This window comes from Bifidobacterium vespertilionis (assembly GCF_008698145.1).
In the GTDB taxonomy this organism is placed as follows: domain Bacteria; phylum Actinomycetota; class Actinomycetes; order Actinomycetales; family Bifidobacteriaceae; genus Bifidobacterium; species Bifidobacterium vespertilionis.
The window spans coordinates 1-51,043 of sequence record NZ_RZNZ01000019.1; the positions used below are offsets into that span (position 1 = coordinate 1).

Genomic DNA, 51,043 nt, shown 5'->3' on the forward strand with positions numbered 1-51,043 from the left:
AGATGTGTATAAAGAGACAGGCCCACGTGGCGCAGGGCCAGGTCAACGTGGTGGATGTTGATGATGACCGTGATGTTGCGCTCGCGGTTGATGCGGCCGAAGTCCTCCATCACCTGCTCGGCGGTCACCGGGTCGAGGGAGGCGACCGGTTCGTCGGCCAGCAGGATCTTCGGGTTCTGCATGAGGGCGCGGGCCAGGGCGACGCGCTGCTGCTGGCCGCCGGAGAGCTGGTCCACGCGCGTGTACGCCTTGGAGGCGATGCCCACCTGATCGAGGGCCTTGAGGGCCTCCATCTCGTCGGCCTTGGGGAACAGGCCCAGCAGGGACCGCCACCACGGCAGGTCCGGCACCTTGGCGGCCAGCACGTTGCCGATCACCCTGGTGCGGGTGACCAGATTGAACGATTGGAAGATCATGCCCACATTGCGGCGGAAGCGGCGCAGCGCCTTGCCTCGCAGGGCGCTCACGTCCACGCCGTCCACGGTGAGGGTGCCGCCGCTGATGCCGATCATGCGGTTGATGGTGCGGATGAGCGTGGACTTGCCCGCTCCAGACAGGCCGATCACGGCCACGTACTCGCCCTGGTCGATGGTGAGGTTCACGTCGTGCAGGGCGGTGTATCCGTTCGGATAGGTCTTTTCCACATGGTGCATTTCGATCATGCGCGTGTCTCGATTCCTTGGGATCCGTGTGGTTTTCGGTGGGGGACGCGAATGCCCGGCCTCCCGGGTCGCGGGCGGCCGGGCATTCGTCGGGTCACTTCTTGAGCTGCTTGACGAGCTCCTGCGCCTGGCGCTCGTTGTCGTAGTCGGAGGACTTGGCGGGCTGGTAGCCCTCGTGGCTGTAGATGGCGATGACCTTCTTGCCCTCATCGGAGTTGCCGATGGCGATGAACGCGTCGGACAGGGCCTTCTTGAAGTCGTCGCTCATGATCTTGGAGTTCTTGGACACGCTCACCGTGTCGTTGTAGATGGCCGGGGTGACGCCGATGACGGCGGTCTCCTTCCAGATGTCGTCCTTGCGGCCGAAGTCGGTGGTCCACTTCTTCTCGAAGTCGCGGCGGGCGTCGGCGTAGGTGGCGAGCACGTCGAACTGGCCCTGGGCCAGGCGGGCGAACGCGGAGCCGTAGGAGTCGGACTGGGCGGCGTGGGTGAGATCGGGGATGGACTTGCCGAAGTTGTCCTTGAGCCACAGCGCCGGGTAGATGTAGCCGGCGGGGGAGGATGCGCCCATCACGGACCAGTTGACGTCCTTGATGTCGTCCCAGGTGAGCTTCTCGCCGCTGTTGACCTTCTTGGCCAGGGCCTGGCCCTTTTCGGACGGGCCGGCGATGATCAGCGCGCGGTAGGAGGTGGTCTGCTTGTCGGTGGCCTTGGTGGGCGCGTTGTCGTTCCAGTCCTTGGGGTTGTCGGAATCGATGCTCAGGCCGCTGCGGGTGGCGGTCAGGAGCACGTCCACATCATCGTCGTACAGCACGTAGGTGCCGCCGGGGATCAGGCCCACGTCCACGGTGCCGGCGCTCAGCGACTCGCCCACGGCCTCGTAGCTGGAGCCGACGGTGATGTCGACGTTGCCTACGGTGTAGCCCTCCTTGCCGAGCTGGTCCTTGAGGAGGTTCTTGAGCGGCTCGGTGGCGGTGATGATCTCCTGGGGGTCCTTGGAGGGGACGAACGCCACCTTGAGGGTGTCGATGTTCTTGGAGTCGGAGGCGGCGGAACCGCCGTTGGCCGCGGGGTTGCCGCAGCCGGCGAGCATGCCGAGGCACAGCGCGCCGGAGAGCACGGCGGCGGCCGCGGATCGCAGGGTCGAAATCTTCTTCTGGGTCTTCTTCGCGAACATGGTTCTTCAGTTCCTTTCGCAGGCTTTCGCCGAATCGTCATGCGCATTCCGCGCGGACGATTTCATGCTATGCCGTGAATTGAATGATTTTTCATGAAAAACAAAAACGTTGAATAATGTTTCGTCTCTGTTGGATCGCATGTAACCCTGCGTCCATCTTCGGGTCGAAGTACCTCGGGAGCGTCCGCGTGTCGTCCGATTTGCGTTCAAGTGGGGTTGAAGTGATGTCCTAGTACATGGTTGTACTAATGACGCATGGGCAGTTAAGGAGCACAGCAATCATGCAATACCGCAACGTGGGCAAATCCGGGCTCAAGGTGAGCGAAGTCGCTCTCGGCAGCTGGATGACCGACCTCAAGGGCACCGCGCAGGAGGATGTGGCCAGGCAGACCGTCAAGCTGGCGTTCGACAACGGCGTCAACTTCTTCGACTGCGCCGACGCCTACTCCGGTGGCGCGGCCGAGCGCTTCCTGGGCGAGACGCTCAAGCAGTACCCTCGCCGCGAGGTGGTCATCTCCAGCAAGGTCTACTTCGGCACCGGCCCCGGCGCGAACGACCGCGGCCTGTCCCGCAAGCACATCTTCGAGAGCATCGACCGCACGCTCAAGAACATGCAGACCGACTACATCGACCTGTACTACTGCCACCGCTTCGACAAGAACTGCGACCTGACGGAGACCCTGCGCGCCATGAGCGACCTCGTGGCCCAGGGCAAGGTGCTCTACTACGGCGTGTCCGAGGAGTGGGGCGGTGCCCGTCTCGAGGAGGCGCAGCGCATCATCGACCGCTACAACCTGTACCCGATCACCGTGGTCCAGCCGCAGTACAACATGGTCGACCGCTACATCGAGCACGAGATCATGGACGTGTGCGCCAAGCACGGCATCGGCATCACCGTGTTCTCCCCGCTCGCGCAGGGCCTGCTGACCGGCAAGTACCGCAAGGGCCAGCCGCTGCCGGCCGGCTCTCGCGCCACGTGGCAGTCCGATCACCAGATCAACGATCTGCTCACGGACGAGAATCTGGACAAGGTGGAGCGTCTGCTCAAGGTGGCCGACGAGCTGGGCACCAACCTCGCCATCCTCGCCATGGCGTGGATCCTGCAGCACCCGCAGATCAGCTGCGTGATCGCCGGCGCCAGCAAGCCCAGCCAGCTCGAGAACAACGTCAAGGCATCCGGCTTCCACATCCCCGCCGACGCCATGGCCGAAATCGAAACCATTCTGGACTTCCACCGCTTCGAGCGGCACGTGGGCTGAAGCCACCAAGGAAGCCCGGTGGGCTTCCGACTGGCTTCAGCCTGAGCCGCCGCCAAGGCGGCGAAGGTCGTATTGAGCCTCGCCCGTCAGGGCGAGTCCCTACTTGCAGGGGCCGAAGGCGAGCCAAGATGACCTCCCTGGTCATCCTGAGCACAGCGCGGCCGATTTTCGTCATCCTGAGCGCAGCGTAGCCGATCCCCGGTCATCCTGAGCGGAGCGTAGCCGATCCCCGGTCATCCTGAGCGCAGCGTAGCGGAGTCGAAGGATCCTTAACTTTGTGCGTAATATTAAGGATCCTTCGACTGCGCGCTACGCGCTCCGCTCAGGATGACAGTAAGCGGCTCCCGCGTCGTCCTGAGCACTGAGCCGTTAAGCGGATAGCCCGGTGGGCTGTCCGTAGGCAGGCTGAGCCGTTAAGCAAACGCCGGTGGCGTTTGTAGGCGAAGGCGAACGGCAGTGAGCAAATAATGCTGCGACCGTAGGCCGTCCGCGATTGCGGTCGAGCCGCCGCCAAGGCGGCGATGGTCTGGCGAAGCCGGACACCGAAGGATCCTTCACTTTGTGACTATGTGCGAGATATTAAGGATCCTTCGGCTCCGCCCTCCGGGCTGCGCTCAGGATGACGTGGGGGAGTCTGTCTGCTTCACGGCTCAGTGCTCAGGATGACAATAAGCGCCTCCCCGCTTCACGGCTCAGCAGGAGGACGTTGGAGGTGACGCGTGCGACGGTTCGCAGGCCATTACCGCCGCCCGTCCCACGCTTTTCCGCGGCGCTTCGCCCGATCGTCCCGCCTCTGCGGCCGATCGCCGCCGCAGCGACCCCGCGGCCGGCGGAAGGCATCGGACGCGCCGCCGGCCGATCTGCCGCCCATCCCGCCCGCGAACGCCCCGGCCTTGCACCATCCGCCGATTCCATCGCCAAGCACCGCGCGCAGCAGATCCAGATAGTGCGGGTGATACGCGTGCGCATCCGCCCGCAGGCCGTCGCGCAACGTCCCGTCCGACGGTCCTCGGAGCGATGCCACCGGCGGCGACACCAACCGCCATGTCCCGCGTGCCCGCGCGATGCGCGCGATCATCGCCCCGCCCGATGTCCCGTCCCATTCCGCGGCGATCGGCGCGTTGCGGACCTCGTAGACGTCGTCGTGCACCAGATCCTCCAGCACCAGCCGGCGTGAGGCCGCATTGGCCTCGCGGATCCAGAAGCAGGACGCGATGTTCGTCCGGTCGATCTCGCGCAGATCCCCGAGCTGCTGTCCGTCAATGTCCCCGTTTTCGCGCAGGCATTCGGAGATCATGCGGAACGGGGTGGCCCGCATGCCCCGGTCCTCGATCTCCTTTTCGTAGGTGAGCCATTCTGCGAACAGCGATTCCACGAACGCGCGCGACTTGGCGTCCCGCAGACGCCGCGTATCGACGTCCGTGGCCTTCAAAAACTCCTGATGCGCCCGGTTGTACAGCCGGTCGTCCACGATGTAGATCATGTCCGCCACATCGGCCGGGCACAATATGGAGGGACGCTTCATCCCGCTGAAATCCTGATATGTCGGCATCATCATCGGCTCCTTCTTCCGTGCGCGGAACGTCGATCGTCCCCACGTACCGCAACCGTATGCAGGCCGGTTCTGCCGTCGCAACGGGACGGCCCGGGGCGGTGGATAAGTGGACAACTCGCGCCGCGGCCCGATCCGGTGGACAACCGCCGGGCATTGCGGAACGCCCGCGCGCTCGGGATGCGGCCTGTGCCGGGGCGGGGTGAACGGATCATGATGCCGGTTGGGACGCCGATTGGCGTATGGGTGTCCCCGCGGCTATGCTGGGCCGTGTTTGTAGGATGATTGGAGCAATTCGTGACTGAACCCTCCGTCGTGAATGCCGAACTCGATTCGGCGAGCGATGCGTTTCTCACCGTGCTGGAGTACGGGGAGGACCTGATGATGTCCCCCGGCATGCAATCGGAGAAGCGTTATTTCCAGCATGGCAACACCACCACGTTCGAGCACTCCGTGGCGGTTGCCGAGCGCGCGGTGCGTCTGGCGAACTTCTTCTCTCTGGGCAGGCGCGTGGACATGCGCTCGCTGGTCGCCTCCGCCCTGCTGCACGACTACTTCCTGTACGACTGGCACGACGACGAGGATTGGCACCGGCTCCACGGCTTCATCCACGGCAGCATCGCGTGCATGAACGCGAAGCGCGACTTCGGCGACAAGATCGTCAACGACGTGGTGGCGGACAGCCTGATCAACCACATGTACCCGCTCACCAACGTGCCGCCGCGGTATCTCGAGGGCTGGCTGGTGTCCGTGAGCGACAAGATGTGCGCCACGTCCGAGACCGTGAGCCCCGGCCGGTTCCGCTACGATCGCCATCTTGAGAACGTGGACAAGCTGCCGCACGTGCCCTCGCTGGACGAGCTTTCGGCCATCGCGCTGACGCTGAACACCGTCAACAGCATCGGGTTCATCCGTTCGAGCGCGTACCGCATGCGTCTGGCGCTCAAGTCCCGCTGAACGGACGGCGTATGAAGCGTATTGTGGCGGGCATCGTCGCGCATGTGGATGCCGGCAAGACCACGCTGTCCGAGGCGCTGCTCTACCGCGCCGGGCAAATCCGCAAACTGGGCCGCGTGGACCATGGCGACGCCTTTCTGGACACCAACGCGCTGGAGAAGCGCCGCGGCATCACCATCTTCGCGCATCAGGCCGCCGTGGAGCACGGCGACCTCAATCTCACCCTGCTGGACACCCCGGGGCACGTGGATTTCGCGGCCGAAACCGAGCGCGTGCTGCGCGTGCTCGACTATGCGATCCTGGTCGTCTCCGCCACCGACGGCGTGCAGGGCCATACCGAAACCCTCTGGCGGCTGCTCGCGCGCTATGGCGTGCCCACATTCATCTTCGTGAACAAGTGCGATGCGGACGGTGCGGATCGCGACGCGGTGCTCGCCCAGCTGAAGCGCAGGTTGTCCGACGGCTGCACGGCGTTCGCGCCCATTGCGGACGGCACGGCGGGGGAGGACGATCTGGAAAACCTCGCCATGCAGGATGAGGCCGCCATGGACGAGTTCCTGGAGGATGGGACCCTGTCCGAAGACCGTCTGCGCGCGATGATCGCCGCCCGCCATGCGTTCCCGGTGTACTTCGGCTCGGCGCTGAAGCTCGAAGGCGTGGACGAATTCCTCGACGGTCTTGAGCGGTTCACGCGCGAGCCCGACTGGCCGGCCGGATTCGCCGCGAAGGTGTTTAAGATCAGCCACGACGAGCAGAAGAACCGCCTGACCTGGTTGCGCGTCACCGGTGGCACGCTCAGGGCCAAGGCGCTGCTGGGCGGCACGGGCGGCGACTTGGCCGGAAGCGGAGACGGAACCGGCGGGGCGGACGCCACTGCACCGCAAGCGCAGGCCGGCGAAAAGGCCGATCAGCTGCGTGTCTACAACGGTGCCAAATTCGAGACGGTTACGGAGGTGCCCGCCGGCGGCGTGTGCGCGGTCGCCGGCCCCGAGCGCACCTTCCCCGGCGAGGGGTTGGGATCGGAACCGGACGCCGAGCCGCCCAGCCTGCATCCGGTGCTCACCTACGCGGTCACCGCGCCCGGCGGCGGCTCGTTCGACGATCTGACCCTGCATCGGGTGCTGGTGGCCCTGCGCGAGCTGGAGGACGAGGAGCCGCTGCTGGATGTGGCATGGCAGGAGCGGCTGCAGGAGATCCACGTGCAGCTCATGGGCTCGGTTCAGCTGGAGATCATCCAGCAGCTCATGCACGACCGGTTCAATCTGGACGTGGCGTTCGGCGCCGGCTCGGTGCTGTACAAGGAGACGATCACCGCCCCTGTGGAGGGCGTGGGCCATTTCGAGCCGCTGCGGCATTACGCGGAGACGCATCTGTGGCTGGAGCCCGCCGAGCCGGGCAGCGGCATGCATTTCAGGACCGCGTGCAGCGAGAACGTCCTCGCCCGCAACTGGCAGCGGCTCATCCTCACCCATCTGGGTGAGCGCGAACATGTGGGAGTGCTCACCGGTTCGCCGCTGACCGACATGACGATCACGCTGCTCACCGGCAAAGCACATGAGAAGCATACCGAAGGCGGCGACTTCCGCCAAGCCACATACCGCGCGATACGCCAGGGGCTGATGGAATCTCGCGCCGGCGTGGTCGGCCGACCCACGGACGAGCAGATCGCCGCGGGACGGCCCGCCGATGGTTCCGAAGAAGATCCGGGGACGGATGAGGCTGATGCATCCAAGCCCGCCAAGGCGTCCAATTCCGCATCCAAGCCCGCCGACGCGACGAACGCCGACGCCGACGCGCCGAAGAAGCCGGTCAATCCCGGCAACTGCCGTCTGCTCGAGCCGTGGTACGCCTTCCGCCTTGAGGTCCCCGCGGACATGATCGGCCGCGCGATGTCCGACATCCAGCGCATGTCCGGCGACTTCGACCCGCCCCAATCGGACGGCTCCGGCGAATACGCCACGATCACCGGCCACGCCCCGGTCTCCGAAATGCGCGACTACGCGATGGACGTCAACGCCTACACGCACGGCCGCGGCCGCCTGTCCGCCACCTTCGGCGGATACCGCCCCTGCCACGACGAATCGCGCGTGATCGCCGAGGCCGCCTACGATCCCGAAGCGGACCTGGAGAACACCCCCGACTCGGTCTTCTGCGCGCACGGAGCCGGCTACCCGGTCAAATGGTACCGGGTGCCGGACTTCATGCACCTCGATTGGGCGGGGCCTGCGGTGGATGCGGCTGGCAGTCCGCGAGACTGAATTTCAGGTCATTTCGTCGGATTGAGGAACCAGGTGTCTTCGGCACCGTGTGTTTTCTCGAATCGATGGCCGTAGTACAGGCTGAGCGCGAACATGAGCACCATGTCCACAATGAGTACAGGTGCAACACCTAGGCCAAGCACCAGAACTGTTACGTTGCCGGTCATTCGGTATGCCACCAGCGCGGTGGCCCAAACCAGTGCGCAGACTATGAGCACGGCGGTGTTCACCTTAGGATACATGCGCGCACTAATCCACATGTCGTAGTTGGCGCGTGCGTTCGTATACGCTTGGCTGTTGCCCATATGGCGGGCTTCGTGCCAGGATGACCAAGCGAAACCCAGAAGAATCACGCCACCTGCCGTCTCACCCAATGCGGATGCGGTCTCTCCCGCGATGAAGTCGTGGATCGCCAGTGGAATGCATGCCAATGCCAGCAATGCGAAGATCAGAGTCCAGATTGTTGCCTTTCCGGATGGCTTATGGTCGTTCATTGTTTTCCTTTTTCTTCGGTGGATGATGAATTATTGACCGAAACATCATCGGATTTCGGAGGGAACGCACGCACGAACATCGCCAAAAGGATGATGATGGTTATGACGCTGGTGACCGCCCTGCGGATGTAACCCATCCTCAGAGCCTGCACGAACAGTGCCACCATGGCGATGGCCCCAAGAAGGCAGAGGATGCCTAAGGCGCGTCGCTTCCAGATGGATTTGCGGTCAGTGTTCTGTACTGGTTTTTCGGTATTCATGACGTGCGTTCCTTTCAAAGATCAAGTGCCTCGATTATAGGTCTACAGGAAGAACATGATGGTCTTGGTACAGAAGTTTGCCCACCAATCGTTCATGCCGATGGCCTTGCATGCACTGTAAATGATATGTTCGGTGGTGCCAGTGAAACTATCGATATAATCAAGGAAATCGCCGACCGGTCCGATGGCTTTCTGTACAGATGCAGGCAATTTCTTGAAAATTTTCAGAATTCCTTGAGCAAGCTTTGAGTATACGCCAGTTGTCTGAGTGGAATCATCATTAAGAGCATGTTCACCGGAAATCAGAATATGGTAAAGCTCTGCAATTTCGGATTCACTAAACTGATCCAGTTCTTCATCGGTGAATCCAGCACCTTTGAGTGCAGTACGATGATTATTGACAGAAGTGATCTGTGAATTCGTGGTATCGATGTTTAGTTCATCGGCCATAGCGGTATTCGCGCCAAGGGCGAGTGCTCCGCTCGTAAGCATGGAGAGGGAGAGCATAGCTGCGATGGTCTTCTTGGTGTAGTTCATGATGATTCCTTGTTTGTGTGTTGTGTATTGGTTGGCGCATCATGTGATGCGTTGGTTTCACAGTAGAGTCAATCCGGGTTCCGCCGCAGGAGGTTGTCGTACGGTTGGGTGACGGGTCGCCCGAACGGGTGACACGGGTTGCATCAGACAAGTCGGTCTACGATGATGGTGGATAGGACTTCGATGCACCAAGGATGGGGGAGCCATGTCGGACGCGGTTCGGTCTCGGATCGGCATATTGGACAATGATGAACTTACGTTGGCGGCCTTGCGCGCGTATTTGAGCGGTAATCTTCGTAACGCCCGGGTGGACTGGTCGGTGACGGATGCCAAGCGTGCGGTCTCGCTGTGTCTTTCGGACAGATCCCGTCCGGATATCCTCATCACGGACATGTCTTTGAACGAGTCCTCCGGCGTTCAGGTCATCCGCGATATCCGTGAGCGGACGGCACGTGTTCCGATCCTTGCGATCACTTCCTTCCCGATCGGCGAATATGCCCAGTCTGCGGCTGAGGCGGGTGCGCAGGGCATCATTGCCAAACGCGATCTCAATGAGATCTGCAACGCTATCAGCGTGGTGTTGGCGAATAGGGTCTGGATCCACGATGGTGGAGGATCTTCGGGGGTATCCCTTGCGGACTGTGGCTTCGAATCAGCGCGCGATGCGCATGCGCGGCTGGTGCGTGGCGACGAGAATGCGGATCGTGAACTGTCCGAACGGGAGTGTGCGGTGATTGATCTGTTCTCCCGTGGCCTGACTTCCAAACAGACCGCTGAGCATCTCGGGGTGAGTGAGAACACGGTTAAAACCTACGCGCGCCGCATTTTCGGCAAATTGGGCGCGAACACGAGGGGGCAGGCGATCGCCATCTGGATGACATTGCCGAAGCGAAAGCTGCGGGAGAACTGATATGAGTGCGAATGAAGGTCAAGAGCGGAATCAGACCGTTGGGGACGACGAATGGGAATCCATGTGGGGCGATGTCCGGGATTCCGCCAGGTCGTCGATATCGGTGCTTATGGTGGCTGGCCCGATGATATTGTGTCTCGCTGGTTGTCTGGTGCTGTGGAATTCGACTGGAAATGATATCTGGATTGGCTATGTTTGGATTTGCATCTTCATGGTGTTGTTCTATGGTGTTTACGTGCGATGGAATAATATGACAGGATTGTTGGACTCGCGTACAGGTTTTGCTAAGAAAAGACGATCTGAGTGTGAGATAAAAAGCATTGGTGGCAATAATGGGTCGTTAACTCGCTACTCGTTGACTTTGATTATTATTCCTCTCGTATTGCTAGTTATAGTTTCCGTATTGCGACTTTTTGATAATGCGATTTTTGATTATGTCAACAGCTGGTTGATTATAGGATATGCTGCATATATTGCATTGTTTATTCTCTCAACTTTAAAACAAGAAGTGAGTCACATTGTTGTTGACAGAGATAGACGTATTGACGAACTAACGAGACAGATGGCGATTATTGATCGTGATAATCGTATTGCAGGAAGAATGCATGATTCTGTTACAGGTGATTTATCTTACATTGCATTTGTGGCTCAAAATAACACAAGTAAAGAAAACGATAGTAAGAATAAAGACTGGAGATCTGTAAATCAGGTTGCACTTAAGGCGCTAGATGATATGCATGAGCTTATTGACCTTCTTAAGCATAATAAAACGTCAAAGAGTGATATCACCGCTAACAATGAGAATGATCACTTGTTTACTTTTATAAGAGCTATTGCGAATACGGTGGATGTTGGTGATGGTCGTATGAACGATCTGTGTATTCGTGGTGATTCAACTGTGAATGGATCCTGTTCGCTGCTGTTTGACGACGGCAACAGGAATATGAAGGAAGTAATCTCCTTTGTCAAAGAGGTGTATAACAACCTGATGAAGCATGCGGATCCTGATTTTCCATATATCATATTCATTTCGGTCGAACAGAACGAGGTGATCATATCCCAGCAGAATACATGCTTGAAGCATGAACGACTGCCTTCATCCGAGCGTGGCATGGGGCTGCATCGCAGCATGATCGAAATGCTGGGAGGTGAATTGAATGCCAATGCCGAAGACGGGGAATGGACGCTGTATGCGCGCATTCCGCTGACGACTCCCGTCTCTGCGAACGGCCGGTAAGATGGTGCACTGTTCGTCTATGTGAAGGAGACGGTTTTGGGCATCACCTCGTTCGGAAATCCGCATGACACCGGCCGCGCGTTCACCGTGCTGCCGCTGGAGATCGAGGACAATTGCTCCTCGTCGGTGCTCATGCGGGCGCGGGACATTGTGGACGACGCCAAGCGCAAGCTGTTCGACCTGACCTGCGAGCCGGGGCGCGATTCCAGCGATCTCATGACGATCCGCGGCAAGGTACGCGGGACCAGCGCGCCGCAGAACCTGTACCGCACGTGGGTGCGCTTCGATCCGGACACCGAGGAGTTCGACGACGGGGCCTGCACCTGCCCGGCCTTCACCGGGTACAAGTTCGACATCTGCAAGCACATGGCCGCGCTCGCGTTGTACTTCGCCGATCATCCGGGCGAATTCGAGGGCTTCCCGGGGGCCAATGCGGCGCAGTCCGCAGCGGGCAGCTCGATCGATCTGCTTGACTACATGGAGCGGCTGGACGAGGCGGAAGAGCAGCGCAAGCGGGCGATGCGCGGGGCGGCGGGCGTCGGTCCCGACGGGGCGGCCGGTGCGGGCCGAACCGGGGCGATCGGCGGACAGCCGGGTGGACGGTCGGGCGCGAAGACTCAATCCCGCGCAGCCGCGGTGGCCCCCGGGCAGGTGACGCTCGACCCGAATCTGACGTTCGCGGACCGCTTCTGGAGCGTGGACTTCCGCATCCGCAACCTCGCCAACGGCGCGTCCTACGTGCTCAAATCCATTTCGCGGTTCCTCACCTGCATGGCCTCCGGCATGTACGAACAGTATGGGCAGAAGCTGGCCTTCGCGCACACCCCGGAGATGCTGGACGACTATGGCCGCGCGCTGCTGGGCTTCCTCAAGCGCGCGATCGACGCCCGGGAGAACGCCATGCGGTTGGCGCGCTACTACATGCCCGCCACGGTGGCGCGCGATCTGCCGCTGTCCGAGGACGAGGTGACCCAGCTGCTGCGGCTGAGCGAAGGGCGGGATCTCTGCGTCTCCATCGACAACGGCGGTTGGGAGACCTTCGGCCCGGCCCGCGTGCCCGTGCAGGCCGACGAAATGCCGGTGCGCGTCGCCATGACCCGCGTGCATCGCGGATCCCACGCCGGGTACGTGCTGCGCGGGGATGTGGTGATCGATGCGATCGCGGAGGGCGCCGACGGCACCTACATGCTGGTCGCCCCCGCGCCGCCCATGCCCAGCGAGGCCGCGTTCGCCCGCGCCGACGCCGTGTCCACCGCTCGCGATCTGACGACGTTGGGCGCCAAGGGCATCGCCAATCTGCCCGAGGAGACCCTGAGGCGGCTCGGGGTGCTCAACGGCGCGTCCGACCCGTTCGATGCGTCCGACCCGTTCGGCAGGCCCTCACGTTCGGCGGGTTCCGCCCGATCCTATCCAGGCGACGTCGTCCCCGCGGGGCCGCGCCGGTTCGTCCGTCTGTCGCACGAGCTCGAACCGGTCGTGCCCGTCCTGCCCACGTTGTGCGACGGCAGTCCCGATGGACGGTTCGTGTCCGACGACGATCTGCCCCTGTTCGCCCGCACGCTGCTGCCCCTGCTGAACAAGGCCGGCGTGGATGGCGATGTGCCCCAGTCCGTGCGGGACATGCAGCCGCAGCCGTGCGAGCCCGGATTCTATCTGGACCGCACCGAGGACGGGGTCATCTGCACGCTGAAGTTCCGCTATGGATCCCGCGAGATCTCGCTGTTCCCGTACGGGGCGGCCGATCGCGGGGGAGCGCCGCGCGACTTCGCCACCGAACGGTACGCCGAGGATGTGGTGCGACGCTACTTCACCGTGGAGGACATCCACAAGCCCGCGCTGATCGGCCGCGACGAGACCTATGCGATCGTCGCCCTGTTCGATCAGGGCCTGGCAGCCATGCATGCGGCCGGATCGGTCTACACCACCCCGGCGTTCGATCGCCTGCTCGCCCCGCGCCCGCCCAAGACGCGCCTCGCCGTCACCATGAACGGCGGTCTGGTGGACGTCTCCCTGATCGCCGACGAGATCCCGCCGGACGAGGTGGGCGCCTTTCTGGCGAGTTACCGTCGCAAGCAGCGCTTCCACAGGCTCAAGGACGGGACGATCGTGCCGGTCGGCGAGCATGACGCCGATCTGGACGCGGCCATCGGCACCGCGCGCAACCTCGGGCTGGACCCGGACGCCTTCGAAAAGGGCGATGGCACGGTGGAGGTGCCCGGATTTCAGGCCTTCCTGCTTGACGCCGATCTGGACGACGCGGACAAGGACGCCTCCTTCCGCCGCTACGTGCAGGATGTGAGGGTGATCGACCCGAGTCGCTACCAGATGCCGGAGTCCCTGCATGGGGTGCTGAGGCCTTACCAGGTGGAGGGCTTCCGGTGGCTCCAGACCCTGTACGACAAGGGATTCGGCGGCATTCTGGCCGATGAGATGGGCTTGGGCAAGTCGGTGCAGTTCATCGCCATGCTGCTCGCGCGCAGGGGAGAAGCGGACGGTGCGGCCGACGGTGATGGCATGATCGGCGACCGCACCGATCATGCGCCGAATCTGATCGTCTGTCCGGCGTCGCTGGTGTACAACTGGGCCGCCGAATTCGCCAAGTTCGCGCCGTCGCTCAACGTGCAGGTGGTGGCCGGAACGAAGGGTCAGCGCAAGGCGATGCTGGCCGCGCTCAAGGGCGATGGCGATCGGTCCGCCGGCCGGGATGCCAGCCGTGGCACCGATCGTGGCGCCGATCGGTCCGCCGATCGTCCGGACGTGCTCGTCACCTCATACGATCTGCTGCGTCTGGACGAGGCCGACTACAAGGGTCTCACGTTCCGCGCAATGGCGATCGACGAGGCGCAGGTCATCAAGAACCACACCACCAAGGTGGCCAAGGCGGTCAAATCGATCGACGCGCGCCACCGCTTCGCCCTCACCGGCACGCCCGTGGAGAACCGGCTCGCCGAACTGTGGAGCATCTTCGACTTCCTCATGCCCGGTCTGCTGGGCGGATTCAAGCGATTCCACGAGCGCTACGAGCTGCCGATCTCCAACGACGCCTACGGGGACGAGGGGCGCGCGCAGGCCGCCAAGCTCAAGTCGCTGGTGGGCGTGTTCATCCTGCGACGTCTCAAGTCCCAGGTGCTCACCGACCTGCCGGACAAGCTGGAGAACGTGGTCACCGTGAAGCTGGAGGGCGAGCAGCGCAAGCTGTACGCGGCGCACGAGCAGCGGCTCAAGCTCACACTCACCCACACGCAGGCGAAGGACTTCAACGCCGACCGCATCCGCATCCTCGCCGAGCTCACCAGACTGCGGCAGATCTGCTGCGACCCGCGCCTGCTGTACGCCGACGCCAAGGACCGCTCCGCCAAGCTCGCCGCGATCGAGGAGCTGGTGCGCACCTGCATGGACGAGGGCAAGAAGGCGCTGGTGTTCTCCCAGTTCACGTCGTTCCTGGACCTGATCGCCGAACGGTTCAAGGCGCGCGGGATCGCGTACTACATGATCACCGGCGAGACGCCCAAGAAGCGCCGCGTGGAGCTGGTGGACAAGTTCAACGGCAACGATGTGCCCGCGTTCCTCATCTCGCTCAAGGCCGGCAACACGGGCCTCAACCTCACGGGCGCGAGCGTGGTGATCCACGCCGATCCGTGGTGGAACGCGGCCGCGCAGGAGCAGGCCACGGACCGCGCGCACCGCATCGGCCAGACCCGCGACGTCAACGTGTATCAGATCGTGGCCAAGGACACGATCGAGGAGCGCATGCTCAAGCTGCAGGCCGCGAAAAGCGAGGTCGCCCGTCAGGTGCTGGGTGGCGATGCGTCCGATGGCATGGCGACCGGCGTGGCATCCCTCACCCGCGACGATCTGCTCGGCCTCCTCTCCGCGTGAGTGACCGCTGTCATCCTGAGCGGAGCGGGACCTTCCCTCGTCATCCTGAGTGGGCGGGACCTTTCCTTGTCATCCTGAGCACTGAGCCGTTAAGCGGACAGCCCGGTGGGCTGTCCGTAGGCGAGGGGAGCCGCCGCCAAGGCGGCGACGGTCCGGCGCAGCCGGACACCGTAGCGGAGTCGAAGGATCCTTAATACTCCCGCACCAATGACCAATGCCAAATGACGAAGGATCCTTCGCTGCGCTCAGGATGACAAAGCATCACCCTGTCATCCTGAGCGCAGCCGGACACCGTAGCGCGCAGTCGAAGGATCCTTAATCTTGCGCACGGACCCGCCCCATCGCGGTCGACGGTTGTCAAAAAGTTATCCTTTGTTGATTTTTGTTGGCTTTTTATGACAAATATCGGCAACAGCCTACCCCTTATATGGGGGATGCGACTACACCTAGAGGTATGAGCACTACAGATAGCATCAAGGAAACCTTCGGCGCCGTCGTCGAAGCGTATGCCGCAGTCAAGTCCAACAATGACAAGCTCGCCCGTGACGTCGAGCACGTCGGCTTCTACGCCCAGCTGGGCGAGTCCGCTCCGAACTCTCAGCTGCCCAACCTGTGGAACACCCTCGAGCGCATCGAGAAGGCCATCAACGCCGACCCGCAGCTGAAGGCCGAGTTCGGCGAGACCGGTGAGAAGGCCATCAAGGCCGCCTTCACCGCCATCGCCAAGCGTCTGGCTCCGGCCGCCTGATTCCGTCCGATTCCGGTTGCACGGATTCCTTCATCTTCACTCCAAAGGGGAGGGCCTCCATCGAAGGAGGTCCTCCCCTTTGGTTTTTTGCGGTTCAATCGGAGCCCGTCAGCCGGAGCCCGTCACCACATCGGCACGACGGCCGCACCGATGCACTGCAGAAACGCGGCCACATCGCGCATCTCCGGCATGCTGATCGAATGCTCCATGCCCGGATACACCTTCTCCGTGAGCGTGCCGTGATCGGCCCAGAACGCGCCCATCGCCTTCACGTCCGACTGAGGGAAGATCGTGTCCGCGCCGCCGTGGCCGTAGAACACCGGGGGTCTGAGCTGCTTGAGCTCGCCGTCACCGGGCTCCACCGGGCCCGGAGCCAGCCAGCCGGAGAACGAGACCGCGGCCTTGTAGCGCTTCGGGTCCAGGCGCAGCAGATGCGCGGCCAGCAGACCACCCTGCGAGAAGCCCATCGGGATCACGTCGCGCGCCTGCGGGATGTTCGCGGCCACCCAGCGATTCACCGCATCGCCGGCCGCGCGCGCCTGATCATCCAATGACTCGCCCTCCGGCACGCCCTCATGCGCCCACGTGCCGAACCACGTGTAGCCCATGCCGTACGCGATCGGCGCGCGCAGCGAAGCGTAGTCGGCGTTCGGCGCGCAGTAGCGCAGCAGATCGGGCAGATCGTACTCGTTGGAGCCCCAGCCGTGCAGCAGCAGGAACACCGGACGGCTCTCCGGTCCGTTCAGTTTGGTGATCGCGCGCGTGATATCCATATTTCCCCCCTTGATCCGGGTTGCGGCCGTCGCCGCCTTCCGAGCCCAGCCTATGGCCGGGATGCGACCATGCCGAACGCGACCGAACTCGTTGGGCGGCTGGCCGCGGTCAACGCGCGTGGACCGGGTCTCGCGGGTTCACGGCCCGTGCACTACACTGGGGACTTAAGGCCTGCGGATAACGATGTCGCGGGCTGAAACCTCGAGGAAGGGGAACGCCATGATCGGATGGATCATAATCGGCGTGGTAGTGCTCATCATATTGATTCTGCTCATCGCGGCGATTTTCATCGTGCCGCAGCAGCAGGCGTACATCATCGAGCGATTCGGCAAGTTCCACAAGGTGCAGTTCGCGGGCATCCACGTGTGCATACCATTCGTGGACCGCATCGCCATGAAGACCAACATGCGCGTCAACCAGCTCAACGTGCAGCTGGAGACCAAGACGCTGGACAACGTGTTCGTGACCGTCGTCGCGTCCACCCAGTTCCGCGTCAACCCCAAGGACGTCGCCACCGCGTACTACGAGCTGCGCGACCCCGCAGGACAGCTCAGGAGCTACATGGAGGACGCGCTGCGAAGCGCCATCCCGGCCTTGTCGCTCGATGACGCCTTCGCCCGTAAGGACGACGTGGCCTTCGACGTGCAGAAGACCGTGGGCAACGAGATGAGCCGCTTCGGCTTCACCGTGGTCAAGACCCTGATCACCGCCATCGACCCGAGCCCGCAGGTCAAGAACGCCATGGACTCCATCAACGCCGCCCAGCGCGAGAAGGAGGCCACCCGCCAGCGCGCCGAGGCCAACCGCATCCAGATCGAGACCCAGGCGCAGGCCGAGGCCGAAAAGACCCGCCTCCAGGGTGAGGGCCAGGCCAACTACCGCCGCGAGATCGCCAACGGTATTGTGGACCAGATCAAGAGCCTGCAGGCCGTGGGCATGAACATCAACGACGTGAACAACGTGGTCCTGTTCAACCAGTACCTCGACGTGATGCGCTCGCTGGCCGAGTCGGACAACGCCAAGACCGTGGTGCTGCCGTCCTCCACGCCCGGCGGCTACAAGGACCTGTACGAGCAGGTCACCAAGGCCATGCTGACGGCCAACGAGACCAAGTAAACCTGGTAACGGGGGCGTCGGACGTCACTGAAGGGGCGGATCCGCATTGGATCCGCCCCGATTCATACTTGGAGTCGCTCTGATCTGCCCTGAGCACCTGCCCAGGCCGCTCAAACCCGCCCGCACCGCCCATGTAGTTTTGTATTTCCGATTTGTGTGGTTGTTTTCCGGGGTGGGGGCGAGTAGACCTGTTGGAATTTCGGCGTTATTTCAATGGGTCTACTTGGCGGAACTCGAAAATCGGATGCACAAATCGGAAATACAAAGCACTTCCGCGCGCCGGATCGCCGCTTCCCCGGCAATTTCGCATAGTTTGGCAGTAAATTACGTAGATTTTTCTCGATTAGTTCGGCAAAGCTCCGCACATCATCGTGGATGGCCTCGTGAATGACCTTGACGGACCTTGACAGCGGGTGATCCAAGCCATTGCCGGACCGGGCTCACCACAACCGTTCCATGGGCATGTTGGGCTGGCCGACCACGATGTTGTTGGCGATCAGGCAGGCTGCCGCGGCCATATTGTTGTTGTAGTCTATGCGGGGCTTGACGCTGACGCTGTCGCGGAACAGGTCGCGCTTGAGATCGTCCAGCGAGTATTCCTTCGGCACCGCGTTGCTCTTGTGCAGACAATCCAGCGAGCCCTCGTACGGGTTCTTCGCAAGGCTCTGATTGCCTTGCTGGACGCGGTAGATGGAATCGATCATCCCGGTGTTGAGGATGCCGCAGACCAGCGCGTCCCGTCGGTATTTGCCCTCCTGCTGCGACGTGCCCAACATGTGCCCGGCCTCGTTGCGGACCCCGTTGATCTGCGTGAGGATGATGATCTCCTTGTATCCCCGATCCAGCATGCAGGTCTTGTAATTCGACCAGATGAGCTCGTTGTCGGCCGCGGACATGAACCCGCGCGCCTTGGTGCGTTCGAGGATGGCGAGCTTCCTTGCGGTCGCTTCGCCGGTCGGGTCGTAGGGGCGGATCTCACGGTCGTTCCTGACGTCCTCGATCGTCTGATCGATGTAGGCCTCCAATGATGGGGCGAGTTGCTGGCCGAGCGAGATGTTGACATGCTGGTCGATCTTGCTTTCCGCATGCGCTGGACCATCCGTTGCCGGAGGCATGGTTCCGCACGCCGACAGCGATGCCATGCACAACGCCGCGACGGCCAGCGACGATGCGATCGTCGCGCATGCACGCGATGCGATGATGCCCGGATTGCCTGTCATGGTCCGCTCCTTCGTCGATTGCCGTTTGGACGGTTTGCCGTTCGGACTATTGCCCAGACTATGGGATTCGCTGATACCATGGGAGCGTATGTGCGTGCCCGTAGACGAATGTCTACGTGGACAAGGGGGTGGCGGCATGGCGACGATTGCCATCGTGGACAACGACCGGTTCACCCGGCGGGCGTTGCGGGGATTGCTGGAGGACTCGGGGTTGTGCGACGTGCTGTGGGAGCGGTCGGACGGACTGGTGGCCGAGCAGCTGGTGATGCGTCCGGAGTCGAGACCGGATCTGCTGCTGCTCGACATGTCGCTCGGGGACGTTTCCGGCGTGGAGGTGTGCCGGGCGATCCGCCGCAGAAGCGCCGGCGTGCGCATTCTGGGGATCACGGCCTTTCCTCCGCGGCTGTACGCGCCGGATCTGGCGTCCGCGGGCGCGCAGGGGCTGGTCACCAAGGATGTGGATGAGGAGCTGCTTGCCGGCGTGCGGGCAGTGCTGGACAACCGGACGTACTGTCCGAGCGTGCCGGGCGTCCGGTTCGACACGGCGTCGGCGGCATTCCGCCGTGTGAACGGTGTCGCGAACGGTGTTTCGGGCGGCGCTGTGAACGGTGGACGGGAAATTGGACAGGAAGGCGGGCAGGGCCGTGGACCGGGTGCCGGCCCGGATTGCGGCGTGTCCTCCACCGCCGCGGCCTCCATCCTTACCGATCGTGAAACCGCCCTGCTGGAGGGCTATGCGCGCACCGGATCGTACAAGGCCATCGCCCGCGAACTCGGCGTCACCGACTCGACGGCCCGCAACACCATGACCCGCATCAAGCGCAAACTCGGCGTGTCCTCCACCGCCGCGGCGATCCTCGCATGGCGCGACCTCAACGCCTGGATGGGTGGCCCCCGATGACTGCGCCCGCAGTGTCCTCGGTCCCCTCGGGCCCCGCGGTCCCCGGAACCTCCTCGGCCCATGCATGGATTCGCACCAACTGGCCGCGCATCCTGATCTGCCTGACGCTTGCGGCCCTGTGCGTCCATGCCGTATTCTTCTATCCGCGCGGCCTTCGCGTCGATGGTGCATTTCGCGCGGTTTGCGCGGTCGCGATCGCGCTGCTGGTCCTCGAAATCCCATTTCCTCGTACGGCGGGTGTGGCGATGACGCTGCTCGCCCTGTTGGGCGGCTTACTGGCGATGGACGGGCGCGGTCTGCCATCGCCATTCGCCATGGCGGATCTCATGGCCGCGCCCCTGATATGGACGTCCGGCCTGCTTGCGGTTCTGCTGCCGCTGTGGCTGTCCGCGATCTGCTGCGCGGGACTGGCATTCTCGCTGGTCATGCCCCGGCTGGATCTGTTCCTGTTCGAAGGGCTGATGCTGACCGACGGTCAGCATGCGCTGCTGTGCGTGGTCGCGTTCCTTGCCGGCTACGCGCTCAAGATGGCCATGATCGCGCGGCGGCGGGCTGATGCGGAGACGGAGAACATGCGGTTGCGGGCCGATTCCGAACAACTCGCGCATCTGCGCCAAAACGTGCGGTTGCAGCGGATCATCCATGATTCCGTGGCCGGTGAACTCACGTACATCGTGCTTGCCACGCGGCCGGGAGGGCTGCGATCGTCGGCCGACGGCGTCGATGATGCCGTGCCGATGGAGGCGATCCACGATCATGCCCGTCAGGCGCTGATCCGGACGCGCGAGGCGATCGCCCTGCTGGCGGACGAGGGGAGCGGGACGATCGGTGCCGATGCGCCTTGCTCCGATCCCATTCGTCCCAATGCCGATGATTCCTTGCGCCCGACCGCATCCCCGATTGCCCATCTGCGTGATCTTGCGGCCCAATGGGACGCCGATCTGCACGCCCTCGGATTTCGCGGCGAAACCACCGTGAGTATGGGCGATGGGTTCGTTGCCCACGCTGAGCCCGGTTGGATCTCAGACCCCGGCCGGACCGCCGCACCGGATTCGGTCATATCCGGCCTGATCCGCGAGATCTACGCCAACATCGCCGCGCACGGCAAGGCCGACGGCGGCTGGTATGCGGTGTCGTTCCACGTGGAACCGGGGGAGCTGCGCATCCGCGCGGAGAACGAGGCGGCGGACGATCGGGGTGGCTCGGAGCATTTGTTCCATTCCGGCACCGGTCTGGACCGCCAGCGTGCGCAGGTGGAGCGGCTGGGCGGCTCGTTGGACGTGTTCGAGCATGCCGGTGTGTTCAAGCTGTTCGTCGAAGTGCCTCTGGACTGTTCGGCGCGACGGGATGAGACTCGATCCGAGGGAGCCGCGCATTCGTAGACGTTCGTCTGTGTAATCGTAGACGTTCGTCTGTGCCTTCGTAGACGTTCGTCTATCGGACCGTCCGGCGAGACCGATCATGTATGCGAACGCCATACGATCGGTGCCATCGGTGGATTTCCGTAACCGGAACGGGCGCGGACATGGGAGGTGATCGGCATGATCGGCAGGGATTCGAAGCGCAGACGATTGGCGGAAATCGTCGCCGCGGTGCTGGTGATGGCGATGATCGTCGCGGGCGGCGTGGTGTGGAACGATCGGCGCATGGCGGCGGCAAGGCGACCGCTGGTGATCGCAGTCAAGCATGATGCCGATCGGACGAACGCGGCCGGCAGCGTGTGGGCGAAGCTGGTGGAACAGGCCTGCGGGTGCGCGATCGAATGGCATGATGTGACGCCCGGCACCGCGGAGTGGCAGTACGTGTACGACCTGTACAGCTATGGGAATCCGCCGCTGCGGAATGTTGCCGAACCGGACGTGTTCGTGAATTTCGAAAACGTGTCGGACCGCTATCACACGCTGTATATGCGCGAGCCGGATCAAGGTGACTACGTTGATTTCGCCAGGCATCTGGATCGGATGCCCAACGTGTCCGCGTATTTCCGTGATGTGCCGGAGGCTTTGGACATCGCGCGCGAGACCGACGGGACGATTCTGTCCATCCCCGGCGACGCGGGCGTGGATTTCTCCGGCGCGACCGAGCACATGTTCATCAACCAGACATGGCTGGATAAGCTGGGATTGGCGGTTCCCACCACATGGGACGCATTGCGCGACGTGCTGATCGCCTTCCGCGACCGCGATCCGAACGGCAACGGCAAGGCCGACGAAATCCCGATGGCCATCCGGCCCACGGCGGTGAATCCGGATCCGGATGGCGAGCAGAGCAAACCGATGCCTGATTCGTGGCTGCTCATGCTCAACGGCGCCGGCATCCCCACCCAGCTCAACGAGTATGCGGGCAACGGCGGATACTACGTAGTCGATGGGAGCATCCGCGACTTCGCCCGATCCGCGGAACTGCGCGCGACCATGGACTATCTGGTGGGTCTGGCCAGGGAGGATCTGCTGGACCGGAACGCCTTCACTGCAGCCTATGCGCGCAAGCGGCGCAATCAGGCCATGACCGGGACGGGTGATTCGGCGGGTGATCCGGGTGTTGTATCGGGCGGCGCCGGCGTTGGCCTGTCTCTGGACGAGTACCGCGCCCAGCTTACCGGGTCGGGGTCGTCCTCCGATGGCGTGGCGCTTGCGGGCGTGGCCTTTGCGCGCGATGCCTCGGCGTTCGGCGATCATGCCGGCGAATACCGGGCGATCGCCATGCCCGCGCGGCATGAGGGCGTGACGGTGACATGGGACCGGTCGAATCGGCTGCGGTTCAATCTCACCGGTGTTGCCGTGCGCGCCGGCACCGCCAAACTGGACGGGGCGCTTGCGGCGGTCGACGCACTGTTCTCCGAACCGGTTTCGTTGGCCCAGTACTATGGCGACGCGGCCACGATCACGCGGGACGGCGATCATGCCAAGGTCACGATGAATGGTGATGGGAATGGGCGCGGTCAGGGGTATGGCCGGTCGTTCGTCGGATGGATCCGCCCGGGCACGGTGATCGAGGGCGATGCGGAGCGCGATCTGCACAAGGCCGCGGAGGAGCCGTACGCCGCAAGCTATGCGGCGACGGGGACCAGCGTAATGCCGATTCCGTTCTATGCTGCGAAGGACGATTTCGATCTCAACAGTCGGGCCATGGGCGCGCGGGGCGTGATGGACGAGTACCTGTCCGAGCGCATCATCACCGCCGACTTCAACGGCGACGGGTCGTGGACTTGGGACGATTACGCGGACATGCTGGGCCGTGTTCGGCCTGCGGGCGATGCGGAGCTCTGGCAGGCGCGCTTCGAGGAGTACGCGTGATTGAATATGGTATGATGAAAACATCATTCAAAGAGGAAATATGAAACGTATATGGAGGGTTGTGATGTTAAAAAAATGGTTGCGGTATTGCTGCTGGTATTGGGTTGTGTGACTGTGTCTGGCTGTGCGACAACTGTGGAGACAATCAAACAGCCTAATGACGATTCCGTGGTGAGCGTACCTGATAATAAGCAATCGAATAGGGGCTCTTCGACGGAACTATTGAATGCCAGTCTTGGGAACGATGGAGCATATATTTTCTCTTCGGCGCATCCCAGTTATACCGTTAATTCCAGTGGTGAAAAGACGGTAATGGCCATTCTTGATCAGGATGCGGTTGATCATCGATCCGGGCTTTATTCCCTTACGACATCGTGCATTGGCGCCGGAACGTTGGATATTGAGTTCATGGTTGGAAACAATGTCAACAATGGTACGCTCGAATGCGGTTCGCAGCCTCGTTCCGTTATCGTGTCGACGCGCATTGAGCAGACGGGCAATGGCTTGCGAGTGAAAATCATCCCGAGCAAGGGAAGCGATGCGGAAATTGCGTATCGCGTAGACATCTCCTGATGCAGTCTGACGCATCCTGACACATCGGATTTGCTCATTCTGTGTGCGTGGAATCGCAGGATGAGCAAATTCGATGTCTTGCGGCCGTTTTTGGGCTGCAGGACAGCAGATTTGCTCATTCTGGCTTCGTGGGTTTGTAAAGTGAGCGGATCGGATGTGTGGGATGTGACGTGGTGTCCCCGATGGGTTTGATATGGATCCGTTGGGAGTTCAAGGCATTGGATTTGCTCATTCTGTGTGCGTGGAATCGCAGGATGCGCAAATTCGATGTCTTGCGGCCGTTTTTGGCCTCTAGGCCATCCGATCTGCTCATTCTGGCCTTGTGGGTTTGTAAAGTGAGCGGATCGGATGTGTGAGGCGTGCATCGGGACCTCCGATGGGGCCTAGGGGAGTTCAAGACAGTGGATTTGCTCATTCCGTGATTGGTGGAAGCATAGAATGAGCAAATCCGATGCGGGCGAGAGCCAGTCGAAAAAGCCGGCAGAAAAAACCGCTGAAAAAGCCGGCTGGATGAACCCGACGATCTGACGATCTGGCCATCCAACCGGCTGCCGGCTTTGCTACTGGAGCCTCCGCCTTACTGCGCGGCGGTGTAGAGCTTGCCGCCGTTCTCGCGGAACTTCTCGCTCATCTTGGCCATGCCCTCCGAGGCGATCTCGGCGACCGAATCGGCCACGACCTGCTGCTGCTGGGCCTCGTCGCCGAACTGCTTGCGGATGTTCTGCGAGATGGCCATCGAGCAGAACTTCGGGCCGCACATCGAGCAGAAGTGCGCCATCTTGGCCGGCTCGGCGGGCAGGGTGTCGTCGTGGAACGCGATCGCGGTGTCCGGATCGTAGCTCAGGTTGAACTGGTCGAGCCAGCGGAACTCGAAGCGGGCCTTCGAAATGGCCAGATCGCGATCCTGCGCGTGCGGGTGGTGCTTGGCGATGTCCGCCGCGTGGCAGGCGATCTTGTACGCGATCACGCCCTGCTTCACATCGTCCTTGTTCGGCAGACCCAGGTGCTCCTTCGGGGTGACGTAGCAGAGCATCGCGGTGCCGTAGCGGGCGATCTCCACGCCGCCGATCGCGGAGGTGATGTGATCGTAGCCGGGCGCGGTGTCCGTGGTCAGCGGGCCGAGCGTGTAGAACGGGGCGTCGTGGCAGATGGCCTTCTCCATCTCGATGTTCATGCGCACGGTGTCGAACGGGATGTGGCCCGGGCCCTCGATCATCACCTGAACGTCCTTGGCCCACGCGCGCTTGGTGAGCTCGCCCAGGGTCATGAGCTCGGCGATCTGGGCCGCGTCGTTCGCATCGGCCAGGGAGCCGGGGCGCAGGCCGTCGCCCAGGGAGAACGCCACGTCGTACTTGGCGAAGATGTCGCACAGCTCGTCGAAGTGCGTGTACAGGAAGCTTTCCTGATGATGCTGCAGGCACCACTCGGCCATGATCGAACCGCCGCGGGAGACGATGCCGGTGACGCGGTTGGCGGTCAGCGGTACGAAGCGCAGCAGCACGCCGGCGTGGATGGTCATGTAGTCCACGCCCTGCTCGCACTGCTCGATCACGGTGTCTCGGAACAGCTCCCAGCTGAGCTTGGAGGCGTCATCCTCCACCTTCTCCAGCGCCTGGTACATGGGCACGGTGCCGATCGGGACGGGGGAGTTGCGCAGGATCCACTCGCGGGTGGTGTGGATGTCGTTGCCGGTGGACAGATCCATCACGGTGTCGGCGCCCCACTTGGTGGCCCAGGTGAGCTTCTCCACCTCCTCGTCGATGGAGCTGGTCACGGCGGAGTTGCCCATGTTGGCGTTGAGCTTGGTGAGGAAGGCGGATCCGATAATCATCGGCTCGGCCTCCGGGTGGTTGATGTTGCAGGGCATCACGGCGCGGCCGGCGGCCAGTTCGGAGCGCACCAGCTCCACGTCGCAGTTCTCACGCTCGGCCACGTACTTCATCTCCGGGGTGATGATGTTGTGGCGGGCGTACCACATCTGGGTGACCGGGTGGTCCTTGGCCTTCATCGGCTCATGCTTGCGGCCGCGCCACTCCTTGGTGGCCTTGCCGCGCTTGATCGCGCGCTTGCCGTCGTCGGCCAGATTGCGCCGGCGACCCTCGTACTCCACCACGTCGCCGCGGTCCTTGATCCAGTCGAGGCGCAGGGGCTTCAGTCCCTCCTTCGGATCGCACTTGGGGCCTTCGGTGTTGTAGTCGATGAACGGCGGGTTCGGGCCCACGCCGGGGGTGTCGGACAGCTTGATCTCGGTGTAGGGGACCTCAAGGTCGTACGCGCCGAACTGGTTTTCGAAATGCACCGACTTGGTCTTGCGGATGTGGGCCTTGTCGCGCTGCTTGGAGCCGCGGGCCGCGATGTCCACCGCCTGCTGCTTGGCGAGGCGCTGGGCCTCCTTGGCCTCCTTGGCGTTGGTGAATTTCTTTTCGGCCGGGACGCCGTTCGCGCCGGTCTGCGCGGCTTCGGCGTTCGCGGTGTCTTCGGGTGCCGCGATCACGCGCTTGGCGTAGCCGTGCTTCGCGTTGCCGCGTACGGCCTTCCATGCGTCCACCAGCTCGCGGGTGGCGGCCTGCGGGTCGTCGGCGCCGGCGATCGCGGAGATCACGAACCAGCCGGCGGCCTTGGTGCCGGCCAGCATGGGGATGTCCGCGGCCTTCACGCCGCCGCCCACCACCACGGGGAAGTCGCAGGCCGAGCAGATCGTGTTGATCTGCGCCTCGTCCAGCGTGCGGCCGGAGCCGTCGTTGCCGCCCACCGAGGCCTCCGGCTTGGTGGTGGAGACGTGCAGCGGGCCGGCGCCGATGTAGTCGATGCAGCCGTCGGGCAGCTCGTTGATGAGCTTGACCAGGCTCTCGGTTTCTGCGGACAGGCCCACGATCGCATCGTCGCCCAGCAGGGCGCGGGCCTCGCGCGGCTCCATGTCCGTCTGGCCGATGTGCACGCCGTCCACCTTGATGCCCTTGTTGCGGCACTGCCAGACCACGTCCACGCGGTCGTCGATCACGAAGGCCACCGAATCGGACTTGTCGTTGTCCTCGATGATCTGTGCCACGTCCTGGGCGAGGGAGGTGATCTCCTTGGCGTCCGCGTCCTTGGCGCGCAGCTGGATGAAGGTCGCGCCCCCGCGCAGGGCCTCCTCGATCACGTCGGTGACCGGTCGGTCCTTGGTGTCCTGCGGGCCGACCACGAAGTACGCGGACAGGTCGAAGCTGTCGCGCATCGAGGCGAATGGATAGTTGTTCATCGGTGCTCCTTTATGGTTGTGATGAAGTCTTGCAAAATACCGGAACGGCCTACACCGCGAGGATCGGGCTGGCGGCCACCTCGTCGGCGGTGAGGTTCCACAGCGCGTCAAGCAGCGCCACTTGGAACGAGCCTGGCCCGTGCGATTGCCCGGCCGCGATCTGCCCGGCGCGGTTGAACAGCGCGCTGGCGGCGAGGGCGGCGGTGAGCGGGTCGGCGACGGCCAGATAGGTGGCCATCACACCGCCCAGCGAGCAACCGGCACCGGTGATCTTGGTCATCAGGGCGCTGCCGCCGGGCAGACGGAACGTGCGCTCGCCGTCGGTCACCAGATCGACCGGGCCGGACACGGCCACCGCCGCCTTGCCGTTCGGCGCGGTGCGGGACAGGGACTTGGCGAGGGCCACGGCGGCGGAGGCGGCGGAATCCACATCGTCCACGGCCTCCACGCCGGCCGGGCGGGTGTGCTCGGGGGCGGCTGCGGTTTCGGTGGTTTCGGCGGCTGAAGCGGTTTCAGCGGCGGAGGCTACGGGCCGGATGCCCCACATATCGGTGAGCGCCAGGATCTCCGACGCATTGCCGCGCACCACGGTGGGCGGGGCGAATCGGAAGGATTGAAGGATCTCGGTGCGTGTGGCGCCGATGCCGGCCGCGACCGGGTCGAGCACCCACGGGTGCCCGGCTTTGGCGAAGCCGCGCGCGATCTGCGGCAGCGCGTCCTTGTAGAACGGTAGCAGCGTGCCCACGTTGATGTAGGAGGCCTTGGCGATGTGCGCGGTGTCCAGCACGTCGTCCGGCAGGAAGCTCATGGCCGCCGTGCCGCCCGATGCAAGCTGGGCGTTGGCCACAAGGTTCATGGTCACGAAGTTGGTGAACGACTGGGCGAGCGGCGTCTGCTCGCGCACGTCGCGGACCGCCTGCGCGATGCGCGCGCGGATGGGGTCGCCTTCGGGCAGATTCGTGGATGGGTTGATGTCCGCCGATGCGTTGAAGTCTGCGGCGCTACCGCTTTCGCTCATATCACTGCTCCCTACGCTGGTCTTAACCAACAGGTTCAAAGGGTCAGGCCGGATGCCTATCTCAACTCGCCGAGTGGGTGCGAGTTCCCCTGCATTACGGCTACAAACTTATGCAAAACTCTGGACAGAACATTGATTTCGTGATAGAAACGTAGTTTTCCCGATTGGGATGGGCGTATGCGGGCTGGCGCTGGCATGGTGCGCGGCTTGGGGCCCACCGCTGATGAGTGCGGCGGCCACCCAGGTCCACCCAAACTGGGTAAATGCGGACGCTGAATTTGCTAACTGGGCAGATCTGGCTATCTGGAGCCCGAATTGGGCCCCTAGATGGCCGGATCTGCCCAGTTTGCGGCGGCCGCGTCCCGATCTGCCCAGTTTGCGAACAAGCCAGTCAGCTTTCAAAGTCAGCTTTCAAAGTCAACCGGGCGAATTGGGATCTATCCGGGCATGCCGTGAGCTGCACGGTTGGCTGCGTGCAGACATGCACATGGGCGATCCGGGGGGTATTTGCATAGCCGAGGGCGGATTTGGGGCTTTGCGCGATGCCAACTGCCGTTCCGAGGGCAGCTCGTTCGGGCGATCGTGCTGAAATTGGACTGGCGCGAGCTTGGCAAGGCATGCCGATCGTTGAAAATCCGCGTTTTTGTGCGAACGTCGTTGTGGCTGGATATCGCAATCAGGCATTCTGCAATGCAATGAGGTGCCCTAGGAACGGCGAATAGCATTTCGCGGACCTCCAAATCCGCCCCGGGAATGACGATTATCGAATGGCGGGTGCCGACGCGCGGCGACGTTGCGGTGTTGCGACTGGTCCGGTTGATTCGGCGGTGCCTCATGGCGGGATACGGGAACCGCCTTCCGCCCGACCGGTTTGGTATGGTCGTGGTTGCCAATGGATGCATTGAGTGGTCGCAGAGGAACAGGGAGGTTCGCAATGGGCGGTGGCTACGAGGATCGTGGGTATGGAAGGTCGGCGTCGGCTCTGCCGGAGCCGGTGCTGCTGCCAAGGCCGGCGAATGTGACATGGGGAGCCGGTCGGGTGGCAATGCCGCTGTCCGCAAGCATTGCGGAGTGCTTCCCGGACGATGCCGTCGAGCCGGGTCTGCGATCGGTGCCCGCCTCGCAGCTCCTCGACGATCTTCGCGAGACGGCGGGATTGCGCTGGGACATCGCGCGATCGCCCCGGTTGGACGCCTTCATCACGCTTGCGATTGACGGGGCCGGCGCCGATCTGCCCGCGGACGGCTACGCGCTTGCCATCAATGCCAACGTCAATGCCGAAACCGATGTCGCCGCCAACGCCGCCTTTTCAGCCGGTGATACCCGCCCGGGCGTCACCATCACGGCCGGCGGATTCGAAGGGCTGCGCTATGGCGTGCAGACCCTGCGCCAGCTCATCCGCCAATGCGCGCCCGTGCTGCCCGAAGTGCGCATCGAGGACCGCCCGGCGTATCCGATCCGCACCTATTATCTTGACGTGGCGCGCGGCCGGGTCCCCACGCTTGATTGGCTGAAGTCCTTCGCGGACAAGCTCGCCCTGTACAAGTACAACCAGTTCCAGCTCTATGTGGAGCACTCGTTCGACTTCAACGGTCTGAGCGAGATGTGGCGCGGCGCGAGTCCGCTCACGGGAGCCGATCTGATCGCCCTTGACGGGCACTGCGCGCGGCTGGGCATCGACTTCGTGCCGTCGCTGTCCACCTTCGGCCATCTGTACAAGGCCCTGCGCACCCGGAAACTGCGCGCGCTCGGCGAATTCCCCGATCAGGCGGGCCGCCCGCACAGTCTGATCGAGCGCCTCCAGCACCACACCATCAACGCCGCCGAGCCGGAGTCCCGTCGGGCGGTGAAGGCGATGATCGACGAGTACGCGCCGCTGTTCCGGTCGCGATCGGTCAACCTGTGCGCCGACGAGACCTTCGATCTGGGCCGTGGCGCGACCGCCGCGCTCGCCGCCCGCGTTGGCAAAGGCATCCTGTACGCCGACTACGTAGCCGATCTGTGTGCGCGTGTCACCGCATCGGGCCGCGCTCCGATGATCTGGGCCGATGTGGCGATCGAGAACCCCGCCATTCTGGACCGCCTGCCCAAGGATGTGACCCTGCTTAACTGGTTGTACGAGCCCGACGTGCCGGAGGACAAGGTGTCGCTCGTGGCGCGGTCGGGTGCCCGGCAGATCGTCTGCGCCGGCCTGTGGACGTGGGACCAGCTGGTGCCCAGATTCCGCGATGCGTGGCGCAACGTCACGCGACTCGCCCGGTGCGGTCTGAAGTATGGGGCTGCCGGATTCATGGTCACCGATTGGGGCGATTTCGGGCACATCAACGATTCGCGGCTGTCCGTGCCCGGCATGATCGCCGCCGCCGATGCCGCGTGGACTGGCGGCGGGGCTTGCGAGAACTGCGATGACTGCGATGACGATGCCGCGTTCGACGCGATGAACGCGGCCATCTCCCGATTGGAATATGGCGATCCCACCGGACGATTGGTCGGTGACTACGTAGCGGCGGGGGAGTGCGGCACGCTCGACTGGGGCGCGATGGTCCGCTATGCCGAACTGGTGTTGGGCGGCGACGTGTCCGCGGGAGACGGCGGGGAACCGGGCGATGCGGGATCCGACGCCGTCCGCGCGCCGCTGAATGATCGCGCGCCGCTGAGCAATTGTGCGCCTCTGAACAGCGAGGTCGCCCGATTCGTGGACTCGCGGATGGGCGGCAACCCGGTGATCCGCGAGCGGCCGCTGTCCCAATGCGCGGACGGTCTGGAAGCGCGTGATCGGTTTGTGCGGGCGCTGGTCGCGGACGATCGGTTCGCGGCCCGATTCGCCGACTATCCGGCCGCCCGATCGCGCTTCGACCGTGCGCGCTTGGCAGTGGGGACCGATCTTGCTCGCGCCGGTCGCGTCGATGCCCGCACGCGCGGGGCGATCTGGACGTCCCTCGAAGGCCAGCGGGTGGTGGACGATGCCTTCGCGGCGCTCGCCGGCGTTTCCGGGGCTTCCGATCGGGATGTGGCCGCCGAGTCGCTGGAGGTGTGGTTCGAGCGCTACGCCGACGTGTGGCGCGAAGTGAGCCGCGAAGCCGAGCTGCGGCATGTGTCCGGCGTGGTCTGGGCCGTCGCCGACGCGTTGCGGTCGTGACGCGAGCGGGCGCGGACTGTTGCGCGTGCCGGCGTCGGTCTCACGCACGATCGGCCGCACCAAATCTGCCAGCAAGTCGTTCGATTTGCATGATTGCTGGCAGAAGTTGTAAGAACCGGCTGCGGGATGCGAATCGGATTCGCAGTCGGATTCGCAAACTGGGCAGATCCGGCCGTTGCGCTTGCAGACTGGGCAGATCGGGACATTTGGACCCCAAAATCAGCCTCCAGATGACCGGATCTGCCCAGTTCGTGAATCCGGCGTCCCGATTTGCCCAGTTCGCGTCTGTTCGCGCCCGGTTCGCGTCACAAACCGGGCAAATCCGGTCATTTGGAGGGGACGCCCAGAGGGGACTCCCAGGGCTGCGGAGGAATTCGAGAGAAGGTTCGTGTAGTAAAAACGGACGTTTTCGGGCCCATTTCTGTCCGTTTCTACTACACCTGTGACGTAGCGTGTGACCTGGAGTGTGACGTGTGACGTGTGACATGGACCGTGACTCGGCGTGCGACTCGGCCCGCGTCATGTTCGATGTCGCGCCCGGCGATGGTCTCAGTCGGCCTAGCGCCCTGTGACGGGGCGTCCCGCGGCGAGCTCGGCGATCGGCCGGTACGCCTCGATCAGACGGTCCAGCGACATGCCCGCATTGGCCGGGCTCGTGGACGGCAGCGCGGTCATGGCAACGCCGTCCAGCCCGGCCGATGCCATCATCGGCGCGACCAGACGGCGGTAAAGCTGCGCGGCCTTCTGCCCTGTCGTGAAGATATGGGTCACGCCTGAGCCGCGCACGATCGAGGGGATGTCGTTCGGCACGGTGTTGCGGATGCTGGCGTCGCTCGCGCCCGTGATGTCGCACGATGCGATCACGTCCCACAGCGCGAGATGGTGCCGCAGCGCGAAAGCCCGCCGCGCGGCAACCAGATCGGCCAGACCATCCGCCGTGGAGGGCCAGGTCGCGCAAGTCCGAGCCGAGCCGCCTGGAGGCAGGCACGAATCGTCCCCGAAGATCGCCGCCATCACTGGCCAGAACCGATTGAAGCGATGCATATAGTAGAACGCCGCCTCGCGCGACTTCGGACTGGGCATGGACCCCAGCACCAGCACCTGCGAGTGGCCGTCCCACACCGGACCGAATTCGTGCTCCACATGCCGCATATGCGCGGACCGCTCCGTAGCCGTCATTTGAGAAGGTTTCACGAGGCAATACGCTAGTCCGCCCCTGTCACCATGTGACGGTATGCTAGCGGCGTTAACTTTAAGTCCCCAAACCGTTCAAACCAGAAGGTGCATTGTGGCTCAGTCCAAACTTGATGAAGTAGTCTCCCTTGCGAAGCGTCGCGGCTTTGTGTTCCCCGCGGGCGAAATCTACGGCGGCACCCGTTCCGCTTGGGATTACGGCCCGCTCGGCGTTGCGCTGAAGGACAACATCAAGCGCGAGTGGTGGCGTTCGATGGTCGTCACCCGCCCGGACATCGTGGGCGTGGACACCTCCATCATCCTGCCCACCCCGGTGTGGGTCGCCTCCGGCCACGTGGCGGTATTCAACGACCCGCTGGTCGAGTGCCTCAACTGCCACAAGCGCAACCGCGCGGACAAGCTCGAGGAGTCCTACGCGGAGAAGCACGGCGACAAGCTGCCGGAGAACGGCATGAAGGACATCGTCTGCCCCGACTGCGGCGCCCGCGGCCAGTGGACCGAGCCCCGCGACTTCAACATGATGCTGCGCACCCACCTGGGCCCGGTGGAGGACGAGAACAGCCTGCACTACCTGCGCCCGGAGACCGCCCAGGGCATTTTCGTGGACTTCAAGAACGTCATGACCTCCTCGCGTTCCAAGCCGCCGTTCGGCATCGCGAACATGGGCAAGTCCTTCCGCAACGAGATCACCCCCGGCAACTTCATCTTCCGCACCCGCGAGTTCGAGCAGATGGAGATGGAGTTCTTCGTGGAGCCCGGCACGGATGAGGAATGGCACCAGTACTGGATCAACGCCCGCACCCAGTGGTACCTGGATCTGGGCGTCAAGCCGGAGAACCTGCGCCACTACGAGCATCCCAAGGAGAAGCTCGCGCACTACTCCAAGCGCACGGTGGACATCGAGTACAAGTTCGGTTTCCAGGGCTCCGACTGGGGCGAGCTCGAGGGCGTGGCCAACCGCACCGACTTCGACCTGTCCGCCCACGCCAAGCACTCCGGCGAGGACCTGAGCTACTTCAACCAGGCCACCGGCGAGAAGTACGTGCCGTACGTCATCGAGCCGGCCGCGGGCCTGACCCGCTCCCTCATGTGCTTCCTCGTGGACGCCTACGATGTGGACGAGGCCCCGAACACCAAGGGCGGCGTGGACAAGCGCACGGTCCTGCGTCTCGACCCGCGTCTGGCCCCCATCAAGGCCGCCGTCCTGCCGCTGAGCAAGAAGCCGGAGCTGCAGTCCGTGGCCCAGAACCTGGCCGCCGACCTGCGCCAGAACGAGTGGATGATCGACTACGACGAGGCCGGCGCCATCGGCCGCCGCTACCGCCGCGAGGACGAGATCGGCACCCCGCTGTGCATCACCGTGGACTTCGACACCCTCGAGGATCAGGCCGTCACCATCCGCGACCGCGACACCATGAACCAGGAGCGCGTGGCCCTGAACAAGGTGGCCGAGTACGTGGACGCCCGCATCGGCGAGCACCGCACCCGCGTGCCCATGAAGCCGGTCGAGCTGGGCGGCGAGCCCTTCGGCGACGAGGTCAAGATTCAGGAAGCCGGCGGTCTGTACTAAATTGCGGACCGACGAAACCGTGGTCGACGAGCGCGGGGACTGCCTCACCGGGCAGGATCCGCGCTCGCCGCGTCATAGAGACCCGGCCCGCGTGGCCGAAACACCGTCCGTGGCCGAAATGGCCCGCGTGATCGAAACAGCGTCCGCAGCCGGTCAGGCAGCGGACGAAACCACACCCGCCGCACCCTGCGAGCCGCTGAACATCGCCCCCGTGCGTCTTGGCCCCGTGGATGTGCCCACCCCCGTGGTGCTTTCGCCCATGGCCGGCGTGACCAACTGGCCGTTCCGCGTGCTGTGCGAGGAGTACGGCCCCGAAGGCCTGTACGTGGCAGAGATGATCACCGCCCGCGCCCTGGTGGCCCGCAACCCCAAGGCCCTGCGGCTGTGCCACTTCGCGCCCAGCGAGCGCGTGCGCTCCCTGCAGCTGTACGGCGTCAACCCGTCGATCACCGAGCAGGCCGCCCGTATCGTGGTGGACGAGGGCATGGCCGATCATGTGGACCTGAACTTCGGATGCCCGGTGCCCAAGGTGACCCGTCGCGGCGGCGGATCCGCGCTGCCGTGGAAGACGGACATCTTCACCGAGCTCATCCATCGCGTGGTCGCGGTGTGCGAGCCGGCGAACATCCCGGTCACCGCGAAGATCCGCGTGGGCATCGACCATGCGCACGAGACGTTCCTCGAGGCCGGGCGCATCGCGCAGGAGGAGGGCTGCAAGGCCGTCACCCTGCACGCGCGCACCACCGCCGAATACTACGGCGGCCACTCCGATTGGAGCCGGATCGGCGAGCTCAAGGCCGCCCTGAGCATCCCGGTGTTCGGCAACGGCGACATCTGGGGCGCCGAGGACGCGATCGACATGATCCGTCAGACCGGCTGCGACGGCGTGGCCGTGGGCCGCGGCTGCCAGGGCCGTCCGTGGTTGTTCGCCAACATCCGCAACGCCTTCGCCGGCAGCCCCGAGCGCGTGAACCCGAATCTGGGCGAGGTGTGCCGCGTGATCCTGCGCCATGCCGAGCTGCTCACCGAGTTCTACGAGGGCGACGAGCGCATGGCCGTGCACGATCTGCGCAAGCACATCGCCTGGTACCTCAAGGGGTTCCCCGTGGGCGGATCGACGCGCAAGGCGTTCATGGAATGCGAGTCGATCGCGGACGTGAAGCGCGAATGCGACCGACTCGATCCGAGCGTGGAGTACCCGCCGCGCGTGATCGACAAGCCCCGCGGCCGCGTGCGGTTCGCCAAGAAGGTCCATCTGCCTTACGGATGGCTCGATTCGCGCACCACCACGCATCAGGAGCGCGAGACGCTGTTCGGGGACGATCCGATGGACGCGAGCTACTGAAAGGGCATTGGCGGCACAGGGCGAAGGGGAATCGGTGCCCCTGTAAAAGCCCTGTGCAAGCCCTTGTGAAAACCGGTGGAAAACAACCGGCACACGCCATAAAATATCCATAATCTGGTTGAGACACTGCGATAGAGTGAGACATAACCGTGAGTGACAGGAGCCAAACCGTGAGCGAGATTGCCCAGGAAGAATTCAACGACCGCACCAATATCAAAGTCGTAGGCGTAGGCGGCGCCGGCGGCAATGCGGTCAACCGCATGATCGCCGAGGGGCTGCAGAACGTGGAATTCGTCGCCATCAACACCGACGCCAAGGATCTGCTGCGCTCGGATGCGGATGTGAAGATCTCCCTGTCGGACAAGACCAGCCGCGGCCTGGGCGCCGGTGCGGATCCGGAGAAGGGCGCGAAGGCGGCCCAGGATCACCAGTCGGACATCGAGGAGGCCCTCAAGGGCTCGGACATGGTCTTCGTCACCTGCGGCGAGGGCGGCGGCACCGGAACCGGCGCCAGCCCAATCGTCGCGCGCGCGGCCCGCCAGCAGGGCGCCCTCACCATCGCCGTCGTCACCCGCCCGTTCACGTTCGAAGGCCCCCGCCGCTCCGCGTCCGCAGAATCCGGCATCGCGAACCTGCGCAAGGAAGTGGACGCGCTCATCGTCATCCCCAACGACCGTCTGCTCGATCTGTCCGATCGCACGGTTTCCGTCATGGATGCGTTCAAGACCGCGGACACGGCCCTGCTCGCCGGCGTTCAGGGCATCACGGACCTGATCACCATGAATTCGTACATCCACGTTGATTTCTCCGACGTCACGGCCATCCTCAAGGACGCCGGCACCGCGCTGTTCGGCATCGGTGCCGCGCGGGGCGAGGACCGCGCCACCCAGGCCGCGGAGATCGCCATCAGCTCCCCGCTGCTGGAGGAGAGCATCGAGGGTGCCCACGGCGCGCTCATCAACGTGGCCGGCCCCACGGACCTCAGCATGCAGGAGGCCTCCGCCGCCGCCCAGCTCGTGCAGGACGCCATTCATCCCGAGGCGCAGATCATCTGGGGTCTGGCGCTGGACGACTCCTATGGCGACGAGGTGCGCGTCACCGTCATCGCCGCCGGCTTCGATCCGAGCACCAAGAAGGACGGCTCGGCCGAGGAGGAGGAAACCCCGGACGTCAAGCCGCTGACCGATTACACCGCGCAGCCGGCCCAGCCCGCGCCCGCCCAGCAGCAGGCCCCGGCTCAGGCCCAGCCCGTGCAGCAGCAGGCCCCCGCCGCGGCCCCGCAGCAGGCGCCCGGCTATGATGAGACGAGCGAGCATCGCGTGGTGCGCCCCGCATCCCCGCAGGTGCCGAAGATCGACCCGATGAGCGATCTGGACATTCCGGATTTCCTGCGCTGAAACCGCGGGCCGCAAACGTAAAGGAGCTTGACAATGGCTGGATTCATGAAGAACGCCATGTCCTATCTCGGCATGGCGGATGTCGTTGACGACGATGACGACTACGCCGAGGCTCCGGAGCCCGCGTCCACGACGTTCGACTCCGACCACTCGGTGACCCCGCAGCCCACCCCGGCCGCGACCGCCGCCCCGCGCGAGACCGCGAACCCGTTTCAGGGGCGCATCAACCGCATCACCACCATTCATCCCAAAACCTACGAGGATGCCCAGCTGGTGGGCCGCGCCATCCGCGACGGCGTGCCGGTGGTGCTCAACCTCACGGGTGTGGCGGAGGCCGTGGCGTACCGCATCGTCGACTTCTCGGCGGGCGTGGTGTTCGGCGTGCGTGGATCCATCGAGCGCGTCACCCCGCGCGTCTTCCTGCTCAGCCCCGCGCAGGTGAACATCAAGGTCGAGGAGCCCCAGCAGGCGTCCCCGACGCACGATCTGTTCGCGGACTGACGTTCAGTCGGTTTCAGCGGCTCCCAAACGGTTTATAACGGTTCATGGCAACGGCTCCCCTTCGTTGGGGAGCCGTTGTTCGTTGCGGCGGGTTGCCGACGAAGGGGAGCCGTTGCCAGCATTCCTTCAGTCCGCTCCCAGCTGACCGCCCCGACCGAATGCTATGGTGGGCGCCATGCTGCTGTATTTGATTCGTTCCATCATCGATCTGCTGATCGACGCGTACATGCTCATCCTGTTCATCCGCATGATCCTCGACTGGGTGAGCGTCCTGTCCCCGCGCTGGTACCCGCGCGGTGTGGTGTCCACGCTCGTCGCCGCGGTCTACAATGTCACCGAGCCGCCGCTGAGGTGGCTCAGGCGCTATATCCGGCCGATTCCTATGGGGCCCATGTATTTCGACGTGAGCTTCATGGTGTTGTGGTTCGGGCTCATCGTGCTGCGCATGATCATCTGAATTGCCTGAATGTCGGGCGATCGCGTGCTGTGTCCCGCGGGGAAACATGGCGGAAATCCCGGCGGAAATCGCGGTTCGCAGAGACGTAAGGGCCGCCATCGTGATAGCATCAAAACTTGAAGCCAATGTGTAAGGCATTGTAAGGCATAGCCCCAAAGTGAGGTGGGATTGAATATGGCTCTGTTGACGCCCAAAGATATCAGGGAGCATACCTTCCAGACCGTTCGTTTCAAGGAAGGCTACGATGTCGACGAGGTCGACGATTTCCTGGATCAGGTTACCGAGACCGTCGAGGCCCTGAGCAAGCAGGCCGTCGCCGCCGGCGCCTCCACCCAGTCGCTGGGCCCGGACGTGGCCCCGCTGAACGCAAAGATCTCCGAGCTCAGCGCGCAGCTGGACGCCCTCAAGGCCGAGAACGCCCAGCTCAAGTCCGGTGCCACTGGCGCGCAGACCGATGCGGCGGCCGCCGCCGGCAAGATCGCCGAGGCCGAGGAGAACGCCAAGGCCCTCGCCTCCCAAAACGAGCAGCTCAAGGGCCAGGTCGACCAGCTGAACAAGCAGATCGACCAGCTCACCGCGCAGGCCGCCCAGGGCGGCGACAACGCCAAGGCCCTCGCCGACCAGCTCACCGCCGTGCAGAACGAGCGCACGCAGGCCCTCAACCGCGCCGAGCAGCTCACCAACGAGCTCGCCGAGGCCAAGAGCCAGGCCGCGGCCGCCAACGCGCAGGTTGAGCAGACCGTCGCCCAGGCCCGTCAGGCAGCTGGTCAGGCCAACGCCCAGATCGAGCAGCTCAACAAGCAGCTCGAGGAGTCCAAGCAGCGCGAGGAGGCCCTGCGCGAGCAGGTCTCCAAGATCGAGCCGTCCACCGAGACCGGCAGCCTCAAGAAGATCGCCGGCGCCGGCGCGGACGCCAATTCCGAGCCGGAGCGCGCCACCGCCATGCTCACCCTGGCCATGCAGCTGCACGACCAGTACGTGGACAAGGGCAAGGCCAAGGGCGCCGAGCTCATCGCCGACGGCCAGGCCAAGCACGACGAGGCCGTCTCCAAGGCGAACGACTACTCGCAGCGCACCCGTACCGAGGCCGACGATTACTCCAAGCGCGTCCACAACGACGCCGATTCCTACTCCGAGCGCGTGCGCTCCGAGGCGGACGGCTACTCGGTCAAGACTCGTCAGGATGCGGACGTCTACTCCAAGAACAAGCACAACGAGCTGGAGACCTACGAGCAGGAAGTCCAGAAGCGCGCTCAGGAGTACGACAAGCAGACCCGCGACGGCGCGGACAAGTACGCCGCCGACGTCAAGGACAAGCTCATCACCCAGTCCAAGGTCATCGAGGGCAACATCCAGGGACTCAAGCAGTTCGAGGCGGAGTACCGCAGCCGTCTGACCGAGTTCCTCGGCCAGCTGGTCAACCAGGTGTCGGACACCAACGCCTTCCAGAACGTCGAGTCCAAGTACCCGGGCAACAAGCACTGAGGTTATGTCCAATCACATTGAGGCGGGACGGCTGCGCGTTCGCGTGGCCGTCTTCGCATGCGTGGCGGTGGCGGCCTTGGCGATCGACCAGATCACCAAGGCCCTTGCCCTCGCGCATTTGAGCGAAACACAGTCGGTACGCGTCATTCCGGGACTGCTGTCCCTAAGGCTCGTCCACAACCCGGGCGCGTCGCTGGGCATGGGCGCGGGCGCCACATGGCTCATCTCCCTGTTCGCGATGGCCGCATCCGCGGTGCTGCTCGTGATGGGCATGCGTACCGTCTCCACCCGCTGGAGCGCCCTGCTGGGGCTTGCCTTTGCCGGCGCGGTCGGCAATCTGATCGACCGCATCGCCTATGCCGATGGCTTCCTCAACGGCAAGGTGGTCGATTTCCTCGACTATGGCTGGTCGATCGGCAATGTGGCCGACATCTTCCTCATGGCTGCGGGCATTGGCATTGTGGTGCTGATCTTCCTTGGTGTGCCGTTCAGCCAGAAGGAGCTGGACGAGCACAATGCGAGGATCGCCGCGGGGGCTTCGGGGACTTCGACGGTTTCGGGTGCTTCGGACGCTTCGGATGCGGAGGAGCCTGCCGCCCGATGAGTCGTCTGTTTCCCGCTCCCGACGCCCTGATCGGCAAGCGGCTGGATGTCGCCGTAGCCAAGATGCTGGGCGTGTCGCGCGCCAAGGCCAGTGAACTGATCGCCTGCGGTCAGGTGCGCTCATTGTCCCGCGACATCGCCAAATCCTCCACGCTGATGGCGGGGGAGACCCTTGAGGTCAGTCTGAAGGACGAAGCCCCCGCGCCCGAGCCGATTTCGCACGATATGGCGATCGTGTACGAAGACGACGATGTGGTGGTCGTGGACAAGCCGGTTGGTGTGGCCGCGCATGCCTCAGTGGGCTGGACCGGTCCCACCGTGCTCGGCAGCCTGCTCGATCGCGGCGTGCACATCACTTCGTATGGCGCCCCGGGGCGCCAGGGCATCGTCTCGCGCCTCGACGTGGGCACTTCCGGGCTCATGCTCGTGTGCAAGTCGGAGCTCGCCTACAAGGAGATGCGTCGGCAGTTCGCCGAGCATGAGGTGAAGAAGACGTACCACGCGCTGGTCCAGGGCAACCTCAAGGAGGACAAGGCCACCATTGAGGCGCCGATCGGCCGCGCGAAGGTGTCCGACTTCCGCTTCACCGTCACCCCCGCCGGCAAGGAGGCCATCACGCATTGGGACGTGATGGAGCGCTTCGGCGAGGCGACGCTGGTCTCCGTGAACCTCGAGACCGGGCGCACGCATCAGATCCGCGTGCATTTCTCATCGATCGGCCACCCGCTGGTGGGAGACCCGATGTACGGCGCCAATCCGGTGCTGTCCGCGGCTCTGGGGCTGGACCGGCAGTGGCTGCATGCCATGCGCTTGGAATTCCGCCATCCTCGCACCCGCGTGTGGACCACGGTGGAAAGCCATTACCCGGCCGACCTGAGCCACGCGCTCAAGGTGATGCGCGAGCGCGCCGCCGTCCGCCTCGAACCCGCCGTGTGAACAAACGCCCTCCTGAGTGGGCGGAATGGTCTCCCTCGTCATCCTGAGCGCAGCGCGATGGTCCCACGTCATCCTGAACGGAGCGCGATGGTCCCACGTCATCCTGAGCGGAGCGTAGCGGAGTCGAAGGATCCTTGGCCATTTCGCATTGGTCATTGGTGTGGGGAGATTAAGGATCCTTCGGCTCCGCGCTTCGCGCTCCGCTCAGGATGACGAGAAAGGGTAATAGGTGTACTTGCGGGGCTGGAGACAATGGGTGCTCAATGTGTCCACGGTGTACCCCCCATTGTCACCAGCGGTTTTTACTGGTGTGTCATCCTGAGTGGGCGGAATGGTCTCCTTTTGTCATCCTGAGCGCAGCGCGCAGCGCGGAGTCGAAGGATCCTTCGTCATTTCGCACAAGGTCATTGATGTGGAAGTGTTAAGGATCCTTCGCTTCGCTCAGGATGACGTGGGTCACCGCTCAGGATGACGGAAGCCCTCCCGCCGGGCCTTGTCAGTGCGCGTCGTAGGTGTCCAGCAGGTTTTGGTACTCGCGCTCGGTGATCGGCAGAATGGTGCCGTGGCGCTTCTTGACCGCGCCGAAGTCGATGTCGGCGGCGGCCCAGTCATGCGCATCGGTGCTGGACAGGTCGGCCGTGCGGAAGGCGATGTACCCGTTGTGGTCGTTGTACCGGTCGCCCATGAGCCCGAATGGCATGCCATCGGCGTCGGCGTCGTTGAAGCGGAACAGTTCGGGGCCTTCGAGCCTGTGCGACTCGGGGTTGCCGCCACATAGCCGGTTGAAGTCATCCCCGAAGATGCGGTCCAGATTGGTCATGAACTGCCACTGGCGCTCATCGGCGTTGGGATCGCCGGCATGGGGCTCGTCGTCGAAGCTGGGGACCGTGGACACCGCGTACGGGTCCTTGGACCGCTCGATGTGGATGTAGCTGTTGCCGGCCGAGGCGCGGTAGTACCAGTCGTCCACGCGCAGCATGGTCGCGTCGATGGCCTGCACGGCGCGATCGACCCACTTGACAGGCTCGCTGATCGTGCGGAAGTCGGTGGTCGTGGCGTAGTACATGTTCGTCGCGTTGCCGAGTTCGTTGTCCTCATCCGACCGCGTGGCCCAGAACACCATGTACACGCCTCGTTCGGCGTCCCAGATCGCTTCGGGCGCCCACGCCATGCCGGCACCGGGGATGCGCGAGGCCACGTCCAGCAGCCACGGCTCGCTCCAGTGCGCCAGATCCTCCGACTCCCAGACGATCAGGCTGGTGCTTCCGTTCTCGTTGGCGCGGGCGGTCTTCCACGAGCCGCCGCGGTGGTAGATGCTCAGATCGGTGGCGATGATCCATGTGCGGGATCCGTCCGCCGCGCGCACCAGATACGGGTCGCGCATGCCGCGCTCACCGAGGTTGCTGGTGAGGATGGGGGAGCCCTCCGGGCGCAGATCGTGCCAGTGCAGGCCGTCGCGGCTGACGGCGAAGTACAGCTGCTCGTCGGTCTCGCGCTGCTCGGTGCCGGTGAAGTGGCAGAACAGGTAGGCGGTGGTGGGTTCGCCGACGGGCGTGCCGGCGACCGAAGTGGTGGTCATATCATCAGTCCTTTCTGAACCAGACACCTGTTGTGGGGGCTCTATTTGTGCGGTTCCGGGCATTCGCCCGTGGATTCGCGCACGTTGAATGCGCCGGGGATGACCGTGGTGGTGGGCACGAACGGTTCGCCATCGGCCTGACGCTTGAGCATGTCGATGAGGATGCGCGCCGCCTCGTGACCGACTACCTCCTGATTGGGGGAGATGGTGGAGATGCTCGGGCTGAAGGACTGGGCGACCAAGCCGTCATCGGCGCCGATGACGCTGATGTCCCTTGGGGTCTGGACGCCGCGTTCGGCGAGCCGGTTGATCAGGGCCGCGGCCATGTTGTGGCCATAGGTGATGATCGCGGTGAAGCTGCGGTCCAGCAACACGGCGTCGCCTGCGTTGATGCCGCCCATGTAGCCGTCCTCGAACGGGCCGAGCACATGCGGCTCCAGATCGAATCCGGCCATGATCTTCTCATAGCTGGCGCGGCGTCTGCGGGCGGTCCAGGACTGTTCGGGGCCGGCCGCGTAGGCGATGCGGGTGTGCCCGTAGGAGACCAGGTGCCGGATGGCCTTGAGCATGCCCTCGTCCTCGTCGAAGATGACGGAGGAGTACCCGTCGACGGCGCGGTTGGCCAGCACGGTGGTCTCAACGGGGTAGATGCGCCGGATGTCGTCGTCTGACAGCTGGCATGAGACGGGGATGAAACCGTCGCAGTCCTCACGCAGATGGTCCACGAGCTCCTCTACGGTGTTGCCCGGCGTCCCGGCGTCCGCGACCATGAGACGGTAGTCGTAGGTTTGGGTCTGCGCGATCGTGCCGGCGATGATGTCCGGGCAGTAGAAGCGGATGAGCTGGTTGACGACCATGGCGATGTTGTTCGTTGGCGCATCCTCGGTCTGCTCCCTGACCTGGCCGTTGACCGTGTACCCGAGTTTGTTCGCGGCGCGCAGCACCTTCTCGCGCGTGGCCTGCTTCACGGTGCCGTCATTGAGTGCCCGGGAGACCGTGGCTGGGGAGACCCCGGCGGTCCTCGCCACGTCAAGAATGGTCGCCATCTGTGCTCCTTGTTGATGTTTTTCAGTTTCCATTGCACGTTTTCAATGCGCCTGCATCTCAGTATACACGATGAAAACCGTTTGAAGTGGCTGAATTTCGGCTTTTTGACGGATGCGCGGTAATCTGCATGAAATCATGGATTTCATTTCATGAAAATATGAGCGTGTTCTTTTCATTTCGATGATATTCTGTGAAACATGACTACTTCAACCATCCTCAATGGTGTGCCGTGGTTCGATGACAATGGCGACATTGTGAACGCGCACGCCTCATGCATCCTCGAAGATGCGGGCACCTATTACCTGTTCGGCGAGTACAAGACCGATGACGTCAACAGGTTCAACGGCTTCTCCTGCTATTCGTCGCCCGATCTGTCCCACTGGACCCATCTGGGCATGGCGCTGGCCCCCCAGCCCGATGGCCTGATGGGCCCCGATCGCGTGGGCGAGCGCGTCAAGGTGATGCGCTGCCCGTCCACCGGGAAATACGTGATGTACGCTCACTCCGACGACATGCGCTACATGGATCCGCACATCATCGTGGCCCAGGCCGATGCGGTCGCCGGCCCCTATACGGTTCTGGGCGCGCTGACATGCAACGGAGAGCCGATCCGCAAGTGGGACATGGGCACGTTTCAGGACGATGACGGCACCGGATACCTGCTGCTGCACGAGGGTGACATCTACCGACTGTCCGCCGATTACCTGACCGCCGAGGAGCTGGTGGCGCACGAGGTGGCGGTCGGCGGCGAATCCCCGGCCATGGCGCACATCGGGGATGCGTATTATCTGATGTTCTCCAACAAGACAGGCTGGGATCGCAACGACAACTACTACCTGACCGCCCCCACGCCGGCCGGACCGTGGACCAACCGCGGACTGTTCGCGCCGGAGGGGACGTGCACGTGGGATTCCCAGTGCTCGTTCATCTTCCCGCTCACTCTGGCGGACGGAACCGTGCGGCACGTCTACACCGGCGACCGTTGGTCCTACCCGCATCAGGCATCCAGCGCCACCTACGTCTGGCTGCCGCTGGAGGTGAAGGACGGCGCGCTGCGGCTGGACGGGTATATGCAGGTGTGGGACTCGCGCACCGCGAAGCCGGTTGCCGATGAGATACGGGCGCTGCCGCTGGTGTTCCGTTCAAATGTGCGCGGTGCCGGCGCCCACGCATCCGTTGACGTGAATGCTGGGGAGCGGGTGCAGGTGCTTGGCCTGCGCACCGGGTCGAGCGGCTACGCCACCGTGGAACTCACCGGGTCGGACGGATACCGTTTGCACACCACGGTGGACTTCTACACGCCCGCCTGCGACTGCGGCGAGCGGATCATGTTCGAAAGCCCGGAACTGCCGGCCGGACGGTACGATCTGAGCGTGACCGTGGATGGCGAACACGGTGTGTGGGCCACCAAGAACGGCACCGCATACGGCAGCGATGACAATTGGGTGACCGTCTCCGCCGCCGCGGTGGTGGAAGCGGGGCGCTGATCGCGTCATCCTGAGCGGAGCGTAGCGGAGTCGAAGGATCCTTCGTCATTCCGCACAAGGTCATTGGTGGTGGGAGTGTTAAGGATCCTTCGCTGCGCTCAGGATGACGAAGAACACCCCCGTTCCGACTTTGCGCGTCACGGGGAGCGAACCAGCCGTCACGCGGCGCGGATGGCGTCACGGGGTGCGATCGCGCCGTGTGACGCAAGTCGCTCCGCGTGACGCATCACCCGCTCCCCGTGATGCGTGAGTTGCTCCGAGTGACGGTCAGTCCGCTCCCCGTGACGCCTCGTTTCCGCTCGTGAGCCAGTCGAGTGCGTTGACCACCTCGACGCCGTCGGTCGTACCCAGTCCGAACGTGTCCAGCGTGAGGATCATGCGCCGGCCGGGGACGCCTGCAAGACGCGCGAACGGGGCGAATTCGCGTTCGCGGGTTCCCTTGTCCAAAATGCTGGCGCTTACCTGGATGAACATTCGCTCGACGCTCATGTCATCGCGCAAGCGTGTGGCGACGAAATCGATCTCCAGATCGTCCATCTTGCCCACCTGGATGCTGTAGCCGCGCACCCTGAGCTCGTTGTGGACGACGTTCTCCAGCAGGGGGCCGAAATCGCCGCCGGGGAATCCGAGCAGCATGTTCCTGATGCCCGGGTCGGATGGATAATATTTGCTCAGCCCCTGCAGGTAATCGCCGCCCCTGACATTGATGCGCTGGGCCCTGTAGAACAGGAATGCGTCCATCAGGCCCGAGATGTATCGCTCGATGGTCTCGTTGGCGGTCGGCCGGCGCGCGCTTTTCAGCCGATGCTCGATCTTCGTGACCGACACGGGTGATCCCGCGACGTCGGCAAGATATCGGGCCACGTCATTGAACACCAGTGGGTTGCGGATCTGCAGGTGTTGGGCAATGTCCCGCACGAAGATGGTGTCGTAGATGCCTGAGAGCACGGTGCGCGCCAACGCTTGGTTCGTTCCCTGATCGACGACCGGCGGCAGACCGCCGTATGTGGTGTATCGGGTGAACGCCTCGCCGGAGCTTGCCTGCCCTGTGTAATCGAGGAACTCCGAGTAGGTCAGGGGGAATACGCCGATCTGGACGTATCTGCCGGATAGCAGCGTGGAGAGCTGGCTGGAAAGCAGGTGCGCGTTCGATCCGGTCAGGTAGATGTCGGCATCGGCTTCGACCCGCAGCGCGTTGACCGCGCGCTCCCATCCATCGACCAGCTGCACCTCATCCAGCAGGATGTAGTTTCCGCCGCCTTTGCCAAGTCGCTCGGCGATGTGCCGGTGCAGCCGTTCGGCGTCGTAATCCGCATACTCGAACTCCTCGAGGTTGATCGCGATGATGTGCTCGCGGTCGACGCCGTCTTGCGTGAGGCGCTGTTCCAGCAATGCGAGTAGCGAGGACTTCCCGCATCGGCGCATGCCGGTGATGACCTTGATCAGGCCGTTGTCCCGCAGCGCGAGCAATTTATCCAGATACATGGGCCTTGGCTTGAGCTCCATCCCGTTCCCCCCGTTCCGCGCTGTTATTCCTATTCCACGCATTTGCGCGCGATACTTTTACTAGTATAACCGGGAAAGTATGGTTATCGAGGATACTTTTCCGGTTATGCTAGTAAAAGTCTGGGCTTCGAATGGCCGGGCCTGTGCAGAAGACAACGTCATCCTGAGCAGGGTTGTAGCCCCGCCCCGTCGTCCTGGGCGGACGGGATGGTTCCCATTCTGAGCGGAGCGTAGAGGAGTCGAAGGATCCTTCGTCGTTGTGCATTGGTCATTGGTGCACAAGTTTAAGGATCCTTCGCTCCGCTCAGGATGACTGGGGACTGCGTGCTCAGGATGACTGGGGACTGCGCTCAGGATGATGGCGGGAATACCTGCTGAGTGCTGGTCATGGGATTCCTTCCGAAGGTTTTCTGATTCGTTTCAGAGCGTGTCGAGGTGCAAGCATGCGCAATCATGATTTAAACTGGCCGTATCTGATCGTTTTCTGCGATGAGAATGATCGGATATGGAAAGAACAAGGCGTTTTGGGTATGCAGCACGCGGTGCGGCGTTAACAAGGAAGGAGTGTTTGCCCGCGTTTGTATCACCATGTCTGAAACGTTCAAGTATGGAACAGCAATGATGCAAAGGAAGAGTATGACAAGGAAACTACGGGTCATAGCGGCGGCCACGGCGGTCGCCACGCTTGGCGCGGGTCTCGTCTCGGGCACGGCGATCGCCGCCGGATCCGCGGATGCAGTCGCCACCCAGGCCGTCCAGTCCTCGCAAATCGAGGTTGGGCCGTCCTGGAAGGACACCGATGGGAATCTGCTGGAAGCCCACGGTGGTGCCGCCAACAAGGTCAATGAGGCCGAGTTCGGCATCGACGTGACCGGCGATGGCGACACGGACGACGACGTGTATCTGCTCTATGGCGAGAAGAAGACCAATGCCACCCGTCCCGTGGACGGCATCAACGGCTACTGGTCCACTGATCTTGAGAACTGGCACTACATGGGCAATGTGCTCCGGACGCACAACGTGCTGCCCAACAAGGTGATCTCCATCAGCGGCGACGAATCGTATACGGACTACGACTCGCAGCAGTACTTCGCCGATCACAAGGTGTCCCAGGACGGCAAGACCACCAACTACGCCGCGGGCTCCCAGAAGTACACGGTCCTCGATGAGGCGAATCTGCAGACGCTCAAGGATCTTGCCAATTCCGGTGAGGACACCGAGGACGCCAAGTCGGCCAAGGCGTTCATCGAACCGTACGTGACCGAGCGTGATTCCAACGGCAAGGCCATCGCATATGACGAGGCCAGCCTGAAGATCGGGTTCGAATACCTCTACGGCATGTACAACATCGTGGAGCGTCCCAAGGTGGTGTACAACAAGGCCACCAAGCAGTTCGTGGCGATCTTCCACTCCGATGGCGCCGTCAACGCGAACGCCGACCGCATCAAGTGGATCGAGGGCCTGACCAAGTCCGGCCTCGGCGTCACGGGCGGCAAGACGTACTTTGAACAAGGTATCGCCAACAACGACGCGACGGCCAAGAACACCGGGTCGCGCTACTCCCGCGCGCAGATCGGTTTCGCCGTTTCCGACAGTCCGTTCGGACCGTTCAAGATGGTCAATTCCACGCGCATGAACTTCGACAAGTCGCTGCACGCCACCCGATTCGGCGAATCGCGCGACATGACCGTGTTCGTGGACTACGGCCACGACGTGAACAACGATGGCGCGGACGACGCCTACGCCGTCTATTCCTCCGAGATGAACGCGAAAATGTACATCTCGCTGCTCAACAAGGAGTACACCGCGCCGATCGCCGCCGGCGATTCCGAACCCGAGGGCGACCATACCTGGCGATCTCGCGTACTGCCGGACAACTCCCGCGAGGCATCCGCGCTGTTCTACCACGACGGCTGGTATTACATGATTACCTCCGGCACTGATGGCTGGAATTCCACGCCGGTGATCTACTACCGCGCCAAGAGCGTGCTGCAGGATGCCGTCTGGGAGAAGCTCGGCAACCCGTTCACCGGCGACAATCCTTCCAAGGGATATGATTCGCAGCCCACCTACGTGCTGGTGGAGGATCAGGACAAGGGCCAGTTCATCTACATGGGCGACCGCTGGGTGGTGGACGGCAGGACCGGTTCCGCCGGACAGAATTCCAAGCTCATCTGGCTGCCGATCGAGATCACCGGCAATGCCGATAAGCCGATCAACATCTCCGGTCGTGCGTCCTGGAACCCGTTCGACGAGTCGCTGTATTCCGCACCGAAGGATTATGGCTCGATCGTGCTCGAGCAGGGATCGCTGCTGCCCGAAACGCTGAAGATCGACGGCAGGGACGTGGCGGTCTCGTGGGCCGATGGTGCCAACGATCAGGTCGTCTCCGCGGCCGCCGGCGCCACGCTGTCCCTTAACTTCACGGTGGATGGCGCCCGTTACAACGTCTCCGTGCAGATCATCGCCCCCGGTCTGACCTACTACGTCGATTCCGGCGCCAAGGATGAGGCCTCTGCCTCCGACTACGCTGCTGTGAAGGCCGCGGTCCCGGGCCTGAAGAACGCCACGCCCGATCAGGTGAGCGACGGCACCGGCTGGGGCTACGTGAGCAGCAACGTCGTCGCGAAGTCCGACGCCGGCAACGGCAAGGCGGACACGGGCCTGTACACCAATAACAGCGGAACGATCATCTCCTACAAGCTGCCGCTCGATGCCGGATCGTACACGCTCGACGCGGGCTTCCACGATTGGTGGGCCCAGTGGACCGACAACCGCGCGATGGACCTGACGGTCGCCGCCGCCGACGGCGCCGAGCTTGGCAAGGGCTCCGCCGCCACCAGCAAGAGCGCGGCCGATGCCACCGGAACCGTGTCGTTCACGCTGGACAAGGCGCAGACCGTCACGTTCTCCGTGACCCGCGCCGCGAACGCCACCGCCGACCCGATCCTCAACTGGTTCACCGTCTCCAAGAAGGCGACCGTCCTTGACAGCACCATCGTCGCGACCGCCGGCAAGCTGCCCGCGACCGTTTCGATCGACGGCAAGGACACCGCCGTGACGTGGTCGGCCGCCTCCGTGAGCGCCGCCTCCGCCAAGGCCTCCGTCGTGGCGAGCATCAACGCGACCGGTTCCGCCGACGGCACCCCCGTTTCCGCGACCGTGCTCAACGTGCCCGCCAACACCGTGTACTTCGCCGATTCCGGCGCGGCCGCTTCCGCCGCCACGCCCGACTACGACGCGGTGAAGGCCGCTCTGGGCGACGCGCTGCTCAACCAGAGCGCCGACCAGCAGTGGGATGGCAAGGCATCCGGCAAGACCTGGGGCTACTCGGGCGGCACCGGCACCGGCGTGGTCGACGCGAAGTCCAACGGATGGAACAACTCCTTCGTCTCCGCCGACTACGACTCCAAGAACGGCCAGATCACGTACCACCTGACCCTCAAGGCCGGCAAGTACAACATCGGCGCCGTCCAGTCGCACGTCAAGTACCCGAACGGCATCTACTCCACCGTGAAGGTGGGCGATGAGACGATCGGCGCTCGCAAGACCCTCACGGGCCTGAGCGACGCCAACGACACGGTCGTCCAGTCCGTGGAGGTGGCCAAGGATTCCGTGGTCGATGTGACCGTGGGCACCGATGGCAACAGCGGATACAACCTGCGCCTCGCCGCCGTGTGGGCCGCGAAGACCGGCGATGTGACGGTTCCTGAGACCCCCGTGGTGGATGTGGATCAGGCGAACTTCCCGGACGCTGCGTTCCTGAAGCTCGTAAAGGACTACGACACCAACGGCAACGGCAATCTGAGCGATAAGGAGATCGCCGCGGTCACCGACATCACCGCTCCCGTGGCAGGCATCAAGGACCTCAAGGGCATTGAGCACTTCACCGCGCTGAAGCAGCTGATCGTGGACCGCAACGAGATCACCGCCGTGGATTTGTCCACCCTGGTGAATCTTGAAAAGCTCGACCTGAGCAGCAACAAGCTCACCGCGCTGGACGTGTCCAAGCTCACCGGGCTGAAGAGGCTCGACATCGCCGACAATCAGATCGCGCCCGCGCTGGACCTGTCCGCCAACGGCAAGCTGACGTACATCAACGTGGGCGTCAACGCGCTGGCGGCCATCCGGCTGCCGGAGACGACGCAGCATGCTTTGACCAGCATCAACGCCAAGGACCAGATCGCAGTCGAGGTGCAGGCGACGGACGGCGTGTTCGATCTGAAGACCATCGCCGACTGGTTCGATCCCGCCAAGGTGAATGATCTCAAGGGCGCCGAACTCGACGGTACGACGCTCAAGAACATCACGGGCGACACCGTGACCTACGACTACGTCATACCGGACGGCAAGATCAAGTACACTCTGCCCGTAACGCTGAAGGTGACCGCCGCGCAGCCGTCGGTCGACAAGTCCGATCTGCAGGCCGCGGTCGATGAGGCCGGCAAGCTTGTGGAGTCGGATTACACGGCTGAGTCGTGGGAGGCGTTCGCGTCCGCGCTGCGTAATGCGAACACGGTTCTGGTTGATGATCAGGCCACGCAGGAGAGCGTGGATGACGCGGTCAGGCGGCTGGCCGAGGCGCGTGGCGCGTTGAAGCCGGCCGACAAGCCGTCGGTCGACAAGTCCGATCTGCAGGCCGCGGTCGATGCCGCGGGCGAGCTCACGGAGTCGGACTACACGGCGGAGTCCTGGGAGGCGTTCGCGTCCGCGCTGCGCAACGCGAAC

At 63.5% G+C, this 51,043-nt stretch carries 36 protein-coding genes, 2 pseudogenes and 1 riboswitch; of the genes and pseudogenes, 24 read left to right on the forward strand and 14 right to left on the reverse strand.

Features of this window, described 5'->3' with window-relative positions; genetic code table 11:
• On the reverse strand, positions 1 to 662 hold a 662-nt coding region (gene phnC, locus EMO90_RS10930; protein WP_150395001.1), incomplete at its 3' end, for a phosphonate ABC transporter ATP-binding protein.
• A 94-nt stretch (positions 663 to 756) separates the two neighbouring features.
• Complete coding sequence (locus EMO90_RS10935; RefSeq protein WP_150354727.1) at positions 757 to 1,839, reverse strand: phosphate/phosphite/phosphonate ABC transporter substrate-binding protein; 1,083 nt, start codon at positions 1,837 to 1,839, stop codon at positions 757 to 759.
• Positions 1,840 to 2,120: 281 nt separating this feature from the next.
• Between EMO90_RS10935 and EMO90_RS10940 the strand changes: the two genes are divergently transcribed.
• Positions 2,121 to 3,098 carry an aldo/keto reductase family protein gene (locus EMO90_RS10940; RefSeq protein ID WP_150354728.1) on the forward strand — a complete coding sequence of 326 codons (978 nt, stop codon included), beginning with the start codon at positions 2,121 to 2,123 and terminating at the stop codon, positions 3,096 to 3,098.
• Positions 3,099 to 3,837: 739 nt separating this feature from the next.
• Here the strand turns inward: EMO90_RS10940 and EMO90_RS10945 are convergent.
• Complete coding sequence (locus EMO90_RS10945) at positions 3,838 to 4,656, reverse strand: hypothetical protein (protein WP_150354729.1); 819 nt, start codon at positions 4,654 to 4,656, stop codon at positions 3,838 to 3,840.
• Positions 4,657 to 4,947: 291 nt separating this feature from the next.
• Here EMO90_RS10945 and EMO90_RS10950 point away from each other — a divergent pair, with 291 nt between their 5' ends.
• The 3 genes and pseudogenes from EMO90_RS10950 to EMO90_RS12835 all read left to right on the forward strand — a co-directional run.
• Positions 4,948 to 5,607, forward strand: coding sequence for an HD domain-containing protein (locus EMO90_RS10950; protein ID WP_223849825.1), 660 nt, complete (start codon positions 4,948 to 4,950; stop codon positions 5,605 to 5,607).
• Between the two features lie 11 nt (positions 5,608 to 5,618).
• Positions 5,619 to 6,236: pseudogene (locus tag EMO90_RS12760) on the forward strand (GTP-binding protein); the annotation flags it as partial.
• Positions 6,237 to 6,503: 267 nt separating this feature from the next.
• Positions 6,504 to 7,865 (forward strand): annotated as a pseudogene (locus EMO90_RS12835) (GTP-binding protein); the annotation flags it as partial.
• Between the two features lie 8 nt (positions 7,866 to 7,873).
• Here EMO90_RS12835 and EMO90_RS10960 read toward each other — a convergent pair.
• From EMO90_RS10960 to EMO90_RS10970, 3 genes are read right to left on the reverse strand one after another with little or no spacing between them, the layout of a single operon-like run.
• Complete coding sequence (locus EMO90_RS10960) at positions 7,874 to 8,359, reverse strand: hypothetical protein (protein ID WP_150354731.1); 486 nt, start codon at positions 8,357 to 8,359, stop codon at positions 7,874 to 7,876.
• On the reverse strand, positions 8,356 to 8,619 hold the full coding sequence (locus EMO90_RS10965) for a hypothetical protein (protein WP_150354732.1): 264 nt from the start codon (positions 8,617 to 8,619) through the stop codon (positions 8,356 to 8,358). Before EMO90_RS10965 ends, EMO90_RS10960 begins: the two co-directional genes overlap by 4 nt.
• 42 nt (positions 8,620 to 8,661) lie before the next feature.
• Positions 8,662 to 9,156, reverse strand: a complete 495-nt coding sequence (locus EMO90_RS10970) for a hypothetical protein (RefSeq protein WP_150354733.1) — start codon at positions 9,154 to 9,156, stop codon at positions 8,662 to 8,664.
• 205 nt (positions 9,157 to 9,361) lie between these two features.
• On the opposite strand from EMO90_RS10970, the gene EMO90_RS10975 reads away from it, so the two are divergent.
• The 4 genes from EMO90_RS10975 (at position 9,362) to EMO90_RS10990 (ending at position 15,930) form a co-directional block, all read left to right on the forward strand.
• Complete coding sequence (locus EMO90_RS10975; protein ID WP_150354734.1) at positions 9,362 to 10,066, forward strand: response regulator transcription factor; 705 nt, start codon at positions 9,362 to 9,364, stop codon at positions 10,064 to 10,066.
• A 1-nt stretch (position 10,067) separates the two neighbouring features.
• Positions 10,068 to 11,303 (forward strand): sensor histidine kinase, encoded by a 1,236-nt coding sequence (locus tag EMO90_RS10980; RefSeq protein WP_150354735.1) that lies wholly within the window; start codon positions 10,068 to 10,070, stop codon positions 11,301 to 11,303.
• 36 nt (positions 11,304 to 11,339) lie between these two features.
• Entirely contained in the window at positions 11,340 to 15,182 is a 3,843-nt protein-coding gene (locus EMO90_RS10985) for a DEAD/DEAH box helicase (protein WP_150354736.1), read from the forward strand.
• Positions 15,183 to 15,636: 454 nt separating this feature from the next.
• Positions 15,637 to 15,930, forward strand: a complete 294-nt coding sequence (locus EMO90_RS10990; RefSeq protein ID WP_150354737.1) for a hypothetical protein — start codon at positions 15,637 to 15,639, stop codon at positions 15,928 to 15,930.
• Between the two features lie 122 nt (positions 15,931 to 16,052).
• Here the strand turns inward: EMO90_RS10990 and EMO90_RS10995 are convergent, their stop codons facing one another.
• On the reverse strand, positions 16,053 to 16,703 hold the full coding sequence (locus EMO90_RS10995) for an alpha/beta hydrolase (protein ID WP_150354738.1): 651 nt from the start codon (positions 16,701 to 16,703) through the stop codon (positions 16,053 to 16,055).
• Between the two features lie 220 nt (positions 16,704 to 16,923).
• Here EMO90_RS10995 and EMO90_RS11000 point away from each other — a divergent pair, with 220 nt between their 5' ends.
• Positions 16,924 to 17,820 carry an SPFH domain-containing protein gene (locus EMO90_RS11000; protein ID WP_150354739.1) on the forward strand — a complete coding sequence of 299 codons (897 nt, stop codon included), beginning with the start codon at positions 16,924 to 16,926 and terminating at the stop codon, positions 17,818 to 17,820.
• Between the two features lie 440 nt (positions 17,821 to 18,260).
• Here EMO90_RS11000 and EMO90_RS11005 read toward each other — a convergent pair whose 3' ends face one another.
• Positions 18,261 to 19,040 carry a hypothetical protein gene (locus EMO90_RS11005; protein WP_190972079.1) on the reverse strand — a complete coding sequence of 260 codons (780 nt, stop codon included), beginning with the start codon at positions 19,038 to 19,040 and terminating at the stop codon, positions 18,261 to 18,263.
• Positions 19,041 to 19,176: 136 nt separating this feature from the next.
• Between EMO90_RS11005 and EMO90_RS11010 the strand changes: the two genes are divergently transcribed.
• The 4 genes from EMO90_RS11010 to EMO90_RS11025 all read left to right on the forward strand — a co-directional run bounded on the left by EMO90_RS11010 (position 19,177) and on the right by EMO90_RS11025 (position 23,810).
• On the forward strand, positions 19,177 to 19,941 hold the full coding sequence (locus EMO90_RS11010) for a response regulator transcription factor (protein ID WP_190972080.1): 765 nt from the start codon (positions 19,177 to 19,179) through the stop codon (positions 19,939 to 19,941).
• Positions 19,938 to 21,323, forward strand: coding sequence for a sensor histidine kinase (locus EMO90_RS11015; RefSeq protein WP_150354742.1), 1,386 nt, complete (start codon positions 19,938 to 19,940; stop codon positions 21,321 to 21,323). Before EMO90_RS11010 ends, EMO90_RS11015 begins: the two co-directional genes overlap by 4 nt.
• 159 nt (positions 21,324 to 21,482) lie before the next feature.
• Positions 21,483 to 23,237, forward strand: a complete 1,755-nt coding sequence (locus EMO90_RS11020; RefSeq protein WP_150354743.1) for a type 2 periplasmic-binding domain-containing protein — start codon at positions 21,483 to 21,485, stop codon at positions 23,235 to 23,237.
• Between the two features lie 51 nt (positions 23,238 to 23,288).
• Positions 23,289 to 23,810: a hypothetical protein gene (locus EMO90_RS11025; RefSeq protein WP_150354744.1), complete on the forward strand. Its 522-nt coding sequence runs from the start codon at positions 23,289 to 23,291 to the stop codon at positions 23,808 to 23,810.
• A 577-nt stretch (positions 23,811 to 24,387) separates the two neighbouring features.
• On the opposite strand, the gene thiC is transcribed toward EMO90_RS11025, so the two are convergent.
• Together thiC and EMO90_RS11035 are read right to left on the reverse strand one after the other, a co-directional pair.
• Positions 24,388 to 27,027, reverse strand: a complete 2,640-nt coding sequence (gene thiC, locus EMO90_RS11030; protein ID WP_395953324.1) for a phosphomethylpyrimidine synthase ThiC — start codon at positions 27,025 to 27,027, stop codon at positions 24,388 to 24,390.
• A gap of 73 nt (positions 27,028 to 27,100) precedes the next feature.
• Positions 27,101 to 28,069, reverse strand: a complete 969-nt coding sequence (locus EMO90_RS11035; RefSeq protein WP_150354746.1) for a hydroxyethylthiazole kinase — start codon at positions 28,067 to 28,069, stop codon at positions 27,101 to 27,103.
• Positions 28,061 to 28,170: riboswitch (TPP riboswitch) on the reverse strand. It overlaps the preceding gene by 9 nt.
• Before the next feature lie 833 nt (positions 28,171 to 29,003).
• Between EMO90_RS11035 and EMO90_RS11040 the strand changes: the two genes are divergently transcribed.
• Entirely contained in the window at positions 29,004 to 31,208 is a 2,205-nt protein-coding gene (locus tag EMO90_RS11040) for a beta-N-acetylhexosaminidase (protein ID WP_190972081.1), read from the forward strand.
• Between the two features lie 558 nt (positions 31,209 to 31,766).
• Here EMO90_RS11040 and EMO90_RS11045 read toward each other — a convergent pair.
• Entirely contained in the window at positions 31,767 to 32,387 is a 621-nt protein-coding gene (locus tag EMO90_RS11045) for a uracil-DNA glycosylase family protein (protein WP_223849826.1), read from the reverse strand.
• Between the two features lie 109 nt (positions 32,388 to 32,496).
• On the opposite strand from EMO90_RS11045, the gene EMO90_RS11050 reads away from it, so the two are divergent.
• From EMO90_RS11050 to EMO90_RS11085, 8 genes are all read left to right on the forward strand, one after another.
• Positions 32,497 to 33,972: a glycine--tRNA ligase gene (locus EMO90_RS11050; protein WP_150354748.1), complete on the forward strand. Its 1,476-nt coding sequence runs from the start codon at positions 32,497 to 32,499 to the stop codon at positions 33,970 to 33,972.
• A 118-nt stretch (positions 33,973 to 34,090) separates the two neighbouring features.
• Positions 34,091 to 35,317, forward strand: a complete 1,227-nt coding sequence (dusB, locus tag EMO90_RS11055; RefSeq protein ID WP_150354762.1) for a tRNA dihydrouridine synthase DusB — start codon at positions 34,091 to 34,093, stop codon at positions 35,315 to 35,317.
• 170 nt (positions 35,318 to 35,487) lie between these two features.
• Positions 35,488 to 36,714, forward strand: coding sequence for a cell division protein FtsZ (gene ftsZ, locus EMO90_RS11060; protein ID WP_150354749.1), 1,227 nt, complete (start codon positions 35,488 to 35,490; stop codon positions 36,712 to 36,714).
• Positions 36,715 to 36,747: 33 nt separating this feature from the next.
• Complete coding sequence (locus EMO90_RS11065; RefSeq protein WP_150354750.1) at positions 36,748 to 37,215, forward strand: cell division protein SepF; 468 nt, start codon at positions 36,748 to 36,750, stop codon at positions 37,213 to 37,215.
• Between the two features lie 175 nt (positions 37,216 to 37,390).
• Complete coding sequence (locus EMO90_RS11070; RefSeq protein ID WP_150354751.1) at positions 37,391 to 37,672, forward strand: YggT family protein; 282 nt, start codon at positions 37,391 to 37,393, stop codon at positions 37,670 to 37,672.
• A gap of 174 nt (positions 37,673 to 37,846) precedes the next feature.
• Positions 37,847 to 39,157 (forward strand): DivIVA domain-containing protein, encoded by a 1,311-nt coding sequence (locus tag EMO90_RS11075; protein ID WP_150354752.1) that lies wholly within the window; start codon positions 37,847 to 37,849, stop codon positions 39,155 to 39,157.
• A gap of 4 nt (positions 39,158 to 39,161) precedes the next feature.
• Positions 39,162 to 39,761, forward strand: a complete 600-nt coding sequence (locus EMO90_RS11080; RefSeq protein WP_150354753.1) for a signal peptidase II — start codon at positions 39,162 to 39,164, stop codon at positions 39,759 to 39,761.
• On the forward strand, positions 39,758 to 40,696 hold the full coding sequence (locus tag EMO90_RS11085; protein ID WP_150354754.1) for an RluA family pseudouridine synthase: 939 nt from the start codon (positions 39,758 to 39,760) through the stop codon (positions 40,694 to 40,696). Before EMO90_RS11080 ends, EMO90_RS11085 begins: the two co-directional genes overlap by 4 nt.
• Before the next feature lie 496 nt (positions 40,697 to 41,192).
• Here EMO90_RS11085 and EMO90_RS11090 read toward each other — a convergent pair whose 3' ends face one another.
• Positions 41,193 to 42,275 (reverse strand): glycoside hydrolase family 43 protein, encoded by a 1,083-nt coding sequence (locus EMO90_RS11090; protein WP_150354755.1) that lies wholly within the window; start codon positions 42,273 to 42,275, stop codon positions 41,193 to 41,195.
• Between the two features lie 41 nt (positions 42,276 to 42,316).
• The gene (locus EMO90_RS11095; protein ID WP_190972082.1) at positions 42,317 to 43,321 is read right to left on the reverse strand and encodes a LacI family DNA-binding transcriptional regulator; all 1,005 of its coding nucleotides are present in this window, start codon (positions 43,319 to 43,321) and stop codon (positions 42,317 to 42,319) included.
• Positions 43,322 to 43,519: 198 nt separating this feature from the next.
• Here EMO90_RS11095 and EMO90_RS11100 point away from each other — a divergent pair, with 198 nt between their 5' ends.
• Positions 43,520 to 44,809, forward strand: coding sequence for a family 43 glycosylhydrolase (locus tag EMO90_RS11100; RefSeq protein ID WP_150354757.1), 1,290 nt, complete (start codon positions 43,520 to 43,522; stop codon positions 44,807 to 44,809).
• 267 nt (positions 44,810 to 45,076) lie between these two features.
• Here the strand turns inward: EMO90_RS11100 and EMO90_RS11105 are convergent, their stop codons facing one another.
• Positions 45,077 to 46,315 carry an ATP-binding protein gene (locus EMO90_RS11105; protein WP_150354758.1) on the reverse strand — a complete coding sequence of 413 codons (1,239 nt, stop codon included), beginning with the start codon at positions 46,313 to 46,315 and terminating at the stop codon, positions 45,077 to 45,079.
• Between the two features lie 636 nt (positions 46,316 to 46,951).
• On the opposite strand from EMO90_RS11105, the gene EMO90_RS12625 reads away from it, so the two are divergent.
• Positions 46,952 to 51,043, forward strand: a 4,092-nt coding sequence (locus tag EMO90_RS12625) for a leucine-rich repeat domain-containing protein (protein ID WP_150395002.1), incomplete at its 3' end; no start/stop codon positions are given.

Bases quoted from the DNA above. Each gene is read 5' to 3' on its own strand.
- EMO90_RS10935 (WP_150354727.1), bottom strand. From the start codon at position 1,839: ATGTTCGCGAAGAAGACCCAGAAGAAGATTTCGACCCTGCGATCCGCG.
- EMO90_RS10940 (WP_150354728.1), top strand. From the start codon at position 2,121: ATGCAATACCGCAACGTGGGCAAATCCGGGCTCAAGGTGAGCGAAGTC.
- EMO90_RS10945 (WP_150354729.1), bottom strand. From the start codon at position 4,656: ATGATGATGCCGACATATCAGGATTTCAGCGGGATGAAGCGTCCCTCC.
- EMO90_RS10960 (WP_150354731.1), bottom strand. From the start codon at position 8,359: ATGAACGACCATAAGCCATCCGGAAAGGCAACAATCTGGACTCTGATC.
- EMO90_RS10965 (WP_150354732.1), bottom strand. From the start codon at position 8,619: ATGAATACCGAAAAACCAGTACAGAACACTGACCGCAAATCCATCTGG.
- EMO90_RS10970 (WP_150354733.1), bottom strand. From the start codon at position 9,156: ATGAACTACACCAAGAAGACCATCGCAGCTATGCTCTCCCTCTCCATG.
- EMO90_RS10975 (WP_150354734.1), top strand. From the start codon at position 9,362: ATGTCGGACGCGGTTCGGTCTCGGATCGGCATATTGGACAATGATGAA.
- EMO90_RS10980 (WP_150354735.1), top strand. From the start codon at position 10,068: ATGAGTGCGAATGAAGGTCAAGAGCGGAATCAGACCGTTGGGGACGAC.
- EMO90_RS10990 (WP_150354737.1), top strand. From the start codon at position 15,637: ATGAGCACTACAGATAGCATCAAGGAAACCTTCGGCGCCGTCGTCGAA.
- EMO90_RS10995 (WP_150354738.1), bottom strand. From the start codon at position 16,703: ATGGATATCACGCGCGCGATCACCAAACTGAACGGACCGGAGAGCCGT.
- EMO90_RS11000 (WP_150354739.1), top strand. From the start codon at position 16,924: ATGATCGGATGGATCATAATCGGCGTGGTAGTGCTCATCATATTGATT.
- EMO90_RS11005 (WP_190972079.1), bottom strand. From the start codon at position 19,040: ATGACAGGCAATCCGGGCATCATCGCATCGCGTGCATGCGCGACGATC.
- EMO90_RS11010 (WP_190972080.1), top strand. From the start codon at position 19,177: ATGGCGACGATTGCCATCGTGGACAACGACCGGTTCACCCGGCGGGCG.
- EMO90_RS11015 (WP_150354742.1), top strand. From the start codon at position 19,938: ATGACTGCGCCCGCAGTGTCCTCGGTCCCCTCGGGCCCCGCGGTCCCC.
- EMO90_RS11020 (WP_150354743.1), top strand. From the start codon at position 21,483: ATGATCGGCAGGGATTCGAAGCGCAGACGATTGGCGGAAATCGTCGCC.
- EMO90_RS11025 (WP_150354744.1), top strand. From the start codon at position 23,289: ATGGAGGGTTGTGATGTTAAAAAAATGGTTGCGGTATTGCTGCTGGTA.
- thiC (WP_395953324.1), bottom strand. From the start codon at position 27,027: ATGCGCGACAGCTTCGACCTGTCCGCGTACTTCGTGGTCGGCCCGCAG.
- EMO90_RS11035 (WP_150354746.1), bottom strand. From the start codon at position 28,069: ATGAGCGAAAGCGGTAGCGCCGCAGACTTCAACGCATCGGCGGACATC.
- EMO90_RS11040 (WP_190972081.1), top strand. From the start codon at position 29,004: ATGGGCGGTGGCTACGAGGATCGTGGGTATGGAAGGTCGGCGTCGGCT.
- EMO90_RS11045 (WP_223849826.1), bottom strand. From the start codon at position 32,387: ATGACGGCTACGGAGCGGTCCGCGCATATGCGGCATGTGGAGCACGAA.
- dusB (WP_150354762.1), top strand. From the start codon at position 34,091: ATGGCCCGCGTGATCGAAACAGCGTCCGCAGCCGGTCAGGCAGCGGAC.
- EMO90_RS11065 (WP_150354750.1), top strand. From the start codon at position 36,748: ATGGCTGGATTCATGAAGAACGCCATGTCCTATCTCGGCATGGCGGAT.
- EMO90_RS11070 (WP_150354751.1), top strand. From the start codon at position 37,391: ATGCTGCTGTATTTGATTCGTTCCATCATCGATCTGCTGATCGACGCG.
- EMO90_RS11075 (WP_150354752.1), top strand. From the start codon at position 37,847: ATGGCTCTGTTGACGCCCAAAGATATCAGGGAGCATACCTTCCAGACC.
- EMO90_RS11080 (WP_150354753.1), top strand. From the start codon at position 39,162: ATGTCCAATCACATTGAGGCGGGACGGCTGCGCGTTCGCGTGGCCGTC.
- EMO90_RS11085 (WP_150354754.1), top strand. From the start codon at position 39,758: ATGAGTCGTCTGTTTCCCGCTCCCGACGCCCTGATCGGCAAGCGGCTG.
- EMO90_RS11090 (WP_150354755.1), bottom strand. From the start codon at position 42,275: ATGACCACCACTTCGGTCGCCGGCACGCCCGTCGGCGAACCCACCACC.
- EMO90_RS11095 (WP_190972082.1), bottom strand. From the start codon at position 43,321: ATGGCGACCATTCTTGACGTGGCGAGGACCGCCGGGGTCTCCCCAGCC.
- EMO90_RS11100 (WP_150354757.1), top strand. From the start codon at position 43,520: ATGACTACTTCAACCATCCTCAATGGTGTGCCGTGGTTCGATGACAAT.
- EMO90_RS11105 (WP_150354758.1), bottom strand. From the start codon at position 46,315: ATGGAGCTCAAGCCAAGGCCCATGTATCTGGATAAATTGCTCGCGCTG.